This is a genomic window from Streptomyces sp. NPDC005151 (assembly GCF_053599875.1).
Map to the genome: position 1 here is coordinate 1 of NZ_JBSFYR010000054.1, position 50,026 is coordinate 50,026.

Annotated in this window: 43 protein-coding genes and 2 pseudogenes; 35 read left to right on the forward strand and 10 right to left on the reverse strand. The window is 70.3% G+C overall.

The features are described from left to right. The first annotated feature begins 256 nt into the window (after positions 1–256). From ACWD6R_RS25535 to ACWD6R_RS25590, 12 genes are all read left to right on the forward strand, one after another. The gene (locus ACWD6R_RS25535) at positions 257–2,320 is read left to right on the forward strand and encodes a tetratricopeptide repeat protein (RefSeq protein WP_451820826.1); all 2,064 of its coding nucleotides are present in this window, start codon (positions 257–259) and stop codon (positions 2,318–2,320) included. Positions 2,321–2,464: 144 nt separating this feature from the next. Continuing rightward, positions 2,465–3,580 carry an alanine dehydrogenase gene (gene ald, locus ACWD6R_RS25540; protein WP_451820864.1) on the forward strand — a complete coding sequence of 372 codons (1,116 nt, stop codon included), beginning with the start codon at positions 2,465–2,467 and terminating at the stop codon, positions 3,578–3,580. Positions 3,581–3,948: 368 nt separating this feature from the next. Further along, positions 3,949–5,067, forward strand: a complete 1,119-nt coding sequence (locus ACWD6R_RS25545) for a ParA family protein (RefSeq protein WP_451820827.1) — start codon at positions 3,949–3,951, stop codon at positions 5,065–5,067. Then, positions 5,064–5,672: a hypothetical protein gene (locus ACWD6R_RS25550; protein ID WP_451820865.1), complete on the forward strand. Its 609-nt coding sequence runs from the start codon at positions 5,064–5,066 to the stop codon at positions 5,670–5,672. Before ACWD6R_RS25545 ends, ACWD6R_RS25550 begins: the two co-directional genes overlap by 4 nt. A 339-nt stretch (positions 5,673–6,011) precedes the next feature. After that, entirely contained in the window at positions 6,012–7,193 is a 1,182-nt protein-coding gene (locus ACWD6R_RS25555) for a segregation and condensation protein A (RefSeq protein ID WP_451820828.1), read from the forward strand. After that, positions 7,190–7,846, forward strand: a complete 657-nt coding sequence (gene scpB, locus ACWD6R_RS25560; RefSeq protein WP_451820829.1) for an SMC-Scp complex subunit ScpB — start codon at positions 7,190–7,192, stop codon at positions 7,844–7,846. The genes ACWD6R_RS25555 and scpB overlap by 4 nt, the downstream gene beginning before the upstream one ends. Further along, complete coding sequence (locus ACWD6R_RS25565; RefSeq protein ID WP_266987271.1) at positions 7,846–8,964, forward strand: pseudouridine synthase; 1,119 nt, start codon at positions 7,846–7,848, stop codon at positions 8,962–8,964. Before scpB ends, ACWD6R_RS25565 begins: the two co-directional genes overlap by 1 nt. A gap of 140 nt (positions 8,965–9,104) precedes the next feature. Beyond that, positions 9,105–9,758, forward strand: a complete 654-nt coding sequence (gene pnuC, locus ACWD6R_RS25570) for a nicotinamide riboside transporter PnuC (RefSeq protein WP_451820830.1) — start codon at positions 9,105–9,107, stop codon at positions 9,756–9,758. After that, entirely contained in the window at positions 9,755–10,834 is a 1,080-nt protein-coding gene (locus ACWD6R_RS25575) for an AAA family ATPase (RefSeq protein ID WP_451820831.1), read from the forward strand. The genes pnuC and ACWD6R_RS25575 overlap by 4 nt, the downstream gene beginning before the upstream one ends. Beyond that, complete coding sequence (locus ACWD6R_RS25580; protein ID WP_451820832.1) at positions 10,831–11,562, forward strand: NUDIX hydrolase; 732 nt, start codon at positions 10,831–10,833, stop codon at positions 11,560–11,562. Before ACWD6R_RS25575 ends, ACWD6R_RS25580 begins: the two co-directional genes overlap by 4 nt. After that, positions 11,559–12,581 (forward strand): ADP-ribosylglycohydrolase family protein, encoded by a 1,023-nt coding sequence (locus tag ACWD6R_RS25585; protein ID WP_451820833.1) that lies wholly within the window; start codon positions 11,559–11,561, stop codon positions 12,579–12,581. Before ACWD6R_RS25580 ends, ACWD6R_RS25585 begins: the two co-directional genes overlap by 4 nt. A 3-nt stretch (positions 12,582–12,584) precedes the next feature. Then, positions 12,585–13,397 carry a nucleotidyltransferase domain-containing protein gene (locus ACWD6R_RS25590; RefSeq protein WP_451820834.1) on the forward strand — a complete coding sequence of 271 codons (813 nt, stop codon included), beginning with the start codon at positions 12,585–12,587 and terminating at the stop codon, positions 13,395–13,397. A 261-nt stretch (positions 13,398–13,658) separates the two neighbouring features. Here the strand turns inward: ACWD6R_RS25590 and ACWD6R_RS25595 are convergent, their stop codons facing one another. Next, the gene (locus ACWD6R_RS25595; RefSeq protein WP_451820835.1) at positions 13,659–14,363 is read right to left on the reverse strand and encodes a nucleotidyltransferase domain-containing protein; all 705 of its coding nucleotides are present in this window, start codon (positions 14,361–14,363) and stop codon (positions 13,659–13,661) included. A gap of 129 nt (positions 14,364–14,492) precedes the next feature. On the opposite strand from ACWD6R_RS25595, the gene ACWD6R_RS25600 reads away from it, so the two are divergent. Continuing rightward, positions 14,493–15,086: a hypothetical protein gene (locus ACWD6R_RS25600; protein WP_451820836.1), complete on the forward strand. Its 594-nt coding sequence runs from the start codon at positions 14,493–14,495 to the stop codon at positions 15,084–15,086. A 47-nt stretch (positions 15,087–15,133) separates the two neighbouring features. On the opposite strand, the gene ACWD6R_RS25605 is transcribed toward ACWD6R_RS25600, so the two are convergent. Next, positions 15,134–15,598, reverse strand: coding sequence for a Rieske (2Fe-2S) protein (locus tag ACWD6R_RS25605; protein WP_451820837.1), 465 nt, complete (start codon positions 15,596–15,598; stop codon positions 15,134–15,136). Between the two features lie 176 nt (positions 15,599–15,774). Here ACWD6R_RS25605 and ACWD6R_RS25610 point away from each other — a divergent pair, with 176 nt between their 5' ends. From ACWD6R_RS25610 to der, 6 genes are all read left to right on the forward strand, one after another. Next, positions 15,775–16,047 (forward strand): hypothetical protein, encoded by a 273-nt coding sequence (locus tag ACWD6R_RS25610; RefSeq protein WP_451820838.1) that lies wholly within the window; start codon positions 15,775–15,777, stop codon positions 16,045–16,047. Between the two features lie 281 nt (positions 16,048–16,328). Continuing rightward, the gene (aroH, locus tag ACWD6R_RS25615; RefSeq protein WP_451820839.1) at positions 16,329–16,691 is read left to right on the forward strand and encodes a chorismate mutase; all 363 of its coding nucleotides are present in this window, start codon (positions 16,329–16,331) and stop codon (positions 16,689–16,691) included. Then, a complete protein-coding gene (locus ACWD6R_RS25620; RefSeq protein WP_451820840.1) occupies positions 16,688–17,773 on the forward strand; it encodes a prephenate dehydrogenase in 1,086 nt (361 codons plus the stop codon). Before aroH ends, ACWD6R_RS25620 begins: the two co-directional genes overlap by 4 nt. Positions 17,774–17,930: 157 nt before the next feature. Then, complete coding sequence (gene cmk / locus ACWD6R_RS25625; protein WP_451820841.1) at positions 17,931–18,647, forward strand: (d)CMP kinase; 717 nt, start codon at positions 17,931–17,933, stop codon at positions 18,645–18,647. Beyond that, a complete protein-coding gene (locus ACWD6R_RS25630) occupies positions 18,644–19,300 on the forward strand; it encodes a lysophospholipid acyltransferase family protein (RefSeq protein ID WP_451820842.1) in 657 nt (218 codons plus the stop codon). Before cmk ends, ACWD6R_RS25630 begins: the two co-directional genes overlap by 4 nt. A 67-nt stretch (positions 19,301–19,367) precedes the next feature. Continuing rightward, positions 19,368–20,837: a ribosome biogenesis GTPase Der gene (gene der, locus ACWD6R_RS25635; protein WP_451820843.1), complete on the forward strand. Its 1,470-nt coding sequence runs from the start codon at positions 19,368–19,370 to the stop codon at positions 20,835–20,837. A gap of 117 nt (positions 20,838–20,954) precedes the next feature. On the opposite strand, the gene ACWD6R_RS25640 is transcribed toward der, so the two are convergent. Together ACWD6R_RS25640 and ACWD6R_RS25645 are read right to left on the reverse strand one after the other, a co-directional pair. After that, positions 20,955–21,281 carry a hypothetical protein gene (locus ACWD6R_RS25640; RefSeq protein WP_451820844.1) on the reverse strand — a complete coding sequence of 109 codons (327 nt, stop codon included), beginning with the start codon at positions 21,279–21,281 and terminating at the stop codon, positions 20,955–20,957. 137 nt (positions 21,282–21,418) lie between these two features. Further along, positions 21,419–22,201, reverse strand: a complete 783-nt coding sequence (locus ACWD6R_RS25645) for a hypothetical protein (RefSeq protein ID WP_451820845.1) — start codon at positions 22,199–22,201, stop codon at positions 21,419–21,421. A gap of 353 nt (positions 22,202–22,554) precedes the next feature. Between ACWD6R_RS25645 and ACWD6R_RS25650 the strand changes: the two genes are divergently transcribed. From ACWD6R_RS25650 to ACWD6R_RS25665, 4 genes are all read left to right on the forward strand, one after another. Then, positions 22,555–23,838 carry a glycosyltransferase gene (locus ACWD6R_RS25650; RefSeq protein WP_451820846.1) on the forward strand — a complete coding sequence of 428 codons (1,284 nt, stop codon included), beginning with the start codon at positions 22,555–22,557 and terminating at the stop codon, positions 23,836–23,838. After that, entirely contained in the window at positions 23,835–24,722 is an 888-nt protein-coding gene (locus ACWD6R_RS25655) for a transferase (RefSeq protein ID WP_451820847.1), read from the forward strand. Before ACWD6R_RS25650 ends, ACWD6R_RS25655 begins: the two co-directional genes overlap by 4 nt. A gap of 48 nt (positions 24,723–24,770) precedes the next feature. Then, positions 24,771–25,730, forward strand: coding sequence for a helix-turn-helix transcriptional regulator (locus ACWD6R_RS25660; protein ID WP_451820848.1), 960 nt, complete (start codon positions 24,771–24,773; stop codon positions 25,728–25,730). Positions 25,731–26,168: 438 nt separating this feature from the next. Then, entirely contained in the window at positions 26,169–26,384 is a 216-nt protein-coding gene (locus ACWD6R_RS25665) for an I78 family peptidase inhibitor (RefSeq protein ID WP_451820849.1), read from the forward strand. A 92-nt stretch (positions 26,385–26,476) separates the two neighbouring features. On the opposite strand, the gene ACWD6R_RS25670 is transcribed toward ACWD6R_RS25665, so the two are convergent. Beyond that, the gene (locus tag ACWD6R_RS25670; protein ID WP_451820850.1) at positions 26,477–27,508 is read right to left on the reverse strand and encodes a phosphatase PAP2 family protein; all 1,032 of its coding nucleotides are present in this window, start codon (positions 27,506–27,508) and stop codon (positions 26,477–26,479) included. Positions 27,509–27,994: 486 nt separating this feature from the next. Between ACWD6R_RS25670 and ACWD6R_RS25675 the strand changes: the two genes are divergently transcribed. Further along, entirely contained in the window at positions 27,995–29,719 is a 1,725-nt protein-coding gene (locus ACWD6R_RS25675; protein WP_451820851.1) for an MFS transporter, read from the forward strand. A gap of 73 nt (positions 29,720–29,792) precedes the next feature. Beyond that, positions 29,793–31,016, forward strand: a complete 1,224-nt coding sequence (locus ACWD6R_RS25680) for an acyl-CoA dehydrogenase family protein (RefSeq protein WP_451820852.1) — start codon at positions 29,793–29,795, stop codon at positions 31,014–31,016. A 39-nt stretch (positions 31,017–31,055) separates the two neighbouring features. Here ACWD6R_RS25680 and ACWD6R_RS25685 read toward each other — a convergent pair whose 3' ends face one another. After that, complete coding sequence (locus ACWD6R_RS25685) at positions 31,056–31,499, reverse strand: cell division protein SepF (RefSeq protein WP_327247169.1); 444 nt, start codon at positions 31,497–31,499, stop codon at positions 31,056–31,058. Positions 31,500–31,806: 307 nt separating this feature from the next. Here ACWD6R_RS25685 and ACWD6R_RS25690 point away from each other — a divergent pair, with 307 nt between their 5' ends. Further along, positions 31,807–33,033, forward strand: coding sequence for a DUF5685 family protein (locus ACWD6R_RS25690; RefSeq protein ID WP_451820853.1), 1,227 nt, complete (start codon positions 31,807–31,809; stop codon positions 33,031–33,033). Positions 33,034–33,067: 34 nt separating this feature from the next. On the opposite strand, the pseudogene ACWD6R_RS25695 reads toward ACWD6R_RS25690, so the two are convergent. Next, positions 33,068–33,253 (reverse strand): annotated as a pseudogene (locus ACWD6R_RS25695) (ABC transporter substrate-binding protein); the annotation flags it as partial. A 67-nt stretch (positions 33,254–33,320) separates the two neighbouring features. Here ACWD6R_RS25695 and ACWD6R_RS25700 point away from each other — a divergent pair. The 3 genes from ACWD6R_RS25700 (at position 33,321) to ACWD6R_RS25710 (ending at position 35,964) form a co-directional block, all read left to right on the forward strand. Continuing rightward, a complete protein-coding gene (locus tag ACWD6R_RS25700) occupies positions 33,321–34,118 on the forward strand; it encodes a DUF1684 domain-containing protein (RefSeq protein ID WP_451820854.1) in 798 nt (265 codons plus the stop codon). Positions 34,119–34,394: 276 nt separating this feature from the next. Beyond that, positions 34,395–35,294 (forward strand): S1 family peptidase, encoded by a 900-nt coding sequence (locus tag ACWD6R_RS25705; protein ID WP_451820855.1) that lies wholly within the window; start codon positions 34,395–34,397, stop codon positions 35,292–35,294. A 190-nt stretch (positions 35,295–35,484) separates the two neighbouring features. Continuing rightward, entirely contained in the window at positions 35,485–35,964 is a 480-nt protein-coding gene (locus tag ACWD6R_RS25710) for a hypothetical protein (protein WP_451820856.1), read from the forward strand. Positions 35,965–35,990: 26 nt separating this feature from the next. On the opposite strand, the gene ACWD6R_RS25715 is transcribed toward ACWD6R_RS25710, so the two are convergent. Further along, complete coding sequence (locus ACWD6R_RS25715; RefSeq protein WP_451820866.1) at positions 35,991–36,890, reverse strand: DUF4231 domain-containing protein; 900 nt, start codon at positions 36,888–36,890, stop codon at positions 35,991–35,993. 350 nt (positions 36,891–37,240) lie between these two features. On the opposite strand from ACWD6R_RS25715, the gene ACWD6R_RS25720 reads away from it, so the two are divergent. The 5 genes from ACWD6R_RS25720 (at position 37,241) to fxsT (ending at position 46,295) form a co-directional block, all read left to right on the forward strand. Further along, positions 37,241–37,951, forward strand: a complete 711-nt coding sequence (locus ACWD6R_RS25720) for a hypothetical protein (RefSeq protein ID WP_451820857.1) — start codon at positions 37,241–37,243, stop codon at positions 37,949–37,951. A 475-nt stretch (positions 37,952–38,426) separates the two neighbouring features. Then, positions 38,427–38,591, forward strand: coding sequence for an FxSxx-COOH cyclophane-containing RiPP peptide (locus tag ACWD6R_RS25725; protein ID WP_451820858.1), 165 nt, complete (start codon positions 38,427–38,429; stop codon positions 38,589–38,591). A gap of 30 nt (positions 38,592–38,621) precedes the next feature. Further along, a complete protein-coding gene (gene fxsBH / locus ACWD6R_RS25730) occupies positions 38,622–40,901 on the forward strand; it encodes a radical SAM/SPASM protein FxsBH, inactivated beta-hydroxylase extension form (protein WP_451820859.1) in 2,280 nt (759 codons plus the stop codon). A 115-nt stretch (positions 40,902–41,016) separates the two neighbouring features. Next, a complete protein-coding gene (fsxC, locus tag ACWD6R_RS25735; protein ID WP_451820860.1) occupies positions 41,017–42,363 on the forward strand; it encodes an FxsC protein in 1,347 nt (448 codons plus the stop codon). After that, positions 42,360–46,295 (forward strand): FxSxx-COOH system tetratricopeptide repeat protein, encoded by a 3,936-nt coding sequence (fxsT, locus tag ACWD6R_RS25740; protein ID WP_451820861.1) that lies wholly within the window; start codon positions 42,360–42,362, stop codon positions 46,293–46,295. Before fsxC ends, fxsT begins: the two co-directional genes overlap by 4 nt. Before the next feature lie 36 nt (positions 46,296–46,331). Here fxsT and ACWD6R_RS25745 read toward each other — a convergent pair whose 3' ends face one another. Beyond that, positions 46,332–47,225, reverse strand: a complete 894-nt coding sequence (locus tag ACWD6R_RS25745; RefSeq protein ID WP_451820862.1) for an alpha/beta fold hydrolase — start codon at positions 47,223–47,225, stop codon at positions 46,332–46,334. 354 nt (positions 47,226–47,579) lie between these two features. Here ACWD6R_RS25745 and ACWD6R_RS25750 point away from each other — a divergent pair. Then, a pseudogene (locus ACWD6R_RS25750) lies at positions 47,580–47,840 on the forward strand (S1 family peptidase); the annotation flags it as partial. Between the two features lie 40 nt (positions 47,841–47,880). Here the strand turns inward: ACWD6R_RS25750 and ACWD6R_RS25755 are convergent. Beyond that, positions 47,881–49,905 (reverse strand): N-6 DNA methylase, encoded by a 2,025-nt coding sequence (locus ACWD6R_RS25755; protein WP_451820863.1) that lies wholly within the window; start codon positions 49,903–49,905, stop codon positions 47,881–47,883. Positions 49,906–50,026 lie beyond the last annotated feature (121 nt).

A 50,026-nucleotide genomic window follows, 5' to 3' on the forward strand; every position in this document is an offset into this window, starting at 1 on the left:
GCATCGCAAGGCGGAGGATTGAGCCATGGCGGAGCCATGGTGATGGACGACAACGCCGCGAGGTGCGTGCCCCGGCCCCGTGACGCCGCCCCCCATTGCCGGTCGGTCCAAGTCTTCCGATCGGACGAGCTGCTGATCCGATCGGGGGACGCCCCCGCCGCGCTCCACCCTGAGGGCGCATACGCCTGAACTACGCTCGGAATGCCCTGGCCGGAGTCCCGGCGGGCAACGCGTGCAGCGAAGTGGAGCGTGGCCCGTGACGGATCAGGCGGTGGACACCAGCGGCCCGGCGACGGCAGCGGGTACCGAGGAGCCGTCCGGCGCCGCACCACCCCTATTCTTCGGCCGCGAACGCGAGTTGAAGGCGCTGAGGGCCGATATCGAACGGGCCGGGCTGGACACCCTGGCCGGCCGCAAGACCGCCCGTGCCCGGGTCCTGCTGATCGCCGGACGCCCCGGCTCCGGACGCACCGCACTCGCCGATGAACTCGCCCGCGGGCTCATGGACACCGGCGACTACCCCGACGGGCTGCTCCGGGTCCGGCTCACCGAACCCGGCGGCGCACCCGTCCCCACCGAACGCACCGCACGCGAGCTCCTCGGCCAACTGGGCGTCACCGGCCCGCCCGGCGCGGACGGTGACGAACTGTCCGAGATGGTCCGCGAGGCCCTCGCCGCACGGAGCGCCCTGCTGCTGCTCGACGACGCGGCCGACGCCGAGCAGGTCGACCCGCTGCTGCCGGACAACCCGGACTGCCTCGTCGTCGCCACCGCGCAGGGCCCGCTGACCGGCATCCCCGGCGTCCGGCCCTGCACCGTCGGCGGTCTCGACGCGGGCTCCGCCGTCCAGCTGCTGGCCCGCACCATCGGCCAGGTCAGGATCACCGTCGACCCGCGGACCGCCGAGACCCTCGCCGAGGTGTGCGGCGGGCAGCCGGCCGCCCTGGTCATGATCGGCGGCTGGCTCGCCACCCATCCGATGGCATCGGTCGCCGACGTCACCAAGCAGCTGCACGAGCTGCCGGACGACGACGAGCAGTCCACCGGTGCCCGCCCGCTGGCCCGTGCCTTCCGGCTGGTCCACGAGTCCCTGCCGCCGACCGCCGCCCGGATACTGCGCCTGCTCGCGCTCGCCCCGGCCGGACTCGCCGACGCCCACACCGCCTCCGCTCTGGCCGGCTGCTCGGTCTCGGCCGCCCAGTCGACCCTCGACGACTTCGTCCTGCTGGGCCTGCTGCGGACCAATGGCGCGGAGCTGTCGCAGTACGAGGTGCCCGGCTGCCTCGTCCCGCTGCTGCGCGCCCTGCTGGCGGACCGGGACCGGCCGGCCGAGATCCAGCTGGCCCGGGCCCGGATGCTGGAGCGGACCGTACGGCAGCTGCAGTCCTGCCGGGCGGTCACCGAGCCGGAGGGCTCCCCGGCCGGCAAGAAGCTCGCCGGGCTGCCGCGCTCGCTGCGCTTCCCACATCCCGAAGCGGCCGCCGCCTGGCTGCGGATCCGCCGGCCCGCTCTGCTCGCCTCCGCCCGGATCGCCGTCGAGGACGGTGAACTCGACACCCTGGCACGGCGGTTGGTGGCCGCGCTGGTGCGGGCGCTGGCCGTGCACCAGGGAACCGAGGCTGCCGCCCCCGATCTGTACGGGCTGCACGGACTGGTCCTGGCCGTCGCCGAGCGGCGCGAGCTGCCCCGTGAGCAGGCTGCCGCGCTGCTCAATCTCGCCGATCTGGATGCCAGGACCGGGCGTACGAAGGAGGCGCTGACCCGATACCGGGCCGCGCTGGACGCCGGGCGGGCGGCGAAGGACCCGTACGCGACCGGCAGGGCGATGGAATCCGTAGGCGGTGCCTACGCCGAGCTGGGGGACTTCCACCGGGCCTCCGACTGGTTCGGCCGGGCGCTCGCGCAGCGGCTCACCCAGGGCGAGCGTGCCGACGAGGCGCGCTTGTACGGGCGGCTCGGCTCCGTCCACACCTATGCCGGGCGGTACGGCGAGGCGCTGCGGAACTGGCGGGCCGCGGCGGCCGGGTACCGCAGGCTCGGCGACCTGCCCGCCCAGGCGCGGGCGCTCAGTGAGGCCGCGCGGGTGCAGGAGTACGCGGGGCGGCCGCAGGAGTCGCTGCAGACCTGCCAGGAGGCCGTGGAGCGGGCGCGGCAGGCCAAGGACGTTCGCCTGCAGGCGGCGCTGGAGCTCCGGCTGGCCGACACCCTCGAACGGCTCGGAGACCCCGCTGCGGCCCGGCTGCACCGCGGTATGGCGGACAGACTGCTGGGCGAGAAGGGCTCTACCTGCGAAATCCGCAGTGCGTCGGCAGAAAATTAATGCTTTGTAAGGCTAGACAGCAGGAAGCCCTTCATTAGACTGGCCCTGCCGCGGACCTCCGTGGTGTCTCCATTTACACTAAGTGTGTCCGGGTATGTACCGCCATGCCCGAGTAAACCCTCTGAGTCAAGGACCGTGATCGACGTGAAGGTCGGCATCCCCCGCGAAGTCAAGAACAACGAGTTCCGCGTGGCCATCACGCCCGCCGGTGTGCATGAGCTCGTCCGCAACGGCCACCAGGTCGTCGTCGAGCAGAACGCCGGCGTCGGGTCCTCGATCACGGACGAGGAGTACGCCGCCGCCGGTGCGCAGATCCTGCCCACCGCCGACGAGGTCTGGGCCACGGCCGACCTGCTGCTGAAGGTCAAGGAGCCGGTCGCCGAGGAGTACCACCGCCTCCGCAAGGACCAGACGCTCTTCACCTACCTGCACCTCGCCGCCTCCCGCGAGTGCACGGACGCGCTGCTGGAGTCCGGCACCACCGCCATCGCGTACGAGACCGTCGAGACCGCGAACCGCGCACTCCCGCTGCTCGCGCCGATGTCCGAGGTCGCGGGCCGCCTGGCCCCCCAGGTCGGCGCCTACCACCTGATGCGCTCGGTCGGCGGCCGCGGTGTGCTGCCGGGCGGCGTCCCGGGCACGGCCCCCGGTGAGGCGGTCGTCATCGGCGGCGGTGTCTCCGGCTGGAACGCCACGCAGATCGCCGTCGGGCTCGGCTTCCACGTCACGCTGCTCGACAGGGACATCAACAAGCTGCGCGAGGCCGACAAGGTCTTCGGCACCAAGGTCAAGACCGTCGTCTCCAACTCCTTCGAGCTGGAGAAGGCCGTCGTCGAGGCCGACCTCGTCATCGGCGCCGTGCTGATCCCCGGCGCGAAGGCCCCGAAGCTGGTCACCAACGAGCTCGTCGCCAAGATGAAGCCCGGAAGTGTACTTGTCGACATTGCAATCGATCAGGGTGGTTGCTTCGAGGACTCGCACCCGACGACGCACGCCGATCCGACCTTCACGGTCCACAACTCGGTCTTCTACTGCGTCGCCAACATGCCTGGCGCGGTGCCGAACACCTCCACGTACGCGCTCACCAACGCGACGCTGCCGTACATCCTGGAGCTCGCAAACCGCGGTTGGGTCGAGGCGCTGCGCCGCGACGCCGCGCTCGCCAAGGGCCTCAACACCCATGAGGGCCAGGTCGTTTACCGCGAGGTGGCGGAGGCGCACGGCCTGGAGCGCGTCGAGCTGAGCACGCTTCTCGGCTGACGAGTCAACGCATCCCGTCAACCCTGCACGTCCGGCCGGACCTTGCCGAGCAAGGTCCGGCCGGACGTGTGTCGGCCCCCGTGAGGCCTTCGCGCAACTTGCGTCGAATGTAACCCTTTACCCGTTTCGTGCAGTTGTGAAATGTGCGCCGGAGTGACTGTGAACCCTTGACAGGGGGGTGTTCGATTGCCGACACATCGGGCCGGGTCCGGCGGATTGTGTTGCTGCGAACCGGTGACACGCCATAGAGTCGCCAATCGTCGGCATGGTGTCACGCTGACCTATCGATAAGTTTCCTGGTTACGTCCAAGGAGGTAAGACGACTTGTGAATGAGTCGACATTTACTCCCGGGGGTGTTCAACCAGGGATGCCTGCACGGGGCCAGAGCCCGATCGGGCTGGAGGCTGTCGGCTCCGTCGCTGTCCGCACCTTCGCCACCCACCAGCACATGACGACAGCCCCCCAGATGATGGACGGCCTAAACGTGAACGCCATGGCCGGCAACGAGAGTGGCCGGGAGACCGCCCACTTCGCCGACTTCGACGAGGTGCCCCAGGGGCACTTCTACGACCCCGACGCCGAGTACGAGCCCGATCCGGAGTACGCGGCCACCCTCGCGCCCGACGCTGCCCGCCAGCGCCGCGAGCGGATCGGCCCGACCGGCCGGCCCCTGCCCTACTTCCCGATCCCGGGTCCGCTGACCGACCACGGTCCCGGGAAGATCATCGCGATGTGCAACCAGAAGGGCGGCGTCGGCAAGACCACGTCGACCATCAACCTGGGTGCCGCACTAGCGGAGTACGGACGCCGTGTCCTGCTCGTCGACTTCGACCCGCAGGGCGCCCTGTCCGTCGGTCTCGGCGTCAACCCGATGGAGCTCGACCTCACGGTCTACAACCTGCTCATGGAGCGGGGCATGTCGGCCGACGAGGTCCTCCTGAAGACCGCCGTGCCCAACATGGACCTGCTCCCGAGCAACATCGACCTGTCGGCTGCCGAAGTGCAGCTGGTCAGCGAGGTGGCCCGGGAGTCCACGCTGCAGCGCGCCCTGAAGCCGCTGATGGCCGACTACGACTACATCGTGATCGACTGTCAGCCCTCGCTGGGCCTGCTCACGGTGAACGCCCTGACGGCCGCTCACAAGGTGATAGTGCCGCTCGAGTGCGAGTTCTTCGCTCTGCGCGGCGTGGCACTGCTCACCGAGACCATCGAGAAGGTCCAGGAGCGGCTCAACCCGGAGCTGGAGCTCGACGGCATCCTTGCGACCATGTACGACTCCCGTACGGTGCACAGCCGCGAGGTGCTCGCGCGGGTCGTCGAGGCCTTCGACGAGCACGTCTACCACACGGTGATCGGGCGCACGGTGCGTTTCCCGGAGACCACGGTCGCCGGTGAGCCCATCACCACGTACGCCTCCAACTCGGTCGGTGCCGCCGCCTATCGCCAGCTCGCCAGGGAGGTGCTCGCCCGGTGTCACGCCGAGTGAGTCTGCCCGGGGCCGACGAACTGTTCCGTACCACCGGGGGGATGGGGCTGCAGTCCTCGTCCCCCGCGGAGCGGCGGCGCAAGGCGAACGGCGGGGCGCGGGTACCGGCTCCGGCCGGTGGGAACGAGACTGCGGCGGACAGCTCCGGAGCGACCGGGGGAGCGGCCGAGGCCGGCGCCGTACCCGCCCAGGAGGAGCACGCGCCGGCGGACGCCGACGCGGGGGATTCCCGCAGCCGCGGCGACGACAGCGACCGGGTGGCCGTGGCCGCGCAGGCGGGCCGCCGCCCCTCGGCCTCCTCCTCCTCTTCCGCCGCCGCGCAGCAGGAGGCCGTTCCGGCCGTCCAGCAGCAGCGCAGGCGCGGAGGCGGGCGCGGGGCGAACCGGCGGCCCAGCGGCCGGGAACGCCACGACGAGAAGATCACCGTCTATGTCTCCGCCGAGGAACTGATGGACCTCGAGCACGCGCGGCTCGTGCTGCGCGGCGAGCACGGGCTCGCCGTCGACCGCGGGCGGATCGTCCGTGAGGCGGTCGCGGTGGTCCTCGCGGACCTGGAGGCGCGGGGCGACGCGAGCATCCTCGTACGGCGGCTGCGCGGCCGCTGACCGGCAGGGCGCCGGTAGCCTGCCCGGAGAGCCGCGCTGCTCAGCGGGCGGACCGTACCGTAGCGGCCACTGCCGACCGGCGGTCCGGCCCGTCCTGAACGGGCTGCCGCCCGCCGCCCGTATCCCGCCGCACCCTGGACCTCCATGCCGACGAACGACGACCCCGCCCGCACCCCCCGGCGCCCCCTGGGGCGCGGTCCGGGGGGCCGGCCTGCGCCGGGTGCGGAGGAGCCGTCGGCGAGCGGGGTGCCGGGGGAGGCCGGCGCCCCGGTCGTGCCGCCCGCCACGCCGCTTCCCGTCACCGGGACCGCGGAGTCCTCGGCGGTCACATATGGCGACGTGAAGTCGGCGTACGGCGACGGGGCGACGGCGTCCGCGGACGGGCACGGCACCGCGTCCGCGGACGCCGGCCCCGCTGCCGCCAGAGAGCCTGCGGCGCTCGCAGAGCCCGCAGAGCCCGCAGAGCCCGCAGAGCCCGCAGAGCCCGCAGAGCCCGCAGAGCCCGCAGAGCCCGCAGAGCCCGCAGAGCCCGCAGAGCCCACGGAGCCCACAGAGTCCGTAGAGTCCGTAGAACCTGCGGCGCCCGCAGAGCCCGCGGCGCCGGTAGAACCTGCGGTGCCCGCAGAGCCCGCGGAGCTGGAGCTGCCGGATTCCGCTGGGCCCGCGGATTCCGCTGGGCCCGAGGATTCCGCTGGGCCCGCGGATTCCGCTGAACCCGCGGGCGACGGGCGGTTCACCGTTCGGCTCGCCAACTTCGAGGGGCCGTTCGATCTTCTTCTGCAGCTCATCTCCAAGCACAAGCTCGATGTGACCGAAGTCGCTCTCTCCAAAGTCACGGATGAGTTCATGGCCCACATTAGGGCCATGGGGCCGGACTGGGATCTCGACCAGACCACCGAGTTCCTCGTCGTCGCCGCGACCCTGCTCGATCTCAAGGCGGCCCGGCTGCTGCCCGCCGCCGAGGTCGAGGACGAGGCGGATCTCGCGCTGCTCGAAGCGCGCGACCTGCTCTTCGCGCGCCTCCTGCAGTACCGCGCGTACAAACGCATCGCGGAGATCTTCAGCGCCCGGCTCGAGTCGGAGGGACGGCGTTTTCCACGGACCGTCGGGCTGGAGCCGCACCATGCCGAGCTGCTGCCCGAGGTGGTCATCAGCATCGGCGCCGAGGGGTTCGCCGGGCTCGCCGTGAAGGCGATGCAGCCCAAGCCCAAGCCGCAGGTGTACGTCGATCACATCCACGCCCCGCTGGTCAGCGTGCGGGAGCAGGCCGAGATCGTGGTGGCGCGGCTGCTGGAGGCGGGGGAGATCAGTTTCCGGCAGCTCACCGAGGACGCCGCGGACACCCTCACCGTCGTCGCCCGGTTCCTCGCGCTGCTGGAGCTGTACCGGGAGAAGGCCGTCACCCTCGACCAGGAGGAGGCGCTCGGCGAGCTCATGGTGCGCTGGGCCGGGGGAGCGGATGCCGCACCGAGGGTGACGGACGAGTTCGACCAGGACGTACAGGAGGACGCAGAGGCATGAGTGAGCGCAGCGAGCAGGGTGGCATCGGCGCCACCGTCGCGGATCTTGAGCTCAAGCCCGCCCTGGAGGCGGTCCTGATGGTCGTCGACGAGCCCGCCACCGAGGAACACCTGGCCAAGGTGTTGGAGCGGCCGCGGCGGGCCGTCGCCGATGCGCTGCGGGAGCTGGCCGACGAGTACACCGTGCAGCGCCGCGGTTTCGATCTCCGGTCGGTCGCGGGCGGCTGGCGCTTCTACACGCGCCCGGAGTACGCGGAGGCCGTCGAGGGCTTCGTGCTGGACGGCCAGCAGGCCCGGCTCACCCAGGCGGCTCTTGAGACCCTGGCAGTGGTCGCGTACCGGCAGCCGGTCAGCCGCTCACGCGTCTCCGCGGTGCGCGGTGTGAACTGTGACGGCGTGATGCGGACCCTCCTGCAGAGGGGCCTGGTCGAGGAAGCGGGCGCGGAACCCGAAACAGGTGCGATCCTGTACAGGACGACGAACTACTTTCTGGAGCGGATGGGCCTGCGCGGCCTGGATGAGCTCCCGGAGCTCGCGCCCTTCCTCCCCGAGGCGGACGCGATCGAGGCTGAGACGCTAGAGGGTGTGCCGTCGTTCGATCCGGACGCACCGGACACCCCGGATACTCACGCAGACGACAAGACGGAATTTTGATGCGAAGCAGTGGCAGGAACAGCGGAAGCGGCAGCGGCAAGAGCGGCGGCAACCGGAACCCCCGGGGTGGCGGCGCCGGGCGTGACGACAGGCAGGACCAGCGTCCCCGCCGGCCCCGGCCCGAGGAGCGCCGCTACGACGTGGGCGGCACGACCGGTGCCGGCGAGAAGAGCGGCGACGGCCCCCGCAAGGGCCGTGGCGCCGCGGCGCGCGGTGGCGCCAAGGGCGGGCCGAAGACCGCGCAGGGCGGCGGCAGGAGCGGCGGCCCGCGGCGTGGACCGCAGGGCGCCCCGTCCCGTCCGCGCGAGCTCGACGCCAAGATCGAGCAGCGCAACCGGGACAGGTACGCGAACAAGCCCGACATCAAGACGCCCAAGACATTCCCCGGTGCCGAGCAGGAGGGTGAGCGCCTGCAGAAGGTCCTCGCCCGCGCCGGCATGGGCTCGCGCCGCGCGTGCGAGGAGCTGATCGAGCAGTCCCGTGTCGAGGTCAACGGGCAGATCGTCGTCGAGCAGGGCATGCGCGTCGATGTGCACAAGGACGAGATCAAGGTCGACGGTCTGACCGTCGCCGCCCAGTCGTATCTCTTCTTCGCGCTGAACAAGCCCGCCGGTGTCGTCTCCTCGATGGAGGACCCGGACGGCCGCCAGTGCCTCGGCGACTACGTCACCAACCGTGAGACGCGTCTCTTCCACGTCGGCCGGCTGGACACCGAGACCGAGGGCATCATCCTGCTCACCAACCACGGCGAGCTGGCCCACCGTCTCACCCACCCCAAGTACGGCGTGAAGAAGACCTACCTGGCCGCCATCCAGGGACCGCTCCCGCGTGAGCTGGGCAAGCGCCTCAAGGACGGCATCCAGCTGGAGGACGGGTACGCCCGCGCCGACCACTTCCGGGTCGTCGAGAACACCGGCAAGAACTACCTGGTCGAGGTGACCCTCCACGAGGGCCGCAAGCACATCGTCCGCCGCATGCTGTCCGAGGCGGGTTTCCCGGTCGAGCGGCTCGTACGGACGTCCTTCGGGCCGATCCCGCTGGGCGACCAGAAGTCCGGCTGGCTCCGCCGCCTCACCAACACCGAGGTGGGCATGCTGATGCGGGAGGTCGGTCTCTAGGGGCCTCTTCGCCCGCGGCTCTGTCCGCTCTCCGGCCCGCGGCCGGTTCCTGGCTTCGATTTTCGAACAGGAATCGGCCGCGGGCCTTTTGCTGCCGCTGTTGCGCCTTTATAGTCAGAGTGACTATTAAGGAGGCGGGTGTGAGTCTCGCGGACATCCTCGATCCCCTGCAGCAACCCCTGGTGACGGTCCTGGACACACCGGTCAGCTGGACCGAGGTCCTCGGCTTCGGCAGCGGAGCGCTGTGCGTCTGGCTCGTGGCCCGTCAGCACCTCGCCAACTGGCCGATCGGCATCGCCAACAACCTCTTCTTCATCCTGCTGTTCACCCAGTCCGGTCTGTACGCCGACGCCGGCCTGCAGATCGTCTTCATCACCCTTGCCGTGTACGGCTGGTGGACCTGGACCCACGGGGGTGGACCGGGTTCGTCCGCCCTGCCGGTGCGCAGTACCACGCGCAGCGAATGGGCCTGGCTGTGCGCGGCAGGGGTGGCGGGGGCCCTCGCCCTGACCGTCCTGCTCGACCGTGCCACCGACTCGACCGTGCCGTTCTGGGACGCCCTGACGACCGCGCTGTCGCTGGCGGCGACGTACGGGCAGTGCCGGAAGCTGGTCGAGTCGTGGTGGCTGTGGATCGCCGCCGACCTGGTGTACATCCCGCTCTACGCGTACAAGGAGCTCTATCTGACCTCCCTGCTGTACGTCGGGTTCCTGACGCTGTGTCTGGTCGGGCTGCGCAACTGGAAACTTGATCTCGCGGTGCGGCAGCGGGAGTTGGCGGAGGTGGCCCGGTGAAGCGGTTCGCGCACGGGCTCGTGCTCGGCAAGTTCTATCCGCCGCACACCGGCCATCACCACCTCGTCCGCACCGCCCAGGACCGCTGCGAGCGGCTGACCGTCCTGGTCTGCGCAGCCTCCGTCGAGTCCGTCCCGCTCGCCGATCGCGTCGCCTGGATGCGGGAGGTGCATCCGGACGTACGGGTCGTCGGCGCCGTCGACGACACCCGGATGGATCTCCACGACCCGGCGATCTGGGACGCCCACATGGCTGTCTTCACCGAGGCCGTCCCGGAACCGGTCGACGCCGTCTTCACCTCGGAGTCGTACGGGGACGAACTGGCCCGCCGCTTCGGTGCCGAATCCGTCCGCGTCGACCCCGACCGCACGGTCTTTCCGGTCTCCGGCACCGCCGTCCGGAAGGACCCGGTGGGCTGCTGGGACTTCCTCGAACCGCCCGTACGGGCCGCGCTCACCCGCCGGATCGTCGTCCTCGGCGCCGAGTCCACCGGAACCACCACGATGGCCCGCGCCCTCGCCGACCACTACCGGCGGCGCGGCGGCGTCTGGGCACAGACCCGGTACGTCGCCGAGTACGGGCGGGAGTTCAGCGAACAGAAGCTGGCCGCACTGCGTGCCCGGTGGCCCCAGGCGCAGTGGGAGGACGTCGCCTTCACCACCGACGACTTCCCGCTGATCGCCGAGGCGCAGAACGCCAAGGAGGAGGCCGCCGCCCGGACCGGGTCCCCGGTGCTCATCTGCGACACCGACTCCTTCGCCACCACCGTCTGGCACGAGCGGTACGTCGGCGGCCGCAACCCGCTCGTCGAGGAGACCGCCGACCGGGTCAGCCACCACCTGTGGCTGCTCACCGACCACGACGGCGTCGCCTTCGAGGACGACGGGCTGCGCGACGGCGAGGAGCTGCGGCCCTGGATGACCGACCGGTTCCGGGCCGAACTCACCCGCACCGGAAGGACGTTCGTCGAGCTGGCCGGGACGCATGAGAAGCGCCTGGAGACCGCGCTCACCGCTGTCGACGCCCTGCTCGCCGCAGGCTGGAACTTCGCCGCACCCCTCCCGGAGCGACGATGAGTACCGCCCCGGAGGGCTACGACCCGCATGCCTTCGAGCCGTTCGCCGTCACCGTCGACCTCGCGGTTTTCACGGTCCGCGACGGACGGCTGCACGTCCTGCTCGTCGAACGCGGCGAGGACCCGTACAAGGGCCACTGGGCGCTGCCCGGCGGCTTCGTCCTGCCCCGTGAGTCCGCCGGGTCCGCCGCCCGCCGGGAGCTCGCGGAGGAGACCGGGCTGACCGAGTCCACCGTCTCCGCCCTCCACCTGGAACAGCTGCGCACCTACAGCGATCCGGACCGCGACCCCAGGATGCGGGTCGTCTCCGTCGCGTACGCCGCGCTCGTCCCCGACCTGCCGGAGCCGCGCGGCGGCGGGGACGCGGCCAACGCCCGCTGGTGGGACGCCGGAGCACTCGGCGCGCTCGCCTTCGACCACGACCGCATCCTCGCCGACGCACACGACAGGATCGGCGCCAAACTCGAATACACGTGTCTTGCCACCGCCTTCTGCCCGGCCGAGTTCACCCTGGGCGAGCTCCAAAAGGTGTACGAGACCGTCTGGGGCGTCGAGCTCGACCGACCCAACTTCCGGCGCAAGGTCCTCACCACGCCCGGCTTCGTCCAGACCGTGGAGGGATCACCGCGCCGCACCGGCGGACGGGGGAAACCGGCCGCCCTGTACCGGGCGGGTGCCGCCACCGCCCTGCACCCTCCACTGCTGCGACCGGAAGGAAGAAGCACATGATCGTGACCAGGACCATCACCAAAGGCGCTGCCACCGGCGCGCTGACCGGGCTCGCGCTCGGTGACGCGCTGGGCTTCCCGACCGAATTCAACAACGTGCCCTCGATCCTCGCCAAGTGCGGGCCGTGGCGGCAGATGCGGCTGCCGCGTCCCGCGATCGTCTCCGACGACACCCAGATGACGCTGGCCCTCGCGCGGGGCATCCGCACCGCCATGGACCGGGGACTGCTCACCGCGCTGCGGCTGACCCGGCCGGTACGCGAAGAATTCGTCGAGTGGTACCACTCACCGGACAACAACCGCGCCCCCGGCCGCACCTGCATGACCGCCTGCCGGCTGCTCGACAGCGACCGGCTCTGGCAGGAGGCCAGCCAGACCGGCTCCAAGGGCTGCGGCGCCAATATGCGGGTGGCGCCCGTCGGACTCGTACCCGGGCTGAGCGAGGAACAGCGCTCCGGCGCGGCGCAGTTGCAGGCCGCCCTCACGCACGGACATCCCACGGCGCTCGCCGCCTCCGACCTGATGGCGCGCGCGGTGTACCTGCTGGCGCAGGGCGCGGAGCCGGTGGGGCTGATCGGGCAGCTGCGCTCGTACGCGTACGAGAACAGCAGCCGTTACCTCTCGCGCTGGCTCGGCGACCTGTGGCGGTACACGGGCGACGACTCCGGCGAGAGCTACATCCGGCGCGGCTGGGACGAGTGCCTGACCGCACTGGCCCGGGTGCAGGACGCCCTGCGCGACCCGTCACCGGAGGGCGACCCGTGCGAGACGACCGGCGACGGCTGGATCGCCGAGGACGCCCTCGCCACGGCCCTGCACTGCTTCCTGCTGTTCCCCGACGAACCGGTCACCGCTCTGCGCCGGGCCGCCTGCACGCGCGGCGACTCCGACTCGATCGGCTGCCTGACCGGGGCACTGGCCGGGGCACATCTGGGGGCCGCGGCCTGGCCCAAGGAGTGGTCGGAGCGGATCGAGTACCGCAGCGATCTGCTGTCGCTGGGGGCGCTCTGGGACTCTTGATCCATGCGCACGAAAACGATGCACCTGCACGAGGCCGGGCTGCCGGTCACGGACTTCGGCCCGGTACTCGCCGAGGAACCCGGACCGCTGCTGTTCGCCACGGTCTCCGGGGCGCATCTGTACGGGTTTCCGTCCCGGGACTCGGATGTGGACCTGCGGGGGGTCCACCTCCTGCCCGCGGAGGATCTCGTCGGGCTGCGCGAGCCGGAGGAGACACGTTCGCGGATGTGGGACCGGGACGGGATCGAGATGGATCTCGTCACGCACGACCTGCGGAAGTTCGTCCGGCTGATGCTGAAGCCGAACGGATATGTGCTGGAACAGTTGCTCTCGCCGCTGGTGGTGCACACGAGTGAGCTGCATGCGGAACTGATGGAGCTTGCGCCTCGGGTGGTGACCCGCAACCATGCCCACCACTACCGGGGGTTCGCGAAGACGCAGTGGCGGCTGTACGAGAGCACCCGTGAACTGAAGCCGCTGCTCTACACGTTCCGGGCGCTGCTGACCGGTATCCATCTGATGCGCAGCGGAGAGGTACGGGCGCACCTGCCGACCCTGCTGGGGGAGGTGGCGGCGCCGGGGTATCTGCCGGAGCTGATCGCGGCCAAGGCGGAGGCAGAGCACGGGGGCGCCGGGGGTGTGGACGGCGCGGTGGTGTCCGGCGACGTGGAGGCGTTGCACCGGGTGCTCGACGAGGCGCAGGAGGAGTCGGGGCTGCCGGAGGCGGCCGGGCGTGCGGGGTTCGACGGGCTGCATCAGCTCGTGGTGCGTGCGCGGTTGGCCGGGGGCGGGGCTCTGTCCTCGATCTCCCCCTGATCCAAAGGGCATGGGGGGACCCCCTCGACGGGCCTGAGGGCGGCTCGTCCGCGAGGTGCTGGTCGTATACGGGGGTGACCCCGCCGGGGACGGTCCGTGGTGACCCGGTGTCCCTCCGGGGCGTTTCCCCGGGCGACGAACGTCCGAGCGCGACGCGGGGGAGACCGGGGTCTTCTTCATAGCCCTGCGGGGACTCCTCTGCGCGACCCCGGACCGGCCGTCACGGGGCAGCAGACCGGTGGTGGTTGCGGGCGGGCCCGTTCAGCCGATGCCAGGTGACAGCGCCGACGTTCGGCGGGTGCGAATCAGGAAGTCCTCCACCCGGGCCCGGTCCGGCTCCGGTGGGAGCGGGGAGCCCGCTGCCGCCTCGTCGTTCTCCTCGGCCAGGCGGGTCATCCGGCGTTCGACCTCCGGCCAGGGAACCTCGCCGCGCTTCACCGCGAGCAGTTCCTCCCTGGCCGCGCCGACGTCGACCGTCAGCTCTCCCGTACGCAGCAGATCCCGGCCGCTCGCCAGCAGCCGCAGCAGATGCATGGCGTGCTTCCAGCGCGGCGCACCGTAACTACGGACATCCGCCTCCAGCTTCCTGCGCTGGCCCAGCGCGTAGCGGACGAAGGTCCGGTGGGCGAGACGGGACAGGAACGCCCTGCGCAGGGAGAGGAGTTCGTGGCCGACGGGGGTGACCTGTTCCACCAGGGGGGAGTGCAGGCACTCCAGGACATTGGGGTTGGCGATCAGCGCCAGTTCGCAGAAGCGCTCCAGTTCCCAGGAGAACTGCTCCTCCGCCGGGCCCTCGACGTGTTTCGGCGGTTTCTCGAACCGCCAGAAGAGGGGGGTCGGCGCCAGAAAGACACCGCGCCGGTCGGTGTCACTGCCGTCCGTGGCGAGCCCGAACGCGCGTGAGCCCATCACACAGGAGTAGATCGTGTGGTCGCGTACGAGGGCCTCGGCGTCCGGGGTGGTCATGCAGGTGAGCGTACGTGAGGGCAAATGCGTTGCGGGCAGGGAGCCGTGGTGTCAGCATCGGCCGCATGACGATGATCCGAAAGGCCCGGCGCGCACCCCTCCGGTGAGCGCGATGACCACACCTTCGGGGTGCGTTTCGCCGCGGTGGAGCTGCTGTGCGGATGGGCGACCACTGAGGACGGGCGGTCGTCGCTGGTGACCGCGCTCGACGCGCTGGTGGGTCAGGTGCGCTCGGGGAACGAGGAGCGGACAGCGCTCCGGGTTCTCGACTCGTTGCACCACCGGTACTACGGGCCCCGCCCGATCGGCGCCCTGGACGCCGTTACCGAGGCGCTCCGGGCCGCGGGGCTGACGCACTCTGCCTCCGAGGTCGCTCTGGCCGCGGCTCTGGCGGGGATGGACGCGGAGGAGGGGGCGTTCGACCGGTGGGATCGGTGGCTGGCTCTCTCGGGGGAACGGCCGGGGAGTCTCGACGCCGTCGGGCAGCAGTGGCGGGCATCTCGGGCGGCGATGCCCTTCGCGGCGATCGGCGCCGTGGTGACGGGGCTGCGCGCCCATGGTTCGGCCACCGCGGAGCTCGCCGCCGTGTGCCTCGTCGCCCGGGCGGGCGAGGGCGCGCGCTGGGCGCAGCCGTGGCCCGCCGAACTGGCCGCGCTGCGGGGCAGCGCGTACGCCGATGTCGCCGAGGCCGCGCTGCTCGCGGACGCCCGCAGACTGCCCTGACGCGACCGTCCCGGCGGGGGCTGCGGCTCCCGCCGGGACGGCCGGTGTCATACGAGCCGGATGGTGTCACCGGTGACGGTGATCCGTTCGACGGGCAGCGGGCCCGGCGCGGGACCGGCCACGACCGCCGCGTCCGTGATGCGGTACTTGCTGCCGTGGCAGGGACAGTTGATGGTGCCGTCACTGACCGAGTCGACGGTGCACCCCGCATGGGCGCAGATGGCGGAGAAGCCCTTGAACTCGCCCTCCTTGGGCTGGGTCACCACGACCTTCTGCTCCGTGAAGATCGTGCCGCCGCCGACGGGGATGTCCGAGGTCTTGGCGAGAACCGTGCCGCTCGCGTTGGAACCTTTCGGCGCCGTGGCGCTTGCCTTGGTGCTCGGGGTGACACCCGGCGAGATCTCCGGTGAGGATGCCGTGCTGCCTCCGTCCCCGGACGAGCCGCAAGCGGTCACCAGCCCGGCGGCGCCCGCTGCGGCTGCCGTGAGGACCGTCCTTCGTCGTGCGTCCATGGCTTGCTCCCTGTGTGGTGGCCACGACCGGGTGAGCTGTCTGCTCCCGGCATGGGCATCGTGACCCCGCGGACGCCGAGGGCCTAGCAACCTGGCGGCAGACTCGCCCGAGTGGCAGAAGCACCGGTTCTGGCCGACATTGTCGATATTCCATCCCTCTTCCGAAGGGCAGAACCATGGCAGGAAGCGACCTCGGCAGCCTGCTGGGCAGCTTGCTGGGCGGCGGGAGCCGGAGCGGGGATGCCGGCGGCGCCGGGACGACGTGCCCCCGGCGCCGCCGCGCCCCCGACGGCCTGGTCGCCCTCCTGGAAGCCGTCCGCACCCGCGCCGGGGTCTACCGGAGCCTGCTGCGCGCGGGCCGCTCGGCGAGCTGCTGTACGAGGAGCTGCGGCAGCGCAGCATCGGCGAACTCCATCGCCGCCGCCCGCCCGGAACCGGCGAGGACCTGATCGCGAGCGCCGTCGCGGACTGTTCACCGGCGTCCTCGCCGACTGGGTGCACGGCCGGATCGATGCCTGCCCGGCGCAGCCGGCCGGTCGGGTCCGGCGGACGCTGCTCGCCGTGCATGCCACCGCCGCGTCCCGATGACCGCTGTGTCTCACGGACAGAGCACCTCGGTCGTCGGCCGCCCCGCCCCTCTAGGCTGAAAACGTGCAGGTTGGCGCCGAGCAGGCGCGACAACCATGCAGCGGCACGAAGAACAACGGCACGAAGAAGTGAGGAGCCAGACGTGGCGGTACGAGCGGTCCGTGGAGCTGTCCAGCTGGACCGGGACGAGGCCGGACACATGGACGAGCGGGTCAGCGGCCTGCTCAGCGCCATCCTGGAGCGCAACAGCCTCGTTGCGGACGACCTGATCAGCATCTGGTTCACGGCCACCCCCGATCTGCACAGCGACTTCCCGGCCGCCGCCGCACGCGGCATCGGCATCGTCGACGTACCGCTGATCTGCGCCCAGGAGCTGGACATCGAAGGGGCGATGCCCCGCGTGGTGCGCATCCTCGCCCATGTCGAGACGTACCTCGCCAAGTCCGAGATTGCGCACGTCTACCTCGGGGCCACCGCCTCCCTCCGCAAGGACATCGCCCAGTGAGAACCGCCATCGTCATCGGAACCGGCCTGGTCGGCACCTCCGCAGCCCTCGCCCTCGCCGGGCGCGGCGTCCACGTTCACCTCCTCGACCACGACCCGGCGTCCGCCCGCACCGCGGCCGCGCTCGGCGCCGGTACGGACGAGGCGCCCGAGGGCCGCGTCGACCTGGCGGTCATCGCCGTACCGCCCGCCCGTGTGGCCTCGGTGCTCGCCACCGCCATGCGGGACGACATCGCCCGCGGCTACCTCGACGTCGCCAGCGTCAAGGGCGGCCCCCGCCGCGAGCTGGAAGCCCTCGGCGTCGACCTCACGCCGTACATCGGTACGCACCCGATGGCCGGCAAGGAGCGTTCGGGCCCCCTCGCCGCCACCGCCGACCTCTTCGAGGGGCGCCCCTGGGTCCTCACCCCGACCCGCGACACCGACACCGAGGTCCTCAACCTCGCCCTGGAGCTGGTCGCGCTCTGCCGCGCCGTTCCGGTCGTCATGGACGCCGACGCCCACGACCGGGCCGTCGCCCTCGTCTCCCACACCCCGCAGCTGATCTCGTCGATGGTCGCCGCCCGCCTGGAGGAGGCCGACGAGACGGCCGTACGCCTCTGCGGCCAGGGCATCAGGGACGTCACCCGGATCGCCGCCTCCGACCCCCGGATGTGGGTGGAGATCCTCTCCGCCAACCCCGGCCCGGTCGCCGATGTGCTCGCCGGGGTCGCCGCCGATCTCGACGAGACGGTACGGGCGCTGCGCAGCCTCCAGACCGGCGACGAAGACAAGCGCCGCGAGGGCACCGACTCCATCGAGGACGTGCTGCGGCGCGGCAACGCGGGCCGGGTCAGGGTGCCCGGGAAGCACGGGGCGGCCCCGGCGTCGTACGAGATCGTGGCCGTGCTCATCAGCGACCGGCCGGGCGAACTGGCCGGGATCTTCGCGGACGCGGGCCGGGCCGGGATCAACGTCGAGGACGTCCGCATCGAGCACGCCACCGGGCAGCAGGCGGGTCTGGTGCAGTTGATGGTCGAGCCGAGCGCGGCCCCCGCACTGGCCACGGCGCTGCGCGAGCGGGGCTGGTCGATCCGCCAGTAGGAGGCGGCCCGCGCATCACGGCCGGACGCCCCGGGCCCGCGGTGGCCAGGTTCGGGGGCACTTGTCCACAGGGTGCAAAGGCCCGTCCAGACACTCGGTAACCTTGAGCGGGGCGGGTTCGCGCGTCCCCGTCCCGCCCACCCCGAGTACCAGGAAGGTGTCCACCACCGTGGAAACCGTAAGCGCCGCCGCCCGGACGGCCCCGGCCGCAGTGATCGTTGCCATAGACGGCCCGTCCGGCACGGGTAAGTCGAGCACGTCGAAGGCCGTCGCGGCCCAGCTCGGCCTGAGCTACCTGGACACCGGCGCCCAGTACCGGGCGATCACCTGGTGGATGCTGAACAACGGCATCGACGTGCAGAACGCCGCGGAGGTCGCGACCGCCGCGGACAAGCCGGTCATCGTCTCGGGCACGGACCCGGCCGCCCCGACGATCGCGGTCGACGGCGAGGACGCCGCAGGCCCGATCCGTACGCCGGAGGTCACCTCCAAGGTCAGCGCCGTCAGCGCGGTCCCCGAGGTGCGGGCCCGGATCACCGAGCTGCAGCGGTCCATCGCCGCGGACGCCGAGGTCGGCATCGTCGTCGAGGGCCGTGACATCGGCACGACCGTGCTGCCCGACGCCGACCTCAAGATCTTCCTGACCGCCTCCCCGGAGGCCCGCGCGGCCCGCCGCAGCGGAGAGCTCAAGGGCTCCGATCTCGCCGCCACCAAGGAGGCGCTGATCAAGCGGGACATTGCGGACTCCAGCCGGAAGACCTCGCCGCTCGCCAAGGCGGACGACGCGGTCGAGGTGGACACCACCGAGCTGACCCTGCAGCAGGTCATCGAGTGCGTCGTCACCCTCGTCGAGGAGAAGCGGGCCGCGAAGTGACCCCTGCCACGGGCACGCCCACGCTGCGTGGAGCGGCGGTCGGGCGCGGGATCGGCATCGGGCTGATGTACGGGCTGTGGAAGCCCCGCGTCCTCGGTGCGTGGCGGGTACCCGCCTCCGGACCCGTCATACTCGCGGTGAACCACTCCCACAACATCGACGGGCCGATGCTGATGGGCACCGCGCCCCGGCCCGTGCACTTCCTGATCAAGAAAGAGGCGTTCGTCGGCCCCCTCGACCCGTTCCTGCGCGGAATCGGTCAGCTGAAGGTGGACCGTACGAGCGCCGACCGCACCGCCATCACCCACGCCCTCGGCGTGCTGCAGAACGGCGGGGTGCTGGGGATCTTTCCCGAGGGCACCAGGGGTGAAGGAGACTTCGCCTCGCTGCGGGCCGGACTCGCGTACTTCGCGGTACGCAGCGGGGCGCCCATCGTCCCCGTGGCCGTCCTGGGAAGCACCGAGCGCCGCGGGCGGTTGATATCAGTACTGCCGCCGTTGCGCAGCCGGGTCGATGTCGTGTTCGGCGACGCCTTCGAAGCCGGTGACCGGAATGGCCGGCGCACCAGGAAGGCGCTGGACGAGGCCACGGTACGGATCCAGGAGCGGCTGACCTCGCACCTGGACGGGGCCAGGCGCTTCACCGGGCGCTAAATAAGACTTGAGTAGTGGGCCGCGTGATCGTGGTCCATCGATGATGATGCAAAGAGGAACGGACTTCATGAACGACCAGATTCACTCCGGCGGCTCGGACCACGAGCACGGAGCGCTTGGCGACGCCGAGTACGCGGAGTTCATGGAGCTCGCCGCGCAGGAGGGCTTCGACGTCGAGGACGTCGAGGGCGCGATCGACGAGGCCGGTCACGGACCGCTGCCCGTCCTCGCCGTCGTCGGCCGCCCCAATGTCGGCAAGTCGACCCTGGTGAACCGGATCCTCGGCCGCCGCGAGGCGGTCGTCGAGGACAAGCCCGGAGTCACCCGGGACCGAGTCACCTACGAGGCCGAATGGGCCGGCCGCCGCTTCAAGGTCGTCGACACCGGCGGCTGGGAGCAGGACGTGCTGGGCATCGACGCCTCCGTCGCCGCCCAGGCCGAGTACGCGATCGAGGCGTCCGACGCGGTCGTCTTCGTCGTCGACTCGACCGTCGGCGCGACCGACACCGACGAGGCCGTCGTCAAGCTGCTGCGCCGGGCCGGGAAGCCCGTCGTCCTGTGCGCCAACAAGGTCGACGGCCAGAGCGGCGAGGCCGACGCGACCGCGCTCTGGTCGCTCGGCCTCGGTGAGCCGCACCCGGTCTCCTCGCTGCACGGCCGCGGCACCGGCGATCTGCTCGACGCCGTCCTCGAAGCACTGCCCGAGGCTCCGGCCCAGCGCTTCGGCACCGCCCTCGGCGGACCGCGCCGCATCGCCCTCATCGGCCGCCCGAACGTCGGCAAGTCCTCGCTGCTGAACAAGGTGGCGAACGAGGACCGGGTCGTCGTCAACGAAATGGCCGGCACCACGCGTGACCCGGTCGACGAGCTGATCGAGCTCGGCGGCATCACCTGGAAGTTCATCGACACGGCCGGCATCCGCCGCCGCGTCCACCTCCAGGAGGGCGCGGACTACTACGCCTCGCTGCGTACCGCGGCCGCCGTCGAGAAGGCCGAGGTCGCCGTCGTCCTGATCGACGCCAGCGAGTCCATCAGCGTGCAGGACCAGCGCATCATCACCATGGCCGTGGAGGCCGGGCGCGCGATGGTGATCGCGTACAACAAGTGGGACACCCTCGACGAGGAGCGCCGCTACTACCTGGAGCGCGAGATCGAGACGGAGCTCGCGCAGGTCGCATGGGCACCGCGGGTCAATGTCTCGGCTGTCACCGGCCGTCACATGGAGAAGCTGGTCCCGGCGATCGAGACCGCGCTCGAAGGCTGGGAGACGCGCATTCCCACCGGTCGGCTGAACGCCTTCCTCGGTGAGATCGTCGCCTCCCACCCGCACCCGGTCCGTGGCGGAAAGCAGCCCCGCATCCTCTTCGGCACCCAGGCCGGCACCAAGCCGCCGCGCTTCGTGCTCTTCGCCTCAGGGTTCCTGGAGCACGGCTACCGCCGCTTCGTCGAGCGCCGACTGCGCGAGGAGTTCGGCTTCGACGGCACCCCGATCCACATCTCGGTGCGGGTCCGCGAGAAGCGCGGCCGTAAGAAGTGACGCCCGGCCGGCCCGCTGACTGACCGGCCGGCCGGCCGACCGACTGTCTGTCCGTCCCGGACATGGCGAAGCCCCGCACCGTTCCTGCTGTGAGCGGTGCGGGGCTTCGTCGTACGGTCAGGCTCCCCCGGAGCCCGGTGGCAGCGCCGCCGGGGTGGTGCGCCCGGCGTGCCGGCCGACCCGCTGCCAGGAGCCGAGGCTTCCGGTGCGCGGCCCCTGACCGGAGGGGCCGGAGGCGCCGCCGGAGTGGCTCGCATGGCCGGAGTGGACACTCAGCGGGGTGCGGGCGCCGAACAGACCCGTACCGAAGGCCATGAAGGCCAGGTCCTCCTCGCCGCTCCGATCACCTGGCAGCGCCCGGAACGACCGGCGGTACTCGGAGTACAACGCGTCGTAGATCGGGGTGTGGGACTGGCCGCCCGATGGCTCCCGCGACGGGCGCATGGCAGGGATCGGGCTCGGGCGCTGGTGGGAGGGGTCGTATGAGTGCACGTACGTGCCAACGACCCCACCGGCCGTCGGATGCGGGCCCGGCGAAGAAATAGCTGTTCGTTGCGGGTGCGGGGAGCGTACGGACATGATCAGGTCCCAGCCAGCGGCATCGCCGCCGCGACCAGGAGACCGCCGGTCGCGGCCTTCTCCAGTGCGTCGCGCAGCAGGTCCTCGCGGGGCTGCTGGCCGATCGATCCGGCCGGGGCGGCGAAGACGAGAACGGTCTGCGATTTGTTGGCCGCGGTCCGCCAGCCCTCGGTGACCTGCAGCGGGGCGTGCGCCTGCCACCAGGCGACGGGGGCGCCGCCGCCCGTGCCCGGCTGCAGCACGGCGTGCAGCTGGCCCATGGCGAGCAGGATCGACCAGCCGTGCAGCAGGGCGGGCAGCCGGCCCATCCGGTGGACCGGCTGGAAGCCCTGCTCCAGCAGGAGCTGCAGGAAATCGTCGCCTCCGCTGCCATCCGTACCGGGGCGGGCGATCGCGCCTGTCGGTTCGACGACCAGCGCCGGGTGGAGCTCGTCGTCGATCAGGACGAGACCGCTGGTGACGCCGAGGACGGCCTGGCCGGGCATGAGCCCCTCCGGGCCCTCCGGCTCGCTGCCGGTGATGCTGCGCACGGCGCCCTGCAGCTGCTCCTCGGAGACCTGGACGACCTGGGAGGGGATGCAGGTCGCGTGCGCGAAGGCGAGAACGGCGGTCTCGTCGCCGACGAACAGCACCGTGCTGGTGCGCTCCTGCTCGGAATCGCCGGGGGTGCGACAGGAGGTGCAGTCGTAGCTGCCTGGGGCGTTGTCGCCGACGAGCAACCGATCGGCTTCGGCATCGCCGATCTCGGCGCGTACGTCCTCGCTGACGTCGAGCATGCGCGGCACGGGTGGCTCCTCGAACTCGGTACGTGCGCCGGGCGGTTCCCGGCTCATGAAGAGACAACGGGCAATCCGTGGCCGGGGTCACGCGCGAAAGGGAACGGAATCGAACCGTCCGGCGCAGAGGGTGAATCGGAGCCCCGAAGGGTTTACTTTCGGTCAATCGTCGCTGATTGGAGGCGCATTGGTCTGCCTGGCACGACGGGCGATCGGTTCGGCTGCAGGTCGACAAATCATGAAATCGGTGAACACGGAAGTGGCTGAAACTCGTCGATACCTTGACTGAACCGGCGTCGGTTCTTACCGTCATGACAGTGGAGCCCGCAGCAAATCGGTCGAACCGGGGGACGCGGCGAGTCATGCATATTTCGTTTCTGCTCCACAACGCCTACGGGGTCGGGGGCACCATCCGCACGACGTTCAATCTCGCCGGTGCACTGGCCGAGCACCATGACATCGAGATCGTGTCGGTCTTCCGTCACCGCGACGCCCCCGCGCTGGGCGCCCCCGCGGGCGTACGGATGAGTCACCTTGTCGACCTGCGCAAGAAGAGCCCGACGTACGACGGCGACGCGATCGAGTACACCAGGCCCGCCGCCGTCTTCGCCCGCGGCGACAGCCGGTACCGGCAGTACAGCCGGCTCACCGACGCACGGGTGGCGGACCATCTGCGCTCCCTGGAGGCGGATGTCGTCGTCGGCACCCGCCCCGGGCTCAATGTCCAGATCAGCCGGCAGGCCCGACGCGGTCCGGTCCGGATCGGGCAGGAGCACCTCACCCTCGACGGTCACAGCTACCGGCTGCGCCGTGAGATCGGCCACCGCTACACGCTGCTCGACGCGATCACGACCGTCACCGAGGCCGACGCACACGCCTACCGGACCGGGCTGCGGCTGCCGGGCGTACGTATCGAGTCCATCCCCAACGGGGTGCCCGAGCCCGCCGTCGCACCCGCCGACTGCGACAGCAAGTGGGTGATCGCAGCAGGGCGGCTGCACAAGGTCAAGCGGTATGACGTGCTGGTCCGCGCGTTCGCCGATGTGGTGGCCGTCCGCCCCGACTGGCGTCTTCGCATCTACGGCGGCGGCGACGCGACCGGCGACGAACGGCAGGCACTGCACACGCTCATCGGTCAACTGGGCCTGCACAACCATGTGTTCTTGATGGGCTCGGTCAACCCGCTGGAGGCCGAGTGGCCCAAGGGGGCGATCGCCGCGGTCACCTCGGACCGGGAGTCCTTCGGCATGACGATCGTCGAGGCTATGCGCTGCGGTCTGCCGGTCGTCGCCACCGACTGCCCGCACGGCCCACGCGAGATCATCGACGACGGCACCGACGGCCGGCTGGTGCCGGTCGGGGACGCGGCCGCGGTCGCGGACGCCGTGCTCGGCCTGATCGACGACGACGGAACACGGCACCGGATGGGACGGGCCGCCCGCGCCGCATCGCGACGGTTCGACCCTGCGCTGATCGCCGAACGCCACGAAGGGCTCTACACCGAACTCATCAGGCGCGGCGGGCGCCACCACTCGCACAGCGCCCTGCGCACCGGCGTGCACCGGGCCCGCGGCGCGGTGCTGGACGGCATGTACGCGCTGCGCCACAAGGCCGGCGATGCGCTCCGCAAGGGGAGGGCCGCGTGACTGCGCCCGCGCTGCGGCCGACACCGCCCGCCGGATCCACTGCCGGCTGCGTCGCCGGCTGCGTCGCCGACGCCGACGGCCGGATCACCTTCGATCTCCTCCGGGACCGCCGGGAGGGAGAGGCATCGGGGGCCGTCCTGCTCCTGCGCCTGCGCGGTACGAAGGGGAGGAGCGACCGGACGGTCGAGGACGTGCGGCTGCCCCTGAGCCCGGACGGTGACGGTCGGCTGCGCGCCGTGCTGCCGGGCACGGCGGAGCTTGCCGAGGGCCGCTGGGACGCCTGGGTGCAGCAGCCGGGCACGGACGGCGAGACGGCTGTCGAACCGGGCATCAGGGATCTGCGGGCTCTGGTCGACCGCACGCCTGACCCCGCCGGCGCCGTCGGCGGGGTCGTCGTCCGCATCCCGTACCCGACCGCCGACGGCCGGCTCGCCGTGCGCTGCTGGGTTCGCGCGCCGCACGCGGAGGCCGGGCCGATCGCCTTCGGCCCGGCCGCGATGACCGTCGACGGGACGCTGTACGGGGCGGAGCTCGGCGACGACGCGTGCGTGGAGGCGCGGCCGGCCGGCCGGCCCGAGCGGAGCTGCCGGGCGCCCGTGACCGGCAGGGACGGGAGTTTCTCCTTCAGTCTCCCGTACGACCTGCCGACCGCCGGACCGGTGACCGCGCCGCAGCTGTGGGAACTGTGGCTGCTCCCCGGCGGGCCGAGCGGGAGCGGTACCGGCGGGATCCGGATCTCGCGCATCCTCGACGACATCTGGGACCGCAAGAAGATCTTCGTCTACCCGCCCCGAGCCACCACGGGGGACATCCTCGGCGCCCCCTGCTACTCGGCCGACAACGACCTTTGTCTACGGCTGGAACCGGCCCGGCGGCACGACTGACACGGATCGAGGACAGCAGCTGTCCTCGACCGCTGGCAGACTCGCCCCATGTTGGAGACCTCGGCACGACTGCTGCGCCTGCTCTCACTCCTGCAGGCCCACCGGGACTGGTCTGGAGCCGATCTCGCCGAACGGCTCGGCGTCACCCCACGGACCGTCCGGCGGGACGTGGACAAACTGCGCGAGCTCGGCTATCCGGTCAACGCCAGCCCCGGCACCGGCGGCGGCTATCAGCTCGGCGCGGGGGCCGAGCTGCCGCCGTTGCTCCTCGACGACGAGGAAGCGGTCGCGGTGGCGGTCGGGCTGCGTACCGCGGCCGGTCACGGCGTCGAGGGCATCGGGGAGACCTCTGTACGCGCACTCGCCAAACTCGAGCAGGTCCTGCCGAACCGGCTTCGCCGCCGGGTCGGCGCCCTGAGCGCCTTCACCGTGCCCATGATGCGCGGACCCGGCGCCTCCACCGTCGACCCCGGCGTCCTCACCGAGCTGGCCGGGGCCTGCCGGGACAGCGAGCGGCTGCGCTTCGCGTACCGGTCCCACGGCGGTTCCGTATCGCGCCGGACCGTCGAACCGCACCGGCTGGTGTGCACCGAGCGCCGCTGGTACCTCGTCGCCTGGGACCTGGAGCGCGGGGACTGGCGTACCTTCCGGGCGGATCGGATCACCCCCACGCCGCCGCACGGTCCCCGCTTCGTTCCGCGCCGCCCGCCCGCCGAGGACCTGGCCGCCTATGTCTCGAAGGGCGTCTCCACCGCTGCGTACGCGACGCATGCGGTGATCCGGCTGAAGGTGCCGGTCGAGCTGGCCGCCGAGCGCATCTCGCCGTCCTCCGGAGTGCTGGAGGCGATCGACGCGGACAGCTGCCTGCTGCGCACCGGCGCGGCGAGCCTCGACGTCCTGGTGATCCACGTAATGCTCATGGGCTTCGACTTCGAGGTCGTCGAACCGCAGGAGCTCACCGAAGCGATCAGGGCGGCCCGGGACCGGCTCTCCCGGGCACTCGGCTGAAGGGACCCGCGGACTTTCGACCGACCGCTCGCCCGGTGTGTCCGGCCGGTGAGGACGGGCTTGTGTCCGGTATAGGGGCGGATGCGGGCGGCGGCCCCGGTCCGATGGTGTGGATATTCCGACCAGAAGATAAGGCTGCCATAAGGAAGCGTGAATTCCCGGTGGTGGGCCCGTTTTCGAATGTCTTATGTGAAGGAAATTCCGACCATCGGGTATGTCATATTTCCTCTGGTTTTCCGAGCCCTTTGGTGATCGTTTATAAGTGTGCATGATTACTGTGCGTCGGCCTGAGAGCCGCACGTTCGAGTGAAGCAGTTCGAGGGAAACGGCTGTCGTGATCCTGTGACACAAGCGTGACCGGTGGCGTACGTGAGGATGCCGTGCCGGGTGCCCGCGTCCGGCTTCCGTACCCGCCCGGGACCGCCTACGGTGAGTGGCATGGCACCTATCCCGACCCCTCCCGCCCAGCCCGATGACACGCCCGACGCGTATGTCGGCCTCGCCGCAGCAGCCGCCGAGCGGAGGGCCCGTGCCCGCGGCTGGCGCACTGTCAGGGCTCTGCCGCCGGGGGCGATCATCACCATGGAGTACCTGGCCGGGCGGATCAACTTCGAGGTCGACAACGCCGTGGTGACCCGCTGCTGGGTCGGCTGAGACCCCTGTCATGAGCAAGGCCCCGACCGGGGTCGGGGCCTTGACTGTGCGGGGGGAGGCTGTGCGTACCGTCCCCGCATGGGGGCGGTACGTCAGCCGCCGGCCACCGGGCGGGCTGGGCTCGTGCCGCCTCGCGGCGTTCGGTCCGCGTGCGGTGGGCGCCGGCTGCCGACCGGGGTGACCGGCGTCCGCTCCGAGCGCACGATGTGCGGCGTGTGGGCCCGCTGCCGGGTCCCCGCCGCCGGAGCGGCAGGAGCCGAGGCGGCCGGGCGGCCGCCTGCGCCGACCGGTTCGAGCACCGGGCTCCCGCCCGCGCCGTCACCACTGTCCGGTTGCGGCAGCGGCACGACCTGGGGCGCACCGGCCGCGACGGGCACCGGGGGAGCGGTCCGGCGACGCGCACGCAACTGCTCGCGCACCGCGAAGATCCAGTCCTCGGTACGGGTGATCAACGGCTCGACCCACGGCAGGCCCAGCAGGATCAGCAGCCCCGCGGCCCAGCCGAGCAGCACATCGCTCAGCCAGTGCGTACCGAGATAGACGGTCGTGAGCCCGACCCCGAGCGAGACCACCGCCGATACGGCCGACAGGTAGCGCCTGGCCCGCGGCGTAGTGGCCAGGTAGGCGAGGATTCCCCAGGTCACCACCGCGTTGGCGGTGTGGCCGGACGGAAATATATCGCCGCCGGCGAAGAGCTCCGCGGAGCCGATCTGGGTCGCGTAGTGCGGGCCGAGCCGGCCCAAGCCGAGCTTGACGGCGCCCACGGTCAGATTGAGCAGCAGCAGCGAGGCGCCCAGGGTCAGGAGGGGCCGCAGGGTGTGCTGCCGCCAGGAGCGCCAGCCGAGCCAGCAGGCGACCATCACGGCCGTCGGGCCTCGCTGGCCGAGGACGACGTAGTAGTCGAGGAAGGCATGGATTCCGGGCCACTGCTGGTAGGGCCGGAAGAGCATGACCTTCCAGTCCAGGGTCACCAGCCAGGAGCCGATCAGCACGGCAACGACGATGGCGAGATAGAACGCCAACGTCCCGCCGAAGAGAGCGATGCGGTGACGGCTCATCCGCGGTGGCTCTATCTTCGGCGGTTCCGGCTCCCGGTCCAGCCGGGCAAAGATGTCGGTACGCACCCAATCGACGTTACAGCGAGTGAGTGCGTGATCCGGTCGTTCCGGCCGCTTTGTGATGACGATGTGATGTGGACTATGTCTCAGTCGGGTCAATATTCTTGACCCGTCAGTGAATCCCGGTGACCTCGTGGTCTATTTCTTCCGCGCTTATTTCGGAAGGGTGTTTGAGTATCTCCGAATAAACGGGGAGCGGTGCAGGTATCCATTTCTCCGGCCGTGATGGGCGGGTGGACGGACGGTGCGGTCGGTCACGGAACGGTCACACACCGTTGGCGGGGCCGGTCCGGCGCGGAGCCGGGAGCGGGTCCGGCGTGGCGTATGCCACACCTCGTGACCTGTCGGGGTATGAGATCGACCACGTGTGGCCACGCCGAACTCGCGTACGCTGACGGATCACTCGCCCGTCGATGCCGGGCCTGGAGGGGCAGTGCACACTGCATCCCCGGTTGGCCTGCCGAGCGCGAGGGACCTTTGGGAGGTACATGCATGTCCGGGACGACCACAGCCCGATTCCGGCTGCGCGCAGCCGCCGACGGTGCCAATCGATGGGTCGTCCTGGTCGTCCTCTGCCTCAGTCTGTTGCTCGTGGCGCTCGACGCGACGGTGCTCCACGTCGCCGTACCCGCCGTCACCGAGGATCTGCGGCCCAGCGCCGTCGGGCTGCTGTGGATCGTGGATGCCTATCCACTGGTCTGCGCCTCGCTGCTGATCCTCTTCGGCACCCTCGGTGACCGGGTCGGCCGCCGCCGCATCCTGCTGCTCGGCTACGCGCTCTTCGGTGTCGCCTCCGCGATCGCCGCGATGGCGGACAGTCCCGGCGTGCTGATAGCGGCGCGCGCCCTGCTGGGCGTCGGCGGAGCGATGATCATGCCTGCGACGCTGTCCATCCTCCGTCAGGTCTTCCCCGACCGGCGCGAGCGGGCCGTCGCCATCGGGGTGTGGACCGCGGTCGCCGCCGTCGGTGCGGCCATCGGGCCGGTCATCGGCGGCTTCCTCGTGGAGCACTTCTGGTGGGGCTCGGTCTTTCTGATCAACATCCCGCTGATGGCGCTGATCCTGCCGGTCGGCCGGCTGCTGCTCCCCGAATCGCGGGGCAGCGACGACGGCCCCTGGGATGTGCTCGGCGCGCTGATGGCCGCGGCCGGTGTGCTCGGTGTGGTCCTCGGCGTGAAGCGCGCGGGCACCGGCGAGGGCGTCTTCGGCCCCGCCACCCTCGTGCCGCTGCTGCTCGGGGCGGCGCTGCTCGTCGTGTTCGTCCGTCGGCAGAAACGCCGTACGTATCCACTGATCGACATCGCGATGTTCGCGCGGCCCGCGTTCTCCGCCGCGGTCGGCTGCATCGTCCTCGCGATGCTGGCCCTGGTCGGTCTGGAACTGATCGCCGTCCAGTATCTGCAGCTGGTCCTGGACCTCAGCCCGCTGGAGACCGGCCTGCGGCTGCTGCCGCTCACCTTCGCCGCGATGGCCGCGGGTGCGACCGGCTCGTACACCCTGCGCCGGATCGGGCCGCGCCGGATGGTCGGCTGGGGCTTCGTGCTCACCGCCGCCTCGGTGCTGATCCTGACCCTGATGGGGCAGCATGACCGGCCCGCCCTGCTGACCGTGGCGTTCGTCGTGCTCGGCTTCGGGCTCCAGTCCACGCTCTTCGGGGCGTACGAATCGATGCTCAGCGAGGCCCCGGCGGACCGGGCGGGTGGTGCGGCGGCCATCGGCGAAACCTCGTACCAGCTGGGCGCGGGCATGGGGATCGCTCTGCTGGGCAGCGTCATGAACGCCGCCTACGCGCCCGGACTGACCAAGCTCCCCGGAGCGGGGGTCCCCGCCGAGGCGTCCGCCGCCGCCTCCCACTCACTGGGCGAGGCGTATCAGGTCGCCTCACAGCTGGGCGGTCCGCTGGGCGGGGTGCTGCGGAGCACGGCCCGGCATGCCTTCATCAACGGGCTGCATGTCACGCTGCTGGTCAGTGCCGGTCTGCTGCTGCTGGGCGCGCTCGCCGCGCTGAGACTGCCGCGGGTGATGGAGTGCCCGCCGTTGGAGATCTGCGAACCCCGCGAGGCCGCCGAGGTGACCGTCGCCGTGGAGTCGCGAGGGCCCCGCGCGTTCCCTGCTCCCCAGGGCGCCCCGGCCCAGGGCCTGCCGAAAGGGCCCCTTTCGGTGCCTGCCCGACGGCAACCCGCCGAGGCCACCGGCTCTGGACGCGCGGCACACTGAGCCGTAACGTCAGCACGACGCCATAACTAACACTGCTAGTTTTAGTATCGTGCGAGCCGTCGGAGGCACCCTCATGTCCACCCCATCTCCCGCGAAGCCGTCGAAGCTCCCGCCCTTCGACCCCGGCGACCCGATCGGCATCGACGATCTGCTCGGCCCCGATGACCTCGCGATCCGGTCCGCCGTCCGCGCCTGGGCCGCCGACCGGATCCTGCCGCACATTGCCGAGTGGTACGAGAACGGCGAGCTGCCCGGCATCCGCGAGCTCGCCCGCGAGCTCGGTTCGATCGGCGCCCTCGGCATGTCCCTGCAGGGATACGGCTGCGCGGGCGCCACCGCCGTCCAGTACGGACTGGCCTGCCTGGAGCTCGAAGCGGCGGACTCGGGGATCCGCTCCCTCGTCTCCGTGCAGGGCTCCCTCGCCATGTACGCCATCCACCGCTTCGGCTCCGAGGAGCAGAAGCAGCAGTGGCTGCCCGGCATGGCGGCCGGCGAGATCATCGGTTGCTTCGGGCTCACCGAGCCGGACCACGGCTCCGACCCGGCCGGGATGCGGACGCACGCCAAGCGCGACGGTGGGGGGGACTGGGTGCTCAGCGGCCGCAAGATGTGGATCACCAACGGCTCGGTGGCCGGGGTCGCCGTCGTCTGGGCGCAGACCGACGAGGGCAGCAACGGCAGCGGCATCCGCGGATTCGTCGTGCCGACGGACACCCCCGGCTTCTCCGCGCCCGAGATCAACCACAAGTGGTCGCTGCGTGCCTCGGTCACCAGCGAGCTGGTCCTTGACGAGGTACGGCTGCCCGCCGACGCCGTACTCCCCGGGGTCACCGGCCTGCGCGGACCGCTCAGCTGTCTCAGCCATGCCCGCTACGGCATCGTCTGGGGAGCCATGGGCGCGGCGCGGGCCAGCTTCGAGGCAGCGGTCGACTACGCGAAGACCCGGGAACAGTTCGGCAAGCCGATCGGTGGTTTCCAGCTCACTCAGGCCAAGCTCGCGGACATGGCCGTCGAACTGCACAAGGGCATCCTGCTCGCCCACCATCTGGGCCGCCGGCTGGACGCGGGCAGGCTCCGCCCGGAACAGGTCAGTTTCGGAAAGCTCAACAATGTGCGGGAGGCCATCGAGATCTGCCGCACCTCGCGCACGATCCTCGGCGCCAACGGGATCTCGCTCGAATACCCGGTGATGCGGCATGCGACGAATCTGGAGTCGGTGCTCACGTACGAGGGCACCGTGGAGATGCACCAGCTGGTGCTGGGCAAGGCGCTCACCGGCCTGGACGCATTCCGGTAGAACGGGACGCCGGCCGGACCGATCCGGCGAGCGCCCTGCTCAGCTCTGGTTGAAGAAGCCGTCGGCCGGCCGGCCGACGGCTTCGCCGTTGAGCACCCGGGTGTCGGCCGGGGTCAGCAGGAAGACCCGGGTGGCCACGCGGTCGATCGAACCGCGCAGCCCGAAGATCAGCCCCGCGGCGAAGTCCACGACACGCTTCGCGTCGGCAGGGTCCATGGCCGTGAGGTTGATGATCACCGGGACGCCGTCCCGGAAGAGCTCGCCGATGGCGCGCGCGTCCCGGAAGCTGTCCGGGGTGACGGTGGCGATCCGGCGGCCCGTCTCCTCGGCCGCCTCGGAAACCACCTGCACCCGTGGGTCGGTCACCCAGGCATTGCCGGTCCCGGTCCGTGCACCCTCGGCGTACTCGTCGTCGTCGTAGTAACGCTCGTCGTTGTCCTCTACGAGGCCCAGCCAGGCACTCGCCTTGCGCACCGATCCCATGGACGCCTCCTCTCACCGCGGTTCCTTGGTGTTCCGCATCTCTTTCGTATCCCTATGGTCGACCATGATGCGGATCGTGCGCCAAGTGGATAGTCGGCATGCAGGCGATTCGTGACGCTACTGGTGCAGAAGATCTGGCGATTCGTCACGATTCCTCCCGCATAGGACCCCTGGGAAAAGAAAATATGATGCTCCGGTCCGTACGGGTGACATGGGGGACGTACGGGTGATCGGGTCACTCGATACGATGCCTGTCGCGCACCCGCACGAGCGCTGCGCATGGCTGAACGGCTTTCGGGGGATTGTCGTGTTCGGAATAGTCAGGCCCTGCACCCATCGGTTGTCCGAGGGGCTCAGGACCGCGTGGATGGCCCATCTCTGCGGGCTCTGTCTCGCACTTCGCTCGGACCACGGCCAGTTCGCCCGGGTCGTCACGAACTACGACGGCCTGATCGTCTCGGTCCTGACGGAGGCTCAGGCGGAGCGCACCACGGGCCGGTGGCGCACTGCGGGTCCTTGCCCGCTGCGCGCCATGCGGACCGCGCCGGTCGCCCGCGGCGAAGGGGCCAGGCTCGCCGCCGCCGTCTCGCTGGTGCTGGCCTCGGCGAAGGTACGGGACCACGTCGCCGACCGGGACGGGCTGTTGAAGCGCCGCCCGGTCGCCGCGGCCGCCCGCCGGGTCGCCGCGGGCTGGGACAGGGCCGGGGCGCGCACCGGTGCCCAGCTGGGCTTCGACACCGCGGTCCTCGTCGACGCCGTCGACCGGCAGACCGGCATCGAGCGACTCGCGGGGCTCGGCACCCCGCTGCTGACGGTCACCGAGCCCACCGAGACGGCCACCGCGGCGGCCTTCGCCCACACCGCCGTACTCGCGGGCAAGCCGCAGAACGCCGAGTCGCTCGCCGAGGCCGGCCGGCTCTTCGGGCGGCTGGCCCATCTGCTGGATGCCGTGGAGGACCAGGAAGCTGACGCGGCGTCGGGCGCCTGGAACCCGCTCACCGCCACTGGTACCTCGCGAGCCGAGGCCCGGCGGCTGTGCGACGACGCGCTGCGCGGCGTACGGTTGGCGCTGCGCGACGCCGAATTCACCGACGACAAGCTGGCTCATGTGCTGCTCGTGCATGAACTGCGCCGATCGGTGGACCGCGCGTTCGCCACGGAGACGTGCTCCCACCAGGCGGATGCGCACCGGGCCGGTGGACACGGCGTCACCGGGGCCTTCGGGGCGCCGCCCGGCAATCCGTATGCACCGAACACCCCCGGCAGCCCGTTCGGCCCGCCATCGCCCCCGCCGGAGCCGCCGCGCGACCGGCGCGGGCTGATCACGGGCTGTCTGGTGTGGGCGGGACTCGCCTGCACCTGCCAGATGTGCTGCGGGACCTTCGAGGACCCGTGGAGCCGCCAGCGCCGCGAGGGGCTGTGCAGCCAATGCGGCTGCGGCGACTGCTGCGCTGCCTGCGACTGCTGCAGCAACTGCGGTGACTGCTGCAGCAACTGCGACTGCTGCGACTGCAACTGCGGGTGCGACTGCTGAGCCACGCTTCGGGCGCGGCTCAGCAGCCCCGGGGTCACTTGATCTCGGGCGGCGAGATCCGCGAGGTCTCGATCGCCGACGCGCCGATGCCCCACTTCTTCAGGATGCGGTCGTACGTCCCGTCCGCCTTGAGCCCGTTGACCGATGCCTGAAAAGCGGGCGCCGGCGGAGTGCCCTTCTTGAACGCGAAGCCGACGTCGAGCCGCTTGAACTCGTTGAGGGATACACCGGTTCCACTCTGCGGTCGCATCTCGGGCCGGCCGAGCCGGTGTGGAAAGGTTGATTGCATGAGTACGGACGCACAGCAGGCAGCCCAGGACTGGATCCACTGGCACGAGGAGCGCACGGCCACGGTCTCGGCTCCGTACGGACCGCTCTCCCTCACCGGTACCCATTGGCTCTCGGACTACCCGGAGGGTCGAATTCCGGCCCTTCCCGGGCAGTGGCGTGAGGACGGCGACGAGCTGGTGCTCACGGCCGTCGCCGAGGACGGGCTCACCGTCGACGGGAAGCCGTTCACCGGCGAGGCGCGGCTCACCGCGGACCGCGGCCCGATCGATGAGTCCCGCGTCGCGCACGGCGAGCGCCGACTGGTCGTGCTGAGCCGCGAAGGGCTGTGGGCCGTACGGGACTTCGACCCGGACTCCCCGGCACGCAAGACCTTCCGTGCCATCGACGCAACGCCGTACGACGCCCGCTGGGCGCTGTCCGGCACCTTCCGCCCGTACGACACCGCCCGTACGGTCCGGGTCGAGAACGCCGACGGTGTCGAGCGGGGGCTCGGCCTCGGCGGCGAGATCGCCTTCGAGGTGGACGGCACCGAGCACACGCTTCAGGTCGCGGTCGAGCACGACGGCTCGCTCTGGGCGGTCTTCGCCGACGCCACCAGCGGGAACAGCAGCTACCGCTTCCGCTTCCTGCGGCCGGCCACGCCGGCCGAGGACGGCAGCGTGACCGTCGATCTCAACCGCGTGCTGCTGCCGCCGTGCGCCTTCGCCGACCATTTCATCTGCCCCTTCCCGCCGCCCGGCAACACCCTGCCGATCGCCGTCGAGGCGGGGGAGCGGAACCGGATCGACCACTGACGCACCACCGCACCCGATCGGTTCAGGCCCCGGCAGCCCGCGCGTTGCCGGGGCCTTTGTGGGCGAGCGGCGGTACGGATGGCCGGCCCGTTCCGCCGAGTTCAGGCCAAAGGGCGCTCTTGCGCGAGAAGTTGACGCCTTGAATACTCCCGAGGAAGCGCTTGTCAGGAGCACGTCGCATCTGAAATGCGGACACGCGGCCGTGCCCCCGACTGCGCCTCACGGGTCCGACCACCCCACAGGCGGACCCCCGTTTCCCCTCGGGAGGAATGACAAGTGAGGAACAAGCGCACCACCCCCCTCAGCGCCACAGCGAGACGAAGCCGGATCGTCGCGGTCGCCGCGGGCCTGGTTGCCGTCGCCGCAATCGCCGTCCCCAGCGCCCACGCCAACTCCACCACGGCATTCAGCGCCAACCAGCTCTCCGCCGCCAGCGATGCGGTGCTCGGCGCCGACATCGGCGGTACCGCCTGGAACATAGACCCGGCGACCAAGACCCTCGTCGTCACCGCCGACAGCACGGTCACCCAGGCCGAGATCAAGCAGATCAAGAAGTCCGCCGGTGCCAACGCGGGCGCCCTGCGCATCGAGCGCACGTCCGGCACCTTCAGCAAGCTGCTCTCCGGCGGCGACGCCATCTACGCCCCCGGCTGGCGCTGCTCCCTCGGCTTCAACGTCCGCAGCGGCAGCACCTACTACTTCCTGACCGCCGGTCACTGCACCGACGGCAATCCGCCCTGGTACACCAACTCGTCGAATTCGACGTACATCGGCCCGACGGTCGGATCCAGTTTCCCGACCAATGACTACGGCCTGGTGCGGTACGACAACACCTCCGTCGCCCACGCGGGCACCGTCGGCAGCCAGGACATCACCAGCGCGGCCAACGCGACGGTCGGCATGTCCGTCACCCGTCGCGGCTCCACCACCGGCATCCACAGCGGATCCGTCACCGGTCTCAACGCCACGGTCAACTACGGCGGCGGAGACATCGTCTACGGCATGATCAAGACGAATGTCTGTGCGGAGCCCGGCGATTCCGGCGGTCCGCTCTACTCCGGCACCAAGGCGATCGGACTCACCTCGGGCGGCAGCGGCAACTGCAGCTCGGGCGGTACGACGTACTTCCAGCCGGTCACCGAGGCGCTCAGCGCATACGGCGTCAGCGTCTACTGACGCACCGGCGCCCGATCGCACACATGACGGAGCCCTCGCCCGAATTCCGGGCGGGGGCTCCCGTGCACCCCGCGGCTTTTGAGAGGATGTGGGGGAGGTCGGTCGCGCAGGAACAACGGGGGCGGATGCTGTGCCTCCCGGAGGGATGTCCTCCGGGAACCCCCGGAGACACTCCAGGGGGTTCCAGTCCGTGAAACGCATCGGAGTGACCGGCCATCGCAGTATTCCCGAGGAGGCGCACGCCCATGTGCTGGCCGGGATCCGGGCGGCGCTCCGCGGGCTCGACGGCTCCCTGGAAGCCCTCTCCAGCCTGGCCGTGGGAGCGGATCAGCTCTTCGCCGACCTGGCACTCGCCCACGGGGCCGAACTGACCGTCGTCATCCCCAGCGGGGACTACGAGACATCGTTCGCCGCCGGCGCCGAACTGGCCCGCTACCGGAGCCTCAAGGACCGGGCGGCCCGGGAGGTGCTGCTGGACTTCCCGCACTCCACCGACGAGGCGTACTACGCGGCGGGTGCCTATATCGCCGATCACTGCGACCGGCTGCTCGCGGTGTGGGACGGCCGGCCGGCCCGCGGCTTCGGCGGCACGGGCGACATCGTGACGTACGCGCGGACGCTCGGCCGCCCGGTCACGGTGATCTGGCGCGACGGGGTCGAGCGCGCCTGATCCGACGTCACCTCACCGGCCTCGCCTCACATGCGGTGCCGGGCCAGCCAGTCGGTGTGTTCGGGGGAGACGATCCGCTCGGTCTCGAAGACCGCGACCGGCCACTGCCGTTCGGTCAGGCTGGTCTCCATGGCGGCCTGCATCGACTCCAGGTCCTTCTCGACCAGCGAGTGCGCGGATATCAGCGGGTGATGGCGGCGCATCTCGTTCCAGGCGAGGCAGGCGGCCGCTGCCGCCGAGAGCGCCCCCGTCAGGGCGAAGGACCGGGCGGCCCCGAACGTCTGGAGCAGGCTGAGCGTCAGTGCCGGCGTGGTCAGTGCGGCGATGGTGCTCGACCAGACGAGCGCGCCGCGCCGCGAAACCTGCTGGCGCCTGCGGTACCAGCGCCGCTGTTCGATCAGCCGGTCCCGTACGTAGGTTTCCTTGCGCACCGTGAACGCCCTGCTCCGTAGCTCCCGCATGGACTCCGTGATGAGCCCGCTGCCGGCATCGTTCATCTCGTCCCGGGGGTCCACCCAGCCCACCTTTCTGAGCTCCTGCAGACCCTCTTCGAGCCGGTTGGCGAACACCGCTTCCGGGTGCTGGGTACCGGTGTCGAACGGGGAGCCGTGGACGGCGTAGCGCCAGCACATCGACTTGATGAACTCGGCGGCGGAGCGGTTCAGTTGCCAATGCGACTTTGCCTTGCGCCGGGAAGCGGCATACGTCGTGACCAGAACCCCGAGATAGGCCAACGCGCCGACCCCGTCGAGGAGTTGAAATGAGCCGCCGATCCCGCCGTGCCAGGGCAGGGCCGCCGGCACGGCGCCCACCACGAGCAGGATCAGCTGGCCGCGGGTGGTATTGACCGCCTCCCGCTGGCGTGCGATGGCGATGGCGTCCGTGTGGTGGAAGAGCGCCGGGAGGTCCTCGCTCCTGAAGACCATGGACTGAAGCGGTCCGGGAATCGCCGTCATGTTCACCCCGTCTGCAGTTTTGGACATGCTCGTTCAGTCAGGCGGATGGCCCGTCCGGTCCGGCCGAAGGTCTGGAAGGCCCCTGTGCGGTGCCCGGGGCGCACGCGTGCGCGGGCGGAGGCCGACCGGGTGCACGAGAGTAAGGTCGCCCGCCGGACACTGCAATGGTGCCCTGGACGCCGGCTGCTTCCCCGGGTCCGGATCCGGTCGCTCTCGTGTGATCCGAAAAGCTGTGGCATGGTTGGTCAACTGACTTTTGTTTGCAGGCGAGTTACCCCATTGGGTGCGTCCGGGTATCGCCTCTCGCCGGGGGAGCGAACATGCGGGAAACGAACGAGGACGACGTTCAGTCGCCGGCCGGTGCCCAACGAAGGATCCGGCGAAGCCCACTGCTGTTCACCACACCCCTCGTGCTGCTCGCACTGCTCACCGCGATCCTTCTCTGGGAAGTGATCCGGTCCAACACCACAGCCGAGGCGCAGACCGAATGGCCGTGGCGCCTGCACCTGCTCGACATGGACGCCCTGGGCAGTCTGCTGGCCGTCGCCGGCGGCGCGGTCCTGGCCAGGGCGCAGTACGCCCGCACGGTGCGTCCGTACCTGGGCTGGCGCGGATCCTGGCAGAAGGGGCATCTGAAGGAGGACGCGTCCGCGTGGCGCGTCGGCGTGCTCAACGGCGGGCAGCATCTTGCCGTGATCGAAACCTGGGACTGCCGTCTGGTCATGACCGGGCAGGCCGACTCCGCCGGCGCGCGGTGGGTCGATCTCGAGGAAACCGTGACCGAACTGACAGCTGCCGGGCTCGTCGTCGCGCAGGACTTCCAGATCATCCGCTTCGGGACGGGCTTCCCTCTGGTGGGCACCGGGGGGCACGAAACGATGCTGGTGGGCGCCTTCTCGAAGCGATTCGTCCGTGACGTCGAGGCGTTGTACCTGCGGTTCAGGGTCACCGATGTCGTAGGTGACACCCACGAGCGCGTCCTGGACTGCATGAAGGGGGCGAGGACGGATCTCAACGCCCCGCTCGACTGAGGTCCGGCAGGACCCGCCCGTCCTCTCGGCGGAGGCAGCCGATGGGAGGCGTTCGCGGACGGAACCGGCAGAACGTGGCGCCGGGCGGGTGAACGGAGTGGAAGTGAACACGCGGCATCGCGCATCTGTCCTGAAGTCAAATCCACGTCCCTTTCGCCGAAATCGGGGTGGCGCATCACCCGTCCTTGGTGCAGGGGCACCCCACCGGCCCGCGCACAGGCCGGCGGAGGGGAGGGCCCGGCCTTCCGGAACTGGCTCGTGTCATCCGCTCCTGCCTGCGCTTTCTCTCGTCACTCCGACGGAGGAATGTCGAGTCACGTTCCGTCTGGCGTAATGCTGTGTCACAGCTGCGTTTCGTGCGACGTCGGCATTTGCCAAGCGCTGTCAGCGGAGTAAAGTCGTGCCGACCGGACGCTGCATTTATGCAGTAGCCGGAAGCGTTTCAGTGTCCGGAACAATCCCATCAAGGACGGCCGTGAAGACCAACGAATCCACCTCATCCTTCGCCAATGCGAAGAGCCGTGTGCCGCTCGCCGAGATCGACATCCGTGGCGTCGAAGCCACCAGGAAGCTCGATCGGGTAATCAGCACGTCAACCGGCCGTTCCACCAAGGCATCAACCTTCAGCTCGGCTCTCTGAGCCGCGCCGTAAGGTGGCTAGACTGACGGAATGACAGGACCCCTGGTCCCCTTCCGTGAAATTGTGCTCAAAGTGCACAGCAGGTGCGATCTTGCCTGCGATCATTGTTACGTCTATGAACATGCTGATCAGAGCTGGCGTACCCGCCCTAAGGCAATCTCTGATGAGGCTATTTCCTGGACCGCTCAACGCTTGGCCGAGCATGCCCTGACGCATGCGCTGCCCTCCGTGTCAGTGATCCTGCACGGAGGGGAGCCTCTCCTGGCGGGCCCCGCGCGTCTGCGCCGCGTCTGCGAGGAACTCACCTCGGCACTGAACGGCATCGCCGATCTCGATCTACGGATCCATACCAACGGCCTGCAGCTCAGCCCGCGCTATCTCGACCTCTTCGACGAGTTCGGCGTCAAGGTCGGCATCTCGCTCGACGGCGACCGGGCCGCCAACGACCGGCACCGCCGTTTCGCCGACGGACGCACCAGCCACCCCCTGGTCCTGCGAGCCGTCGAGCTCCTTCGCCAGGAGCGCTACCGGCACCTCAACCTCGGCCTCCTGTGCACCGTCGACATCCGCAACGATCCGCACGCGGTGTTCGACGCCCTGGCCGAACTCGATCCACCGCTCATCGACTTCCTCCTACCGCACGCCACCTGGGACCAGCCGCCGCCGCGTCCGGACGGATCGCCCACGGCCTATGCCGACTGGCTCCTCGCGATCTTCGACCGCTGGAGGGAACAGGGCCGGCCGGTGCCGGTGCGGTTCTTCTCCTCGGTCCTGTCCAGCCTGAGCGGCGGACCTAGTCTCACCGAGTCCCTGGGCCTGGCCCCCACCGACCTCGTCGTCGTCGAGACCGACGGGCAGCTGGAACAGGTGGACTCGCTCAAGAGCGCCTATGAAGGCGCGGCCTCCACCGGGTTCGACGTCTTCACCCATGCCTTCGACGAGGTCGCGGCGCACCCCGGGGTCCGGGCGCGGCAGCTCGGACTGGCCGGGGTCAGCGAGACCTGTCGCCGTTGCCCCGTCGTACGTTCGTGCGGCGGGGGGCTTTACACACACCGCTACCGTTCGGACAGCGGATTCGGCAACCCCTCGGTGTACTGCGCGGATCTCGAAGCGCTGGTGCGCGGCATCGAGGTGCGGACGGCGGCGGAAACCGAGTCGGCCGCGGTCGCGGAGCCGCACGAGCTGATCGCCGCGCACCAGGACCTGACGCGGACTCTGCTCGCCCGGCTCCACGCGGACCTCGACGGCCGGGGCGGAGAGCGCTGGGACGAGGCCTGGGAGTTGGTGCAGGCCTTGGACCGGACGGAAGCGGGCGCCGGCGGCCTGGACGGTGTACTGGCCCATCCCTACACCCGCACCTGGCTGCTCGACGCGCTGGACGCCGTGTACGACGACCGGCCCGGTGCCGACCGGCCGGCGACGCTGCGGCTGTCGTCGTCCGTGGCCGCTGCCGCCGTACGCGCCGGAATCGAACGGGATGTCCCCGTCGCCTACCGGGACGGCAGCATCTTCCTCCCCACCCTCGGAGAGGCGCGGATCGGTGGATCGGGGGAGCACGGGTTTGCCCTCGTGCGCGCCACCGACGACGGATTCCTGATCCGGCGGGACGGGCACGCCGCCGAACGGCGGATCGTGCGGACGTCGACGGAAGACCCCGGCTGGCTTCCGGTGCGCCACGTGGGTGTCGGCGGGGCGCCCGGCTTCGTACTCGACGACCTCGACCCGTACCGGGACTGCTTCGGCACGCCCGTCGCTCCCCGGCTCGGGCAGCCCGAGGCCGATGCGTGGAGCGCGGGACTCGCCGGGGCCTGGGAACGGCTGACGGCGGTCGTGCCGGGGCAGGCGGCCGAAGCGGCGGGCAGCCTGATCGCGCTGACGCCGCTCACCACCGGACACCCCGCTGTGGGGCGGCACGGCTACGGGGCGTTGGGGATCGGCGTGTACACGGATACCGAGGAACTGGCGCTCGGCCTGCTCCGCGGATTCCGGCGGGCCAAGCTGAGGGCCCTCGTGGATGTCACGGATCTGTACGCATCGGACGGAGCCTGGGACCATCGGACGCCCTGGCAGGAAAAGTCCGTTCCCTTCTCCCGACTGCTGTCCACGACCTATGAGCGGGTGGGGCTGGGTCTCTTCGACCCCCGGTTCCTGGACGGGGTGCCGCAGGCGCTCGACACGCTCGAAGCGGCGGCCGAACTGACCATCGACGGAAAGCAGCTGCTGACCGCAGTCCGGAAGGAGATCAGCGGTACACACGGGACATCCGGGAAGAACAGTTGCAAGACTGCTTTTGATCAAGAACCTGATTGACCGGGCGTGAGGATGGATGACTGAAAAGCAGCGTTGAATGACCGAACGCCATGGGGGTGGAGCAAGGTCCGCTCCGGAATGATGAATTCGCTCGCATTCTTCCTACACTCCTCGGATGCGAGTGCTCACACAGGACGGGGGTCGTGTGCACGCATCAACGCAACAGCGAGCGGCGGACCATCGGCCGTACTTCTTCTTGAGCTATGCGCATACACCGGGGTACGGCGGTGGAACGGACCCGGATATGTGGGTCGAGCGGCTGTTTCAGGATCTCTGCGGCCATGTAATGGCCATGACCGACCTCCCGGCGGGTGCCTCCGCCGGGTTCATGGACCGGGAGATACGGTCCGGCGAGGGGTGGTCGGAACGGCTCGGCAGTGTGCTGGCCACCTGCCGGGTGTTCGTTCCGCTCTTCTCGCCGCGCTACTTCGCCAGCGAGATGTGCGGAAAGGAGTGGCACGCTTTCGAACAGCGCGCCATCGCCCACCGGGCCCGCAGCAATCAGCCCGCCGAAGCAATCGTGCCCGCGCTCTGGGTGCCGGTTCCACCGAACCAGCTGCCCGGGCCGGCGGAGCGGCTGCAGTTCAATCACCGTGATTTCGGGGATCGTTACGTCAGTGACGGGCTCTACGGACTGATCAAACTCAGACTCTTCGCCCAGGAGTACGAACGGGCTGTCTACGAGCTCGCCAAACGCATCGTCAGCGTCGCGGCCACCGCCCGGATCGAAGTGGGTCGCCCCGTCGACTACCGGCTGGCCCCCAGCGCCTTCGGCTCGCAGAGCAGCGGTGCCGGTGCGCCTCGCCCGATGAAGGTGACCATCGCGGCTCCCACCCGGCACGACCTGCCAGAGGGACGCAACGCCGACTACTACGGCGACAACCCGCACGACTGGAACCCCTACCACCCGGCCTCCGCACGGCCCCTGGCCTATGTCGCCGAGGACCTGGTGCGCTCCCTCAACTACCAGGCCACCGTCACCTCCTTCGACGAGGAGTCCGGCCACGCGGAGAGCAAGGGGCCACCGAGCAGACCGGAAATCCTGGTCGTGGACCGCTGGGCGCTGATGGACGAGGACCGACGCCGCAGACTCGCGGCCTTCGACGCCGAGAACCGCCCGTGGGTGACCATGGTGGTGCCCTGGAACCGCGAGGACCCCCAGAGCAGAGCCGCCGAGGCGGAGCTGACCGAGAAACTCGAACAGACCATGCCGTCCAAGATTCGACAGGGGCGCGCGTATTGCCGCGCCGCGGCAAGGGGAGTGCCCAGCATGGATGCCTTCGGACAGGTGCTGCCCCAGGTGGTGGAGGCGGCGGCGCAGCAGTATCTGCGCCACGCGGCGGTCTATCCGCCGGCGACGGGCGGCGGCCACACTGAACGAACACGACTGATGGGGCCCATGGGCAACACACAGTTCATACCGGACATGCACGACCCTGCGACGGATGCGGAGGACGTATGACGGCCGGGCGTGACGGACGCATCGTCACTTTCTACTCGTACAAAGGCGGTACCGGGCGCACGATGGCCCTGGCCAACACCGCCTGGATCCTGGCTGCCAACGGCAAGCGGGTACTGGCCGTCGACTGGGACCTGGAGGCGCCCGGACTCCACCGGTTCTTCCATCCCTTCCTCAACCCGTCGACACTCGGCGCCACCACCGGCGTCATCGACCTGATCACCGAGTACGCCTGGGCCGCCACCAGCCCGGTCCAGCGTGCCGACGACTGGCACCGCGACTACGCCCGCATCCAGCCGCACGCCGTCTCCCTCGCCCCGGAGGCGCTCGGCTGGGAGTTCCCGCAGGGGGGCACCCTCGACTTCGTTTCCGCCGGGCGCCAGAACCGCGAATACTCCGCGACCGTCTCCACCTTCGACTGGGACAACTTCTACGACCGGCTCGGCGGCGGGCACTTCTTCGACGCCCTGCGCGACGACATGAAGGCCAACTACGACTACGTCCTCATCGACAGCCGGACCGGTCTCAGCGACATCGCCGACATCTGCACCGTCCACCTTCCGGACCTGCTCGTCGACTGCTTCACCCTCAGCGACCAGTCCATCGACGGCGCGGCATCCGTCGCCCGGCAGATCTCCGAGCGCTACACCGGCCGCCCCATCTCGATCTTCCCCGTCCCGATGCGCATCGACGAGGGCGAGAAGGAGAAGGCCGACGCGGGCCGCGCCCTGGCCCGGCTGAAGTTCGACCGGCTGCCCCGGGACCTGTCCAGTGACGAACTCACCGCCTACTGGGGAGCGGTGGAGATTCCGTACCGTCCCTACTACGCGTACGAGGAGACGCTGGCCACCTTCGGCGACGAGGCAGGTCTGACCAACTCGCTGCTTTCCGCCTTCGAGCGGCTCACCGCCGTCATCACCGACCGGCAGATCACCTCGATGCCCCCCGTGGGGGAAGAGGTGCGGCTCCGCATCCGCGACGCCTTCACCCGGCGCAGGCCCGCGCTGCCCGCCGATCTCTTCCTCAACTATGTGGCGGAGAACCGGATGTGGGCCGACTGGATCGAATCGGTCCTCACCCGGGCCGGATTCCGTGTCGTCCCGCGCGATGTCTCCGCCGAGCCCGGCGTGGCCGACCCGGCGCAACTCGCGCCCGAGACCGCCACCCGTACCGTCGTCCTGCTCTCCAGCGCCTATCTCAAGTCCCAGCGGGCCGTGAGCCTGTGGGACAGGGCGGTCGCCGAGGACCCGGGCGGCGGCAGGCGTCAGCTGCTGCCTCTCAGGGTCGGGGACGTACGCCTCTCCGCGCCCTACATCGACCGCAACCCCGTCGACCTCTTCCGGCTCGACGAGGTGCACGCGACCGCGGCGCTGATGCGTGCCCTGGACCGCCCGGTGCAGCTCGTCGACGGGCTCGCGCCCGGGCCCCGCTTCCCCGGCACCGTGCCGAAGATCTGGAACGCACCACCCCGAAACCCCGGCTTCACCGGCCGCTCCCTGGTCCTGGAACGGATGCGCGACCAGCTCGGCGGCGGCATGGCCGTCGTGCTCCCCCAGCCGCAGACCCTGTACGGGCTCGGCGGCGTCGGCAAGACCCAGGTCGCTCTCGAATATGTGCACCGATTCATGGCCGACTACGACCTGGTGTGGTGGATATCGTCCGAGCAGACCGACGACGTGGTGGCCGGCCTCGCCGAACTCGCCGTCCGGCTCGGCGCCCAGGGCGGCGACGACATGGCCGCGGCCTCCCAGGAGGCCGTCGACCTGCTGCGCCGCGGAGTTCCGTCGGACCGCTGGCTGCTGGTCTTCGACAATGCCGACGACCCCGAACGGCTCCGGCGCTACTTCCCGCAGGGCGGCTCCGGTCACATCCTGGTCACCTCCAGGAACCAGACCTGGTCCCAGCACGGCGACGCACTGCCTGTCGACGTCTTCCTGCGGGAGGAGTCCATCGAGCACCTCCAGCGCCGCGCCCCGGGGCTAAGCGTCGAGGACGCCGCGCAGGTGGCCACCGCTGTCGGTGACCTGCCGCTCGCAGTGGAACAGGCGGCGGCCTGGATCGCGGAGACCGCCACGCCCATCGACGCCTATCTGGAACAGCTCGCCCAGCAGGCCCCTCAGGTCCTGGCCCTCAACCAGCCCGCGGGCTATCCGGAACCCGTCGCCGCCACCTGGAACATCTCCATCCAGCGCCTCAAGGAGCGCTCGCCCGCCGCCGTGCGGCTGCTGCAGCTCTGCGCCTTCTTCGCCCCCGAGCCGATCAACGCCAACCTCCTGTACAGCAAGGAGATGATCGAGGCACTGAAGCCGTACGACCCCTCGCTCCAGGAGAAGCTGGTGCTCGGCCGGGTCATCCGGGAGATCGGCCGGTTCGCCCTCGCCAAGGTCGACCAGGTCTCCAACTCCATCCAGGTGCACCGCCTCGTCCAGGCCGTCATCCGGGCGCAGCTCAGCGAGGAGGAGCAGCGTGACGCCCGGCATGTCGTCCACCGCATTCTGGCGGGTGCCCGGCCCGATGACGACGAGCCGATCGACAACCCGGCGACCTGGCCGCGGTTCGCGACCATATGGCCGCACCTCGGCCCGTCCGATGCGCGCAACTGCAGGGAACCCGAGACCCGCAGGCTCCTGATCGACCGGGTGCGCTACCTGTGGAAGCGTGGTGACTTCAGGACGGCCGGCACCCTCGGCGCCGAACTGCGCGAGACATGGGAGGAGATGCTCGGCGAGCGGGATCTCCAGTACCTCTACCTCTGCTTCCACCTCTCCAACATCTACCGCTCGCGCGGTCGTTATGTGGAGGCGAAGGAACTCGACGAGATCACCCTCGCCCGGCAGCGGGAGGTACTGGGTTCGGAGCACCCGCACACGTACATGACCACCAGTAGCCTCGCGACGGACCTCGGATCCCTCGGCGACTACAGCCGGGCGATCGAGCTGGCGACCGAAGCCACCGAGGGGTTCAGCCAGATCTTCCACGACTCACACCCCAGGACGCTGGCGGCGGCCAACAACCTGGCTCTGAACCTGCGCCTCGTCGGGCAGTACGCCAAGGCCAGGGAGATCGATCAGGACGTCTACGACCGGCGCACTGAGGTGCTCGGCGCGAACCACCCGTACAGCCTGTCCTCCGCCATGAACCTGGCCCGCGATCTGCGGGACGTGGGACGGTACGAGGACTCCGTCGGTCTGCTCAGCCGCACCTACGACAGCTACAAGACACACCTCGGGCGAACCTTCCCCGGCACGCTGAGTGCGGCGAAGAGCCTCGCGGTCTCGCTGCGCAGGGCGGGCCGGCTGGAGGATGCCCGCAGACTGACGGTGGCCACCCGCGCCAGGTACCGGGCCAAGTACACCTCGGCCAACCCCGAATCGCTGGCCTGTGATCTCAACATGGCGGCCGACCTGTTCGGGGCCGGTGAGGCGGTCGAGGCGAGGGACACCGCTCAGGAAGTCGTCGACCAGTACATGAAGGTCCCGGGCGAGAAACACCCGTACAGCCTGGCCGCCCAGAACAACCTCGGCGTCTATGTCTCGGGGGCCGGTGCGGCGGAGGAGGCGGAGAAACTGCTGAAACGGGTGGTCGCCTCGATGCGCGAAGTGTTCGGACGCGAGCATCCGCACACCCTGTTCTGCGTCATGAACCTGGCCAACGCAACCGCGGACCTCGGCGACCTCGACATCGTGCTGTCGACGGAGCGGCAGGTGTCCGCGCAGCTTCGGGAGGCCCTCGGGGCGCACCATCCGGAGACCTTGGCCATGACGTCGAACATGGCTGTCACGCTCGATGCGATGGGGCGCAAGGACGAGGCGTTGCAGGTGCGGGCGGAAGCGGTCGAAGAGCTGACCCGACAGCTCGGCGACGAGCATCCGCTGACCCGGATCGCCCGGGAGGACAGCCGGTTCCAGCGCGAACTGGAACCGATCACGATCTGAGCCGACCGGGCCCGCCGATGGCGGGCCCGGCCTGGGTCAGCCCTCCGAGGGGGCGGCGGTGGCCTGCTCCTCCAACAGCCAGTTGAGGACGCCAGGGAGCACGGACAGCGCATCGAAGTGCGCCGCCGCCGGCTCCAGCACCGCGGTGGCGCCCGGGATCTGCCCGGCCAGCCAGCGGGAGTGCCCGACCGGTGAGAAGACGTCCTTCTCGCCGTGCCACAGCATCACGGAGCCGGTGATGTCCGCCGGGTCGAAGCCCCATGGGGTGCAGAGCGCGATCGCGTCGTCGATCCATCCGTACGCCGAAGTGCGCAGCCCCTCACTGTAGTTGCGCAGCAGCATGGAACGGATTCCGGCGTCGTTGACGACGACCCGGTCGGAGTCGGTCAGCTCCCGGCGGAGATCGTCGAGGAGCTTGACCGGATCCTGTCTGATCACTGCCGACCGGGAGATGAAGCACTCCGCGAGCCCGTCCGGGTCGGCCGCCGCCGTGGAGTACGCCAGCACATTGGAGGCGGCCATCCCGTCGAACCAGTCCAGTCCGTCCGCGCCCCAGGGGGCGAGCCCGACCAGAGCGGCGGTGCGGGTGACCCGGTCCGGCATCAGCGCGGCGCAGGCCAGGGCATGCGGGGCGCCGCCGGAACGGCCCACCACGGCGAACCGTTCCAGCCCGAGCGAGTCCGCGATGGCCCGCACATCCTCCGCGACGTCCGCCACGCAGCGGCCCGCCAGCCGGTCGGAGCCGCCGTAGCCCGGCCGGTCATAGGTGATGAGCTGTGTCTTGCGCTGGTACAGCACCATGCCGCGCGGCGCCGGACCGAGCCGGCTGCCGGGCATTCCGTGGAGCAGGAAGACCGGTCTCCCGCGCGGGTCGCCCAGACGCTCCACCATCAGATGCCGCCCGTCCCTTGCGCGCACCCGATTGCGCACTCCGCGCCTCCTCCACTCCGTGCGGGCACCGAGTGCCCGACTTTTTCCACCGATTCGATGATGACCCATCAAAGTCCTTGAATGGAATGGCAATTGAGATAAATCAACAGTGAATACCGGACAGGCTCAATCCTCGCCCATTGCCGACCGGCCGGTCGCACGGTGTGTTCGCAGACGGAACCGACGTGGTGCGGATCCAGGTAAGTGAACGGGGGTGGGGGTGAAACGGTGCGGTCGTGTGTGCGTTCTGAAGTCGACCTTGTGTGCTGTCTGCTCGGTCGGAATTGTGGGCGGCTCCATCCTCCTTACCCAGGCACCCCACTTGCCTGTGCACGGCCCCACAGGAGGTCGACGTTGAAGCATCGACGCATATCCAGGAAGCGTGCGGTGATGGCCGGTTCGGCCGTCGTCGCCCTGGTCGCAGCAGGAATCACATTCCAGAATGCGAACGCCAGTGACGACGTACCGCAGTTCACCGTACGGACGCTGACGGCGAATGCGGCCGGAAAGCTCGCCACCGCCCTCGGCGACGACCTGGGCGGCGCCGCGGCCGGCGCGTACTACGACGCCGGCGCGAAGAACCTGGTCGTGAACGTGGTCGACGACACCCGAGCGAGGTGGACCTCTTGGTAAGTCGGCCCGTCCGGCGGGTCCGTCAGTTGTGCGCCCGTGCCGGTGCCGACGACCCGCCGCGGGCAGCTGCGAGACAGCCGGCAGCGAGCCGGTCGCCCACATCGGCCACCAGCCCCTTGCCGAGGCCCTCCGCCTTCGTCAGCAGCGCCTCGAAGGCCGTGAGGCGACGGAAGGCGTCCGCGTACGTGGCCTGCTCCTCCACGGGGAGCTGGAGCACCTGGAGCCGCCTGATGTCCACACGGGACGAACTGGAGGCATGGGTACCCGCCTGGCGCCCGTTGGCCGGTGCGCGCAGGCAGCCGGCGAGGAAGTGGGCATCCAGCTTCTCCGGGGTGACGCGCAGGGCGTACAGCTGGGGCCCCAGTGCGACCGGCGGCCCTTGATGCACCCACGCGCTGAACGCGCGAACGACTCCCGCAACCACCACGTCGCCCTCTTCGGCCACGGTCTGGGCGGTGCCCGGATCCAGCAGCCCGCTGGGGGTGCCGTCCATCAGCAGGTCGGCAACGGTGAGCAGCGGAACACCCGCTCCTTGCGGCGGCGGCGTGCTGTCCGAAGGCTGCTGCCCCGCAAGCAGGGTGAGCGCGCCTGCTTTGACGAGATCCCCCACTGTGGCAGTTGTCCGCGGCTCCGCTGCGGAGAGGCCGATCTCCGACAGGTACGTCGTCAGATCGCCGAGTTCACTCAGAGAGCCGGCCAGCTCCTCCCACGAAGCAGCGAGTTCGACCCCGGAGGGTTCGCTGCCGGATGCCGTGTAACGGCCCGGGGTGACGTCCACCTCGTCGTCCAGCAGGTCCAGCAGGGACACCCGTACGGCATCTTCGGGCAGTTCGCCCCCGGGCTTGTCGAGTTCCGAGACGGCGGAGCGGACGAACCCGGTCAATGCATCCCAGTCGGGCCCCTGCTCGCGTGCACCCGGCTTCCCCAGCCGTGTCGCGTCGACCAGGAGTGCGTCCTGAGCGCTCGGACCGGCGTGGGGACCCTCCGGAGCTGCACGAAGCACCCACAGTTGGAGGGAGACGCTGTGCGGCTGCGCGCACCCCGGCGGCAGTGCCACAACCGCCCTCAACAGTCCGGTACGCAGCAGCGACCCACGGATGCGACGACCCGCCTTGCGGGATGCGACGGCCGGAGGCAGGACGACGACTGCGGTCCCACCGGGCCTGAGGTGTGTCAGCAGGTGCTGTACCCAGGCCAGCTCCGGCTCGGTGCGTGGCGGCAGGCCGTGTGTCCAGCGTTGGTCGGTGGCCAGTTCCTCGTAGCCCCAGTCGCGTTCGTTGAACGGCGGGTTGCACAGTGCGATATCCGACCGCAGGCCGGCGAACGGATCGGCGCGCAGTGCGTCGACGGTTGCGATCTCGGTGTGGACGTCCCGGCCCTCGGTCACGAAGTCGAGGCGCGCGGACGCGAGGGCGGCCAGGGCCGGATCCCGCTCGCACCCCAGCAGAGTCAGATCCGGACCGTCGTACTCCTGAGCGGCAGCTGCTGCCAGATGCCCCGTACCGCACGCCGGATCGAAGACCGTGAGTCCTCCATCGCCTTCGCCGAGCCGGCTGTCGAGCGCGATCCGCGCCATCAGCGTGGCCAGCTGGGTCGGTGTGGTGCTGAGCTGCCGTACGTGTGTGTCCAGCCACCGTTGCAGCAAGAACTCGAACGTCTTGCGTGGCCCTTCGCCGCGCCCCAGACGCGCAGCTTCGCCGACCAGGTCCTTTGCTTCGGCGGAGAGTCCCGGTGCCGCGGAGCGGGCCCGGGGGGAGCGCATCCGGCGGGCTGCCTCGGCGATGGCGAGCCCCGATTCGTCCCTGCTGCCGAGCGCCTCGAACCGCGGCCACAGGAACTCGCGGGCGCCGGCGTCCGTCAGCTTCCCGTTGCTGCGCAGCCACTGCTCGACCTCGGAGAGTGAAAACTGCGGGCTGACGTCCGTGCCGCCGATGCGTGAGGGGAACGAGTCGTGGCGGCGGCGCCAGTTGCTCACCGCCGCGCGTCCCACCCCAGCGATCCGGGCGATCTCGGCCAGGCTGACCGGTACAGCGTTGGTTCTACTCATCGAGGGTCTCCGGGGTCCTTGGCGGGCTAGTACTACAGGGATAGATCTTGGTGTGCGATTGAGGCAGAATGGTCTGTCGTGAGTGCACGAGGTCGGGATAAGGACGAGCTGGCGGCGGAGG

Excerpts from the sequence above, each read along its gene's own strand:
- ACWD6R_RS25650 (WP_451820846.1), top strand. The coding sequence starts at position 22,555 with ATGCATATTTCGTTTCTGCTCCACAACGCCTACGGGGTCGGGGGCACC.
- ACWD6R_RS25660 (WP_451820848.1), top strand. The coding sequence starts at position 24,771 with ATGTTGGAGACCTCGGCACGACTGCTGCGCCTGCTCTCACTCCTGCAG.
- ACWD6R_RS25585 (WP_451820833.1), top strand. The coding sequence starts at position 11,559 with ATGATCGTGACCAGGACCATCACCAAAGGCGCTGCCACCGGCGCGCTG.
- fxsBH (WP_451820859.1), top strand. The coding sequence starts at position 38,622 with ATGACAGGACCCCTGGTCCCCTTCCGTGAAATTGTGCTCAAAGTGCAC.
- ACWD6R_RS25720 (WP_451820857.1), top strand. The coding sequence starts at position 37,241 with ATGCGGGAAACGAACGAGGACGACGTTCAGTCGCCGGCCGGTGCCCAA.
- ACWD6R_RS25755 (WP_451820863.1), bottom strand. The coding sequence starts at position 49,905 with ATGAGTAGAACCAACGCTGTACCGGTCAGCCTGGCCGAGATCGCCCGG.
- ACWD6R_RS25700 (WP_451820854.1), top strand. The coding sequence starts at position 33,321 with ATGAGTACGGACGCACAGCAGGCAGCCCAGGACTGGATCCACTGGCAC.
- ACWD6R_RS25610 (WP_451820838.1), top strand. The coding sequence starts at position 15,775 with ATGGCAGGAAGCGACCTCGGCAGCCTGCTGGGCAGCTTGCTGGGCGGC.
- ACWD6R_RS25680 (WP_451820852.1), top strand. The coding sequence starts at position 29,793 with ATGTCCACCCCATCTCCCGCGAAGCCGTCGAAGCTCCCGCCCTTCGAC.
- ACWD6R_RS25590 (WP_451820834.1), top strand. The coding sequence starts at position 12,585 with ATGCGCACGAAAACGATGCACCTGCACGAGGCCGGGCTGCCGGTCACG.
- ACWD6R_RS25685 (WP_327247169.1), bottom strand. The coding sequence starts at position 31,499 with ATGGGATCGGTGCGCAAGGCGAGTGCCTGGCTGGGCCTCGTAGAGGAC.
- ACWD6R_RS25545 (WP_451820827.1), top strand. The coding sequence starts at position 3,949 with ATGCCTGCACGGGGCCAGAGCCCGATCGGGCTGGAGGCTGTCGGCTCC.
- fxsT (WP_451820861.1), top strand. The coding sequence starts at position 42,360 with ATGACGGCCGGGCGTGACGGACGCATCGTCACTTTCTACTCGTACAAA.
- ACWD6R_RS25595 (WP_451820835.1), bottom strand. The coding sequence starts at position 14,363 with ATGACCACCCCGGACGCCGAGGCCCTCGTACGCGACCACACGATCTAC.
- ACWD6R_RS25605 (WP_451820837.1), bottom strand. The coding sequence starts at position 15,598 with ATGGACGCACGACGAAGGACGGTCCTCACGGCAGCCGCAGCGGGCGCC.
- ACWD6R_RS25580 (WP_451820832.1), top strand. The coding sequence starts at position 10,831 with ATGAGTACCGCCCCGGAGGGCTACGACCCGCATGCCTTCGAGCCGTTC.
- ACWD6R_RS25640 (WP_451820844.1), bottom strand. The coding sequence starts at position 21,281 with ATGCGCCCGTCGCGGGAGCCATCGGGCGGCCAGTCCCACACCCCGATC.
- der (WP_451820843.1), top strand. The coding sequence starts at position 19,368 with ATGAACGACCAGATTCACTCCGGCGGCTCGGACCACGAGCACGGAGCG.
- scpB (WP_451820829.1), top strand. The coding sequence starts at position 7,190 with ATGAGTGAGCGCAGCGAGCAGGGTGGCATCGGCGCCACCGTCGCGGAT.
- ACWD6R_RS25675 (WP_451820851.1), top strand. The coding sequence starts at position 27,995 with ATGTCCGGGACGACCACAGCCCGATTCCGGCTGCGCGCAGCCGCCGAC.
- ACWD6R_RS25715 (WP_451820866.1), bottom strand. The coding sequence starts at position 36,890 with ATGGTCTTCAGGAGCGAGGACCTCCCGGCGCTCTTCCACCACACGGAC.
- fsxC (WP_451820860.1), top strand. The coding sequence starts at position 41,017 with ATGCGAGTGCTCACACAGGACGGGGGTCGTGTGCACGCATCAACGCAA.
- ACWD6R_RS25665 (WP_451820849.1), top strand. The coding sequence starts at position 26,169 with ATGGCACCTATCCCGACCCCTCCCGCCCAGCCCGATGACACGCCCGAC.
- ACWD6R_RS25565 (WP_266987271.1), top strand. The coding sequence starts at position 7,846 with ATGCGAAGCAGTGGCAGGAACAGCGGAAGCGGCAGCGGCAAGAGCGGC.